The organism is Rhodobacter sp. NTK016B, from assembly GCF_017303295.1.
In the GTDB taxonomy this organism is placed as follows: Bacteria; Pseudomonadota; Alphaproteobacteria; order Rhodobacterales; family Rhodobacteraceae; genus Pararhodobacter.
On sequence record NZ_JAFKOK010000003.1, the window covers coordinates 1 to 57,024 of the forward strand.

Consider the following 57,024-nt stretch of genomic DNA (forward strand, 5'->3'; position numbering starts at 1 on the left):
GCCGCGCGCGACGCCCGCCGCGGCCGAAGCGCCCGCCGCCCAGCCCGCGCCGAGTGCGGCACCTGCCGCCGTACCCGCCGTGGCAGTGCCGGGCCGTCGTCCGATCGTGCCCGCAGGCCAGCCGCTGCCGCCGCAGCCCTCGGCCAACGAGATTTCGCCCGAAGCCCTTGCTACCGTGCGCGAGGTCGAGAAGGGCGCGCGCAAGCTCAACCTGATGGAGCTGACCGAGCGGACCTGCAAATGGCCGATCGGCGATCCCGCGACCGAGGAATTCTGGTTCTGCGGTCTGCCCTCGGTGGCGGGCAAACCCTATTGCGAGGCGCATGTCTCGGTCGCGTTCCAGCCGATGCAGGCGCGCCGCGACCGCCGCCGCTAACGCGCCGGATCACCCAACAAACAGACTGAAGGGGCGCGGTTTGCGTCCCTTTTTTCATGGCGTCAGGACCGGCTTGCTGATGCGGGGCGTGTCGTCGCCATGCGCCGGACGCGACGACGCTGGTCGCAGGACTGTCGCGCAATGTCTTGAAAGGGAAGAGAAAAACAAAAGGCCCGGAGGATCGGTTGACGATCGCGTCCGGGCCTTTGCTTTGATGGTACCGCCTCCCCGGCTTGAACGGGGGACCTCTAGATCCACAATCTAGCGCTCTAACCAACTGAGCTAAGGCGGCACTGCGCGCCGTTTAGCTTCCCCAAACGGCGATTGCAAGGGGGCAAAATGCCAGAGTTTGCACTCGGCGGCCCGGGGCCGCGTTAGCGGCGCGGATTGCCGTCGCCAGACGCCCGGCTTGAGGTATGCTGTCGGCACCGAGCCTGCCGTTCTGCCGTCACGCCCGCTGCCGAGTGCGCTTGCGCGGGGGGGCCGGGCAGGCTAGGCACGCCGCGGACACATCAAAAGGCCGGACAATGAGCATCAACAAGGAAAGCGATATCGCCGCCAATCTGCAGATCGGGCCGACCTCGGTGGGCATGGTGCGGATCTATGTCGAGGGTGACGGAATCGAACTGCCGCTGGATTTCGATCCCGAGGAAGCGATGGAAATTGCCGAGGAACTGCGCCTTGCCGCCGAAGCCGCCGCGACGATGCGCGATGGCGGGGCCAAGGGCGGAGCGAAACCGGGGAAGGGTAAAGGCAAGCGCTGAGGCGCTTGGCTGAGGTGAGAGACCGGACACGACCCAAGCGGAATTCGTTGCGGCTGCTTCCTTCCGGACCTGACCGGGTTGGCGAAATGCCTGCCCGCGCCGATCTCTCGACGCGCTATCTATGAAAGACGCGCAGGCTTTGCAAGGGTGGATCGTGCCCGTTCGCTGCGCGCAAGCCGCGTCCCTCGGGTGCCTTCGTGTTGTTTCTCGCCGGAGATGCCGCGATACTGCGAAATCCGGATCTGGACCGGCGGCGCTGAACCGGGCCTGTCCCGCGCTATGTAAGAGACCATGAGCAAACGCGGCTATCATCACGGAAATCTGCGTCAGGCCTTGGTCGATGCCGCGCTGGTGTTGATCGCCGAAAAGGGCCCGACCGGCTTTACCATGGCCGAGGCCGCGAAAAGCGCCAGCGTCTCGGCGGCCGCGCCCTATCGGCATTTCGCCGGGCGCGAAGACCTGATCGCCGAGGTCGCGGCGCAGGGCTACGACGTTTTTGCCGACGTGCTGGAATTCGCCTATAACGGCGGCGAGCCTTCGCCGCTGGCCGCGTTCGAAGCGGTGGGCCGGGCCTATCTTGCCTTCGCGCGCAAATATCCCGGCCATTACATGGCGATGTTCGAATCCGGTATCTCGCCGCGCCAGACCCCCGCGCTGGCGCAGGCCTCGGACCGGGCGAATGCGGTCTTGTCGACCGCCGCCGATGCCCTGTCGCAACGCATCCCCGCCGACAGACGCCCGCCTGCGGCGATGTTCTCGGCCCATATCAGCGCGATGAGCCACGGTATCGTCGAGCTTTACACGCGCGGCAAACCCGGCGCGCGCGCACCCTTCACGCCCGAGGAACTGCTCGAAGCGGGGATCGGGATCTACCTGCGCGGTCTGGGGCTGATCTCGGGCGATTAAGGCGGCGCGACTCGCGCAAGATGACGCCTGCCGGAGCGATTTTTCCGCTAGGGTTGCGCGCGCCTGATAGCGATAACGTCATCCCCCCGTCTCAGCCCCAGCAGAAATTATGTGTGATTTCCATAGCTTCTGACAGAGTCTCGCGCGCTTTTTCCGCGCGGCTGCCCCATTTTGGCCCGTTTCCTGAGTAAGTTAACCATTAATCCGAATTTGCAGGGCGGCTTAAACGCGCCGCGTGTTGTGTTGACCCGTATCGCAGGGAGTGAGCCATGAGAATCGCCGTCGCCGGACTGGGGGCCGTCGGGCTTGCCAACGCGATCCTCCTCGCCCGCCTGCATGACGTCGTTGCGCTCGACCCGCGTCCGGGACGGGTGGCGATGGTCAATCGCGGCCTGACCCCCGTCGATGACCCCGAATGCGCCGAATATCTGGCAAGCGGCATGTTGAACTTGCGCGCGACGCTTTGCACGAACGAGGCCTTTCGCGGCGCCGAGGTGGTGATCGTCGCGCCGCCCCCCGCCGATACTGAAACCGAGCGTTTCGACACCGCACAGATCGAGGCGCTGGTCGAACGGGTCCATGACACCAATCCTCATGCGCTGATCGTGATCCGCGCAACCGTGCCGGTCGGGTTCACCGCCGCGCTGATCGAGAAGACCGGCTGCAAGCAGATCCTTGTCGTGCCCGATTTCCACCGCGAGGGGCGGGCGCTTTACGACAATCTCTATCCGGCCCGCATCGTCGTCGGCGAGGTCAGCACGCGCGGCACGATGATCGCCAACCTGTTTCGCGGCGCCGCACTCACGCGTGATATCGCCATCTTGCAGACGGCCCCGACGGAAGCCGAGGCGATCAAGATCTTCACTGCCTCGTATCTGACGCTGCGGATGTCGTTCTTCAACGAACTCGACACGATCGCTCTCGCCGCCGATCTCAATGTCCGTGAGGTGATCGAGACGCTGGGCTCCGATCCGCTGGTTGGGCGGCATGACGACAATCCGGGTTTTGGGTTCGGCGGGCCTTTCCCCGCCCGTATCTCGCGGCAGGTCCTCGAGTCCTTCGGGACGGTGCCGCAGCACATGATGAGGGCCATCGTTGACGGCGACGACGCGCGCAAAGAGGCGCTGACGCAGGCCATCCTGTCGCGCCGTCCGCACCGTGTGGGCATTCACCGCCCGGTGGCCGGTCGCGGCGGGGATGAAAACCCCGATACCGCGATGCGTGACATTCTGGTCCGGCTGGCCTCGTGCGGGGTCGAGCTGGTGGTGTACGAGCCCGGCTCTCATGCCCGCGAGGCCTGCGGCTACAGGATTGAAACGGATTTCGGGCGGTTCGCCGATGGCTGCGACCTGATCGTGGCGAACGCGATGACGCCCGATCTGGCCGGGCTTGGACCCAAGGTTTTCACCCGCGACCTGTTCAGCCGGGGTTGAGCAGGCGCCGTGACGTCGATGCAGTGAGGAGTATGAGGATGCGTATTGCGGTAATTGGACTGGGCTTCGTCGCGATCAGCGATGCGCTGGCTTTGGCCCGCCAGCACGAGGTGGTGCTGACCGGCCCGCTGCCCGACCGGGTCGATGCGATCAATGCGGGCGATCTGCCGCTCGCCGATCCGGGCGTCGCCGACTACGTCGCGCAGAATACGCTGAACCTGCGCGCGACGCTGGATTTCGATGAGGCCCTGAAAGGGGCGGGCATGGTGCTGATCTCGACGCCGCTGCCCAAGGATCCCGAGCGTCACGGCTATCGCACTGCCGAACTCGATTCGCGCATCGAGATGGCGCATGAGCGCTGCCCCGGCGTGCCCATCGTCATCCGCTCCGCTGTGCCCATCGGCTATACTGAGGGATTGCGCAGCCGGCTCAACAGCCGTTCGATCCTGTACGCTCCGGAATTCATGCGCGAAGGGCATTCGCTGCAGGACGCGCTGTCGCCCGCGCAGATCGTCATCGGCGATCGCGGGTCGCTGGGCGAGAAGGTCGCGGCCGTTTTCCTTGGCGCGGCGCTGAACACCCGGATCCCCGTTCGTCGTATCGGCACCGCCGAGGCCGAGGCGGTCAAACATTTCTCGCAGGCCTATCTCGCCACGCGGCTGGCCTATTTCAACGATCTCGACAGCTACGCGATGACGCATGGCGTCGATGCGCGCAAGGTGATCGAGGGGCTGTGTCTGGACCCCCGGATCGGCACAAAGGCGAATAATCCCTGTTTCGGCTTCGGCGGTCAGCGTCTGGCCCGGAGCACCGCGCATCTGTCCGAAGCCTTCGCCGCCGTGCCCGCGCGCATCTTGCCCAACCTTGCCAAGGCCGGCGAGGCCCGTCTTGATTTGCTGACCCGCGCGGTTCTGGATCGCGGGGCCGAACGGCTGGGCATTTTCCGCCCGACCCGAGGGGGCGCCGAGGACGAGACCGACGCGCTCAACGCGCTTGAGACCCGGCTGCGGGGCGAGGGGGTCACGATCATCGAATATGTCGGCGAGGGGCTGGACGAGGAATTCACGCGCTTCAAGGAGGATTGCGATCTGGTCATCACCCAGCGCATGAACCCCGCTCTGGCCGATATCAGCGCCAAGGTTTTCTGCCGCGACCTGTTCGCCGCCTGATTGGCACCTAGCCAAACCGTGCCGCACGCGGTCGCCTTCGGGGGGGCCGCGATCGTCTGTCGCGCCAGGGCAATGGCTTTGCCATTCCCCGCAAAGACAGATACCGGATGCGTGATTGAATGCGACGGAAAGCCAGAAGCCATCCGTGTAAGACCTGACGCCGCTCGCGCGGCCCGATCTCCTGGAGTGTTTTCATGCGCTTGACCCGCTCGTTGCGCGCGTCCCGATCCGTCTTTTCCTATCCCCGTTTCCGTTCCGTCGTGATGGCCGCGCTGATGCTCGGCGGCGCGATACCCGGCATCGCCGCCGCGCAGATGCGCGGGCCTGCCGGGCCGGTTTCGGTCGGCGTGGTGACGCTGGAAGAGCAGGACATCCCGGTCACCGTGACGGTGCCGGGCCGGGCCGTGGCCTATGAGAGCGTCGATATCCGGCCGCGGGTCAGCGGCATGATCTCGGAGATTGCCTATCAGCCCGGTCTGCCGCTGGAGCGCGGCGACGTGCTGTTCCGCATCGAGAGCGAAACCTACGAGGCCGAACTGGCCACCGCCGAGGCGCGGGTCGCGCTGGCCGAGGCCGCGCAGCGGGCGGCGGATGCGACGGTGACGCGCTACGAGGCGCTCGAAGGCACCGGCATCAGCACCGGATCGCTGGAAACCGCGCGCGTGGCCTCGATGCAGGCCGCGGCCGATCTGAGCTCGGCCCGCGCCAGCCTGCAGATCGCGCGGCTCAATCTGGAACGGACCGAGATCACCAGCCCGATTTCGGGCCGCGCCACAGTGCCCGGCGTTTCGGTGGGCACGTTGGTGACCGAAAATCAGGCCGACGCGCTGACGACAGTGACGCGGGTCGATCCGATCTATGTGGATATCGAGGAATCGAGTCGCCGCATCGGCGAGATGCGCGCGCGGTTCAGCGCGGGCGCCCTGCAGCGCGGCGAGTCGCTTGAAATTGCGCTCAGGCTGGAAACCGGGGCGATCTATCCGGGGCGCGGCGAGCTGGTCTCGCCCGGCGTCGCGGTCTCGACCACCACCGGCACCACGAGCTTCCGCATCCGCTTCGACAATCCCGACCGGCTGATCCTGCCGGGGCAATTCCTGCGCGCGGAACTGACGCTTGGCACCACGGCTGCGATCCTCGTGCCGCAGATGGCGACGTCGCGGTCGTCCTCGGGCGCGCTGACCGCCTATGTCGTGGCCGATGGCGTGGCCCGGCAGCGGGTTCTGACCAGTCAGGGCACGCATGGCAATGGCTGGGTCGTGACCGAGGGGGTCGCGCCGGGCGAACAGCTTGTGGTCGACGGGCTGACCAACCTGTCCGACGGGGCCGAGGTCGCACCGGTCGCGGTGATGATTTCGGATCAGGGCGTTGTCACGCCCGCCGATGGCAGTTCGCAGGCTTTCACGCTGCCCGACGCGCCGGCGGGGAACTGATCCATGGGACGTTTCTTTATCGCGCGGCCGGTCTTTGCCTCGGTCCTCGCGCTGCTGGTCATGCTGGGCGGGCTGTGGGCGGCGATCTCGCTGCCGGTGTCGCAATATCCCGATATCGCGCCGACCACGGTGCGGGTCTCGGCCAGCTATGGCGGCGCCACCGCCGAGGCGGTCGAGAACTCGGTCACGCGGGTGCTGGAAGACGCGATGACCGGGCTCGACGGGATGCTCTACATGACCGCGCGCTCGTCGCAGGGCTCGGCCTCGATCGAGCTGGTCTTCGATGACAGCGTCGATCCGGTCGATGCCCAGAACGACGTGCAATCCAATGTCCAGCAGGTCGAGAACCAGCTTCCCAGCGTCGTGCGCAGTCAGGGCATTGGCGTGTCGCGTTCGTCCTCGTCGATCCTGATGGTGGTGGCGCTGGTCGACAATTCCGGCCAGCTATCAACGCTGGAACTGGGCGATCTGATCACTAACGTGGTCGAAGGCCCGATCCAGCGCGTCGACGGCGTTGGCGGGATCAGCAGCTTCAGCGCGGGTTATGCGATGCGCATCTGGCTCGATCCGCTGTCGCTGGCGCGCTACGGGCTGACCCCCACGCAGGTGGTCGCGGCGGTCGAAGCGCAGAACACCACCGTTTCGGTGGGCGCGCTGGGCGAACAGCCGACCGTGCAGGGCCAGCAATTCACTGCCACGATCACCGCCCAGAGCCAGCTTACCAGCGTCGACCAGTTCGAGCGCATCCTGCTTCTGACCGATGAAGAGGGCGGCTCGGTGCGGCTGCGCGACGTCGCGCGGGTCGAGATCGGGCAGGAAAGCTATGGCGGCGGCGCGCGGTACAGCGGCATGCCGGCGGCAGGGTTCGGCATCAATCTGGAAACCGGCGCGAATGCGGTCGATACCGCCGCCGCCGTCAGGGTCGCGCTCGATCAGCTTCAGAATGCCTTGCCGGACGGCGTGGCGTTCGAGATCGCGCATGACACGTCGCCCTTTGTCGAGCTGTCCATCGAGCAGGTCTATCGCACGCTGATCGAAGCCATCGTGCTGGTGTTCCTTGTGCTGGTGGTCTTCCTGCAAAGCTGGCGCGCGACGCTGGTGCCGCTGGTGGCAGTGCCGGTCGTTCTGCTGGGGACCTTCGGTGTGCTTTATGCCACAGGCTTCACGATCAACACGCTGACCATGTTCGCGCTGGTTCTGGCAGTGGGCTTGCTGGTCGACGATGCCATCGTCGTCGTCGAGAATGTCGAACGCCTGATGGAGGACGAGGGACTTTCAGCGCTGGACGCCACGCGCAAGAGCATGGGTCAGATCACCTCGGCGCTTGTCGGGATCAACGTGGTGCTGGCTGCGGTGTTCCTGCCGATGGCGTTTTTCGGCGGCTCGACGGGGGTAATCTATCGGCAGTTCTCGGTCACGATGGTGGCGGCGATGACACTGTCGCTGTTCGTGGCCATCGTCGTCTCGCCGCCGATGTCGGCGCGGCTGTTGCGCCCCAAACCCGAAGGCGGCGGCATCGCGCCGGCGCGCTGGTTCAACCGGGGCATGGCAGGGGCTGTCGCGGGCTATGCCGCGGGCGTGCGCGGCTCGCTGAAGGTGCCGGCACTCATGGTGCTGGTGCTGGCGGGCGTTCTGGGCGGTGCGTGGTGGGTCAATGAACGTCTTACCTCGTCCTTTATCCCGGCCGAGGATCAGGGCGTGCTGATGACCATCATCTCGCTCGACGAGGGCGCCACGGCGCAACAGACGCTGTCGGTGGTCGAGCGGGCCGAAGACTTCCTGCTGAACGAAGAGAGCGAAGCCGTCGCCTCGACCTTTGCCGCTCTGGGTTGGGGCTTTGGCGGTGGCGGTCAGAACAGCGCGATGCTGTTCATCCGGCTCAAGGATTTCGCCGAGCGCGAAGGGCGCCCCGATCTGGCTGCCAGCGCGGTGGCGATGCGCGCCAATATGGCGTTTTCCTCGAACCGCTCGGGGCGGATCATGGTCTTGCAGCCACCCGCGATCATGGGGCTGGGCAATACCGGCGGGTTCTCGATGTATCTCGTCGATCAGGCCGGCAACGGGACCGAGGCGCTGCTGGACGCGGCCGGTCAGCTTGAAGCGCTGGCAGCGCAGGATGCGCGCCTGACCAACGTGAACGCGCGCGGCATCGGCGAAGACGTCGCGCTGCGCATCGATATCGATCAGGAAAAGGCCGAAAGCTTCGGCGTTTCGCTGTCGGGCGTGAACCAGATGCTGTCGATCATTTTCTCGGGGCGCCAGGTCAACGACTTCGTGCTGGGCACCGCGTTGCGCCCGGTGATCGTCCAGGCCGATGCCGAATACCGCATGCAGCCCGAGGATCTGCTGGCCTGGTACGCGGTCAATACGCAGGGCGAGCCGGTGCCGTTCTCGGCCTTCATGGAGACAAGCTGGGAACCCGTCGCGCCCTCGCTGCGGCGCTATGGTGGCAACGCGGCGGTCGAGATCGCGGGCTCGCCGGGAACGGGCGTCAGCTCGGGCGTCGCGATGGAGGCGATGGCGGAGCTCGCAGCCGAGATCGGCGGCGGCTATGCCGTCGCCTGGACCGGGATCAGCTATCAGGAACAGCAATCGGGCGCGCAGGCGCCGTTGCTCTATGCGATTTCGGCGCTGGTGATCTTCCTTGCGCTGGCCGCACTTTATGAAAGCTGGACGATCCCGTTCTCGGTCATGCTGGCCGTGCCGGTCGGCGTGCTGGGCGCGCTTCTGGCGGCGTGGCTGTTCGGGCAGTCGAACGATGTGTATTTCAAGGTGGGGATGCTCACGACCATCGGTCTGGCCGCACGAAACGCCATTCTGATTGTCGAATTCGCCGAGGATCTCAGGCGACAAGGCCGGACCCTGACGCAGGCCGCGATCGAGGCTGCGCGGCTTCGCCTGCGGCCCATCCTGATGACCGCGCTGACCTTCATCCTTGGCGTGTTGCCGCTCGCCACCGCAAGCGGGGCAGGGGCGGCGTCGCAGAACGCCATCGGGACCGGGGTGATCGGCGGCATGATCGCGTCGACCTTCCTCGGGATATTCATGGTGCCAGCACTCTACGTGCTGATCCTGCGCCTGTTCGGGCGGGCCCCGAAACCCGAGGCCCGCTGAACGTCTGGATGACCGGAAGGCCCGCCGCGAAGGCGGGCCTTTCAGCCCTCGGCCAGAACGGTGTTCTCGATGGCGCCCAGCTCGTCGATCTCGCACCGCACGACGTCGCCCGGCTTCAGGTAGCGCGGCGGTTTCGACGCCATGCCGACCCCGCCGGGCGTGCCGGTGAAGATCACGTCGCCGGGTTTCAGCGTCATCACTTTCGACAATTCCTCGATCTGCGCCCAGACGTTGAAAACCAGATGCCGGGTATTCGAATCCTGCCGCAGATCGCCATTCACGAAGCACTTGATATCCAGCGCGTGCGGATCGCCCACTTCGTCCAGCGTCACGATGGCCGGGCCTATCGGGCCATGGGTGTCAAAGGACTTGCCCAGCACCCATTGCGGCGTCTTCATCTGCCAGTCTCGGGCGCTGACATCGTTGCCCACGCAGAAGCCGAAAACATGCGCGGGCGCCTCGGCGGCGGTGATGTGGCGACCGCCCTTGCCGATGATCGCGACCAGTTCGACCTCGTAATCGACCGCGTCGCTGGAACGGGGCGCCTCGATCGGATCGAACGGACCCGAAAGCGCATTCGCCTGTTTCGAGAACCAGATCTGTTCGGTGGGTGTGGTCATGCCCGACCCGCTCATCTCTGCGATATGGTCGGCATAATTGAGACCGATGGCCATCATCTTCTCGGTCGCGTCCAGCGGGCAGAGCAGCCGCACATGGGCGAGCGGCACGCCCTTGCCTTCGGCCTCGGCGCTTTCCAGCTGGGGGGCCAGCTCGGACCAGCGGGCGATGGCGTCGCGGGCGTCGGTCGGGGCCTCGGCGATCAGTTCGGACAGCGCCACGGCGCGATCGGCCATCAGAAGACCAAGCTGCGCCGGGGCGTCGCCTTTGCAAAAACGGATGAGCCGCATGATATGTCCTTTCCATTCCGTGCCGCGCGACGGAATCGTCGCGCGCATCGTCGGACCAGAGGGGCGCTGAAACGCCCGCGCCCGTCAAGTCCCGACATCCGCCGCCGATCTCGGCCTCAGTCCTTGCGGTCCGGATCGTTGCGAAACGACAGGATCGAGAACGGCTTTTGCGCCGCGCGCCCGTGATCGGCCTCGGGGCCCGGATCGGCATGGGGGTGCGAGGATTGCGGTTTCGGCGGTGCGGGCGGCGTGGGGCCCGATCCGCCGCCCGGCGGCGTGAAGATCGGAGTGATGCCGCTGGTCGCGCCGCGCTGCACCGGCCCGGCCCCGTTGCCCGCCAGCATCCCGCCCGCCGCCGTCGCCGCGCCGCCATGCGTGGCCTGCTCGACGATCAGCGCGACGAAGCTCTTGCGCAGCCGCCAGACGCCGCCCTCGGGGCCATGTTCGTAGCGGGCGTAATCCGCCGCCGCGTCCAGGATCAGCCGCGCCGCCAGCGCGGCATCGGGCGGCACGCCGCGCAGCGACAAACTGTGGGTATAAACCGGCCCGTCGCCCCCCGCCATGTGGACGGGTTCGTTCTTCCACAGCGTGACCATCATCCGCGCCGCGCGGTGGGGGGCGCCGGGTTGCACGGTCTCCAGCGCGCGCTGCACGCGGTCGGCGATGCGGTCGGGCGCGGTCAGGCTGTCATCCTCGCGCAGGTCGCGACCGCGTTCGAGGCTGGCCGCCATGCCCGCGAACAGGATTGCCACATCGACGAGCACCGCCATCAGCAGCGAGAAGATCGCATAGAGATTGCCGTCCTGCAGCGAGCGCAGCACCCGGCGCGGATCATAGCCGGGCGTCGTGAATTCGCTTTCCAGCTGGTTGATCGTCGAGGCCAGTGCCACCATCCGGTCGCTGCCGGTATTGGCCGCCGTCATGCAGCGCGTCATCCAGGCAAGCCGCGCGCGCAGATAGGGCGGGATCGCTTGCGGATCGGGGGCGGCGCCGTCCATCAGGGCCGCGTTTTCCTGCGCAATCTCTTCCTCGGACCGTCCACAGGGTCCCTGCATCTGCACCAAGGCCGCCTCGGCCGCGTCGATGCGGTCGAACCAGACCTCGACATCGACGATGTCGCAGGACGGCAAATCGCCCGGCGGGAGGCCCAGATCGATCAGCATCTCGCCCCCTGCCGAACAGGCGCGCGAGATCTGGCGCAAGCCTTCGCGGGTCGGGGCTACGTTGTATTCGGCGCGCGGGGTGGTGAAGGAACTGCGGTCGGTGATCGGCGGCGGCAGGCTGTCCTGAGCGGGCGCGTTCTGCGCATCGGCCTGCGCGGCCTGCAGGCGGCGCCGGGCCTCGGCCAGAGCATCGCGGGCGGCGCTCTCGGCTTGCTGGGCTTCGATCACGGCGGTGTCGTAGCGCTCGATGGCGGCCTGCAGCTCGGCCTGACGACGCTGAGCGCTGCGGCAGATCGGGCCGCATTCGGCGATGCCGGTGCCGTCGCGCCCGCCGCGCGCCTCGGTTTCCTCGGCCTGCGCGGCCTGCAGGTCGGTCTGCAATTGCGGCAGGTTTGTCTCGCGCGCGGTCTGGGCGCGGGTCACGTCGGTCTGGGCGCGGGTAATCGCCTGTTCGGCGGCGGTGACCCCGGCCTCGGCGGTATCGACGGCGGCGGCCAAAGCGGCGGCGCGGGCGATCAGGTCCTGTCGACGGGCCTCGTAGGCCGAGATCTGCGCCTGAAGCGCGCTGCGATTGGCCACGAAGAGCGACGACATCGTGTCGATGCGCTCGGACAGGTCCTGATAGGCCGCGCCTGCCCGGGCCTCGCGCTGGAAGTCGCGCAGATCCTCGGCGGCGGCGTCGTTGATCTGGCGCACGAGCGAGGCGGTCTGCGTCTCGATCACGTTGTCGCGGTCGAGCGCGCGCGTCACATCCGATTGCCCGGCCAGGAAATAGGCCATGTAGCCAAAGCCCGACGAGAACATCAGCAGGCCGAAATAGATCGCAACCGACATCACCAGCCCGGCCCAGGTCGAGGCCTTGCGAATCAGCCCGCCGATCACCGCATAGGCGAGGATGGCGATCAGCAGCACGCCGCCCAGCCCCGCCGCTGCCATGCCACCGTCAAGGCCGTTCCATCCCTCGGCAAGCGCGCTGGCAAGTTGCGCCAGCGACAGGCCAGAGATCAGCGCCAGACCCAGCAGGACAAGCGGCAGCAGCACCACCAGCCGCGCCGCCGCGCGCCGTCCGCGGCGCAGCGGGCGGTCGTCGGGCGCGTCGTCGGCCATCGCATCGCGCAGATGGGTGGCGGGGGCCAGCCGCTGGACGCTGTCCGAGATCCTCAGCGCGTACATCAGCATCGAAAGCTGGATGCCCAGCGATAAAAGACCCGCCATCAGCACGGTCAGCAGCGACCCGGTTTCGGCATTGGTCTTCAGCAGGCTGAGCAGGCCCAGCGAGGTGGTGATCGCCGAGACGGTCGACATAAGCAGCGCCGCCCAGACCGAGATCTTCTCAAGTTGGCCCGCGCCCGACAGCCGCCCGTTGCCGAAGGTCAGCGACGCCCCTACCAGCGCCATGACCGAGGCTGAGGCAACCGCAACCAGCACCGCGTCGAAATCGCCCACCAGCCGCGAAAAGGCCGAGGCGCCGGTGACGAACAGCAGGTAGAGCGCGGTCATTCCCAAGGGCACGACCAGCGCCAGACCGGCAAGGATGAGGCCTTTCTGTTTCATCGGATCCTCTGTCTGAACAGCAGGTTACGCCCCGGCTGCACGGCGTCCTCGGGACGTGCGGCAAGCGAGGCGGCGGCCAGTGTGGCGACCGCGAAGGGAAGCGCGACAGCCAGATGGTGGCTGGCGCCGAACGAGGCAAAAGTCATCGGCTGACCCATCACCGGGAACAGGCCCAGCACATTGCCCCATGCCAGCCCGATCTGCGCCGCCATCAGCGCCGCGAAACCAATGGCCGCGCCGCCCGCCAGCCACGCGGCAGGGGGAAACACCGCCCGCGTCAACAGCGCGCCAAGCCCGATGCTGAGCGCGCAGGCGATCAGCGCCATCTGCGCCCCGGCATAGATCATCGCGCCATCGTAGCCCATCGCGTGGACCAGTGAAACGGCGGCGAAATCGTCCTGAATGGCGGGCACGGCCAGAAGCAGCGCATCGGCCTGCGGCGCGGGCATGCGGGGCAGCCCGGCGGCGCAAAGCCATGCGTCCAGCCGGCAATGCGCCGCCGCCAGCGCGTCGCGGGCACGGGCCAGCTGGGTTCCGGTCTCGGGGAAGTCGATCATCCGGTCGGGGTTGCTCAGCGCCATGTCGTACCACGATTGCGCGCGCAGCCACGGCGTCAGCAGGTAGCGCATCAGGTCGAAATCCGCACCCTCACGAAAGGCAGGATGCCGGGCGACCCACAGGCTGACCGATCCCAGCGCGGCGGTGACGACACCCAGCAGCACGAGCGGCCACAGGCTCGAGCGTTGGGCGATCCAGCGCGCGGCACGGGCGCGCAGAGCGGCCATCCCGGCGCGCGGATCGAACCGGCCCTTCGGGATCGGCAGGCCGCCCAAACTGCGCGCATGAAGACGGCGGCGCAACTGAACCGCGTGCAACACGCTGCCCGCACAGAGCGCCGCGAGGATGGCGACGGCGCAGACGAGGATCGGTGACATGTCGTAATTCAGCGCCGAGGCGATCAGGATCGCCAGCGCCAGTGTCACCGCCAGAACCGGAGGACCCAGCGACAGCGCGCCCTCGGCGGCGGTGAGCATCCGGCGCCGGGCCAGATCGGCGGTCAGCGTCACCGAGACCAGCAGCACCAGCACCGATTTCGCCAGTTCCGAAGGCTGGAACAGGCCGAAGACCCCGGTTTCGGTGCCGATCAGCGTCACCCCGAGCAGGATCACGACCAGCATCGCCGCGATGCGCCCGCGCCAGCGCTGCTGCCCGTGCGCGACGGGCAACAGGGCTCGGCGCAGCCCGGGGATGCCAACACCGCCCGCGATCAGCGCCGTTACCGCGCCCGCCAGCCCGATCAGCGCCAGCGCCCAGAGGTGGCGCTCAAGCAGGCCCGACCAGCGCTCGGACCCGTCGATCAGCGCCAGCCGCGTGCCCGCAACCGCGCCGGGCAGCGCCACCGCGCAGAGCCACGCCCAGAACAGCGCGGCCATCGGCGTCAGCCCCCGCATCAGCAGCGGCGCGACCATCGCTGCGCCTGCGCCCGCCAGCCGGTGTTCCAGCGCGCCGCCTCCGGTGGCGCCCAATTGCCACGCGGCCACAGCCAAGGCGAGCGCGCTCAGCGCCAGCGCGATCCCCGCAAGCCTCCGCGCGCGGGTCAGCCCCGGTTGCACCAGCGCCGTCACGCCCTGCGCCACAAGGGCCGCCGCCAGCGCCAGTCCGGCCAGCGGAAGCAGCGGCAAGGGCAGAAGGGCAAAAGCCAGTCCGGCGGCGGCCAGTCCCAGCCCCGGACCGGCGCGCGTGGTCAGCAGCGAGGCGAGCGCGGAGAGCCCGGCAATCGCCGTCAGAAGCGCCGCCGAGAGGGCCAGCCGCTCAGGGGCCAGGCGTTGCGTGACGGCGCTGAGTTGCCGGGTTATCGGCGCGCCCTCGGGCAGCGCGACCACCGCCTCGGGGTCGAGCCAGACGCGCCGCTCGACCGGCCGTAGCGTGAGCACATCGCCCTTGATTTCCAGAGCATAATGCGTGCGTCCGACGATCAGCCGTTCGACAAGCGGGCGCCCGTAGCTATCGCTCAGCGGTATGGCGCGACCCTCGATATCGGTTTCTGCATCGCCGATGATCAGACGTGCGGCGCGGCGCCCATTCTCGACCATCCAGCGCGCCGGGCGGGTAAGCGTGGCGCTTTCGCGGATCAGCCGGACGGCGTCGGGCGGCAGGTCGGAATCGGGGATCAGCCCTGCCTCGGCGGCCCGCTCCAGCGCGGCGGGCGTGACCGCGCCGCCCAACGCATAGCGCCGCTCGACGCTGCGGATAAGACCGCCAAGCCGGTCGAAAAGCTGCGTTCCCGCCCGCGCCTCGGTTTCGCCCAGCCGCAGCGCCAGCCCCCCGGCATCGAGCTGTGCCACACGGTCGCCCCGGCGCATCGTCAGGCTGTCGCCGTCGCGCATCAGCGCCCATTGCGCGCGCCCCAGTGCCAGAAACGAGGCGCCTTGCGGGATCTCCAACCGCGCGGTGTCGTCATAGCCCTTTGCGGTCACGAAACCCAACCGGTGCTCAGGATCGAGATCATAGGCCACGATGGCGCCATCCGCCCCAAGCTCCAGGCCGACATGCCGCCGCCCGGTCGGCCCGTCGGCCTGCTGCACCAGCGCGTCGCGACCCAGCACCACGGGGGCGCCGGGGGCGAGGGTCACGCTCAGCGCCTGCAGCCGCTGGCGCGCGGGCAAGTCGCCTGCCATGGCCCAAAGCCACCAGCCGCAGCCTGCCAGAACTGCCAGCGCGGCCAAGGTCGTCAGGACGCGCAGAAGCATCGGTATAGTGAGTGGAAGCCATCGCGCGATCATGGCCAGACCTGCGCGTCGAGGCGTTGCATCAGCGCGGCGCTCATATGCGCGCAAAGCGGTGGCACCGTCAGCCCTTGGCTGCCCGAACGCGGGGTCCCTTCGAGCGTGATCGCGCAGCCGATAGCAAAAGCGGGGCTGCCATCGGGCGCGTCGAGCCAGCCTGCAAAAGTCGAGATCCGGTCGCGCCCGATGCCGCGCTCGGCGGTGCCGGTCTTGCCCCCGGTCCGCCCGGCAAGCTCGGGCGCGCGGCGCGCGAAGACCGCGCGCGCAGTGCCCCGGCCATCGGGCGCGGTGACCGCACGCAACCCGTTCTGCACGCGGTCCAGTAGCCACGTCGCCTGCAGCCCCGAGAAGAGCGGCGCGGCCACCGGCAGGGGCGCGATCAGTCCCGGTGACACGGCGCGGTTGAGCCGGATCGACCCGGCCAGCTGCGCAAGGATCAGCGGCCCGGCCTGCACCTGCTGTCCATAAGCGCCGTTGGCGATGGCGCGGCTGCGCTCGGCTTCGGACAGGTCTGGTGCGATAGCCTCGATCAGCGCCGGGTCGCGGGGCAGGATCGGCAGATCGCGCCCGCCATCCAGTGAGGCCGGGCGATCCAGTCCCAGCCGTCGCGCCAGATGCGCCGCGACCGGCGCTTGGGCGGCGGATTCGACGCGCAGCATCGCCGCGGCGAACCAGATATTCGACGACCGCTCCAGCGCCTCGGCCAGCCCCATCGTGGCGCCCTCGTCACCCGCCAGCGGCCCCGCGCGTCCGCTATCGGCAATCGGGTGGGTATGAAATCCCTCGGGGCAGTCGCGCGTCCGAGCACCGATGGGCCGCGCGGACAGGTCAAGCGGAATGCACAGTCCGAACGCGCCCGACAGCGCGCCGGGGCCAAGCAGCCGGTCGGCCTCGGGCCGGGCGACGCCGTCGATCACGCGCATCAGGTCGCCCGCATCGAGCTGCCCGAGCAGGCCCGCATCCAACGCCTCGATCATCGCCAGCGCGCTGAACATCTTCCAGGCCGAGCCGGGGATCTGGTGCCAGCGCCGCCCGGTCCAGGCGGCCGCGCCGGGCGCATACAGCCCGCCCGGATCATGCGCGGCAGCGGCAAGGGTCCAGGCCGAGCGCCCCTCGGGCGGGACCGGCACCCCGGCGGTGGCACGGATCGCGCCGGGTCGGGTCACATCGCGCAGGTCGATCACCACCAGCGAGGCCTGCGGCCCGTTCTCGGCAAACCGGCGGGGCAGATCGGCGAACGGCCCGCCCGACGGGGCCAGCATCGCCGCCAGCACCTCCTGCGTCAGCGCCTGCAGATCGGGATCGAGTGTCACCGCGCCGGTGAGTTCATCCGCCAGCATCGCCGCTGCAGCCAGCAGGCCGCCCGGCGTGTCCGCGTCGCTGCCGGTGACAGGCACAAGCCCCAGTCGCCGCGCCCGATCCGAGGCGACGAGGCGTCCGGCCTCGATCCGCGCCCAAAGGGTCAGGACCGGCGGCGCGGCCTCGGGGCTGTCACCGTCTCGTATCCGGGGTTGCGCGCGGACATAGCGGCGGGACGGGGCAGCGATCCACTCGGGGCGGCATTCGGGCGTACAGGCCAGTCGCACGCGGTCGCTTAGATAGGTACCGGTGACAGGGGCGTCGGGCGGCACCGGCAGTGGCGCGATCACAAGGCTGTCCGCCGCGTTCTGCGTTAACCGCCGCAACCGCAGCGCCGCCGGGTCCTGACCCGCCGCACAGCCATCCAGCCGACCATCGCGGGCGCGGCACCATCGCCGGACGATGCGCCACCCCTCTGGGACGGCCGCGAGCCGCCCCAGCAGGTCGAGCGTGCGGATGCCGGTCAGATCGGCCCGGGCAGCCACCGGGCGCTCGGTGGCGATGGTGGTCCACGGTCCGAAATCGCTTGCCCCGTCGGCCAGTGCGGCATGGGTCCGAGGCAACGGCGCGGGCAGGTCGCGCCTGAGGCGCGCGGCGATCCGTGCCTGCCCGGCGAGGCCCTGCGCGACGGGGTCCGAGAGCCGCCATTCCGGCGCATTCCAGCGCTCGGCGCAGGGGCCGGGACAGGCCGGGCCCTGCGCGCGGATCGCCACGATCCGGCCCAAGGCGTCGAGCCGCGACAATTCGGCTGTGATCGCCGTTCCAGACTCGCCAACACGCAGCAATTCATCGGCCTGAGGCAGCGCAGCCGCCCGCTCGCGCCTCAGGATCGGCGCATGAGCCTGTTCGTCCCAGCCGATGGCACCGCCTGCGACGGCCTGCGCGAAAAGCTGCGCGGTTGCCGTGCCTTCGGGCGCGGTCACAGCGTCGGTGCGCCACGTCTCGAGCCGCCCCAGAGCGGGCGCCAGAGCCGTCCGTGCAGCCCACAGCGTCACGCCCATCGCCGCGACGCTGACCCCAAGGGCAAGGAACACCGCGCGCATCTCAGCCGCTCCAGCCGCCGGCGCGGTGCAACCGGACCCAGAGCGGACCCAGCCGGAACGTCGCGCGGTCTTCAAGCATCACCGCCTGCGCGCGTGGGCGATCGAGCCGCAACAGGCCCGGCTCGGCGCGCAGGCTGGCCTCGGCCATGTCGGGCTGGTCGAGACACCACGCCGCCAGACCGCCCGCGACCGTCCCTCCGGCCTCGTCGCGCGTCACCATCGGCACCGCCTGATCGAGCCAGTCGAGATGGATCGCCGCGCCGTCGGGATCGACCGCTTCCGGCCCGACCCAGCCGGTGCGCAACAGCCGCAGGCGGCTTTCGCGCACCAAGTTGGAGCCCAGCGGCGGGGCCTCGTGCAGCCGCAGCGGGATCCAGCCCAAGGGCTCGCCCCCTTCGGCCAGCAGCACCTGCCAGCGAGGCGGCAGGGTTCGGTCGAGCGTGGCCGCCTCGCGCAGGCTCAACCCCATGCCGGGCACGCCGCCCCGGCGCGGCACTGCCTGCGGCTGGGCGCCGGCGCGCAGCAGCGTTACGTCGCCGTGCGCGTTTTGCACGATCCGTGCCTCTTCCAGCCGCGACTCATGCGCCATGAGCCGCCGCTCGGCATCGAAGCGCATCGCCACCCCCTCGACGCGTGAGGTCCGCCCCGGCACCGGCAGGAACACGCCCAGCACTTCAAGCAGGTCGACGGCTTGACGCGGGCGCGTAAGCAGGCGCGAGAACTGGCTGTCAGGGATCAGCCGCGCTTCGACGGGCTGGCCATCGAACCGGGCATGGAAGGTCTCGAACGCGCGGTCATGCGTGACCTGCGCCTCGGACAGGGACGCGCCCAGAACCGGCGCCACGGCGCCCGGATCGGGCAGCGGCGCCAGCGCGTGAAGCGCAAGTCGCGGCGCGTCGAGACCGGGGCGGATCACCAGCGCCTGATCGGCGGGGCTGTCGCCCAGAAGCACCCGCATGAGGCCATGGCTGCGCCCATCCTGACCCAGCGCGATCACCGCGCGGCCCTGTCCCGCGCGCCAATGCGCTGGCGCGCGCTCGGACCCATGGGCAAGCGACGGCTGCAACGCGGTTTCACGCCAGAGGATCTGCATCTGTCCGCGCGGCGCGCCCAGCCCCGGCTCCAGCCCGTCGCCGAACAGAAGCGAGGCCGCGCCCTCGGCCGCGACATGGCGAAGCTCGAACCCCAGCCGCCGGTAGCAGAGCGGCTCGAAGAACCGGGGCAGGCTGAGCGCCAGCGCCTGTGCCACACTCTGCGCGCCGACATAGACCAGCGATTCCTGCGGCACGGCTTCGTGGAAATGGCCCAGCGGGTCATTGACGATATCGATGGCGGGATAGTCGTAAAGCGTGCGTCGCACCGCTTCCAGCGCGCTGTCTTCGTCGCGCAGAATCAGCCGCGACAGCAGCGGCCGTGCGGCGGCGACACCCGGCCCGCGACCGCTGATATCGCCCACCCGCATGGCGCTGCGCCGCATCACGCGCCGATTGCGGGCCGCGCCAGACGCGCCTCGCCGCCCAGAAGCTGCACCAGAACGCCCAGATTGAAGGCCACCTGCCGCCCGGGTGGCGTGTCATCGCCCGCCGCGCGTCCGGTGGCACGGTCGAAGCCGGTGCGCGAGACGGGCAGCACGTCACAACCGATTCCCAGCGCCGCCAGGTGCCGCACGAAGCCTTCGAGCCGCCCGCTCCAGCTGGCATCCATCGCCGCGAAGGCCTCGACCCAGGCGCCGGGGCGGGCGGCGGATTCGGGCGGGGCCTCGCCCCACCACTGGCCCGCCTGCGCCATCTCCCACGCGTCGATCTGATCGAAGGGCAAAGGCGGCAGGTCCAGAAACCGCAGCGCGTCGTCGAGAATCAGCACCGCATGAGGCCGCGCACCCGGGCGCCAGCCGATACGTGGCCTGCGCCCCGAGACCAGGTCGCGCAGGCCGCCACCCCGCGCGTGGTGCCGCGTCAGGTCGTCGAGCAGCGCGCTGAGGAAACCACGCGCCGCAGATTGCGTGCCATCGGCAGGCAGGACAAGGCCCAGCACCCTCGGCGCCGGCCCCGTATCGGGGAGCGTTTCGGCAACCACAACCGGCAGATCCGGGCACGTTGCGAGTGCCTTTACCCGTGCCGCGCGATGGCGCGTCAGAACCCATCCGGTATCGCTTTGCTGCAGTGTTACGGGCGCGCTGTCCTCCACCGGCCATCCCGGCGCCTGTTCGCCCTGTGCATCGCGCGCCGCCGCAAGCAGCGCGGTTGCCGCTTGCTTTGTCGGGGCGCAGATCACGACAGGACGGGCGGCGGACGGCATCAGGCCCCCAGCTTGCGGTCGGAAGGGGTGCGGGTGCGCTTCGCCGCCTCGGCCAAGTCCGCAGCCAGCCGGGTCAGAGCGTCAGGCTCTTGCGTCAGCGCATCGCCGCGCCCGTCGGCCATCGCCACCAGCGCCAGCGCCACGGCGGTGTCGAAGGTCGCCAGTCCCAGCGCGGCCGCGCGATCCAGAAGCGCCTCGGCTGAGGGCGCGGGCAGGGCTCCGGCGACGGAATGCAGACGCGACACGACGGCCTCATCCAGCGCGGGCAACGGATGGTCCGTAACGCGTGCCAAGGCCAGCGAGACGAGGCGGTGGTGCAGCGCGTCGGGCAGGGCCGCGTCGCCCCAGATCGCGGGCAGCGCCATCTCTGCCGTTCCTGCGACCTCGCGCGGGGTCAGCGCGCTTGCCAGCCAGTCGGGCGCGTCCTGCGCCGCCTGAAGCCGGGCGATATCGGCGTCGAAGTCAGGACCTGTCGTGACCGTGATGTCGGCCTGCGTCAGCAGGGCGGCGACATCGTCATGCCAACGCGCGCGGCTCGGGACCGGGTCGGGCGGGGCGAGCGTCAGGCGGGTCTCGGCGGTGTCGTCCGGGCGGTGGCCCCAGTCGAGCGCGGTGCCGTCGATGCGCACCCACGCGCTGTCGGCGCGCGCCACGCGCCCATCGGGCAGGCAGAGTTCCACCGCCACGCCCTCGGGCAAATCGACCAGCCGCAGCCGGTCGCCCGCGCCCAGCATCAGCGGCGTCAGGCGGGCGATGCGCGTCTCGGGCATCAGGCCCGAGCGGGCGATTTCCGCGATTGTCAGTGCCTGCGCCACCAGCGCGGGCGCGGCGTTCTGCCAGACCGCCTGCGCGCGATATTCGGCCTCTTCGCCCAGCGTGGCGCGGATCGCGTGCAGCCGGGGCCCGACAGCGCGGCGCACGTTGGTCAGCGCGCGGCGCAGGCTGGCGCGGCCCTCGGCCGTCAGGAAGGCCAGCCCGGCCTCGGGATCGGCCAGCGCGCGGTCGGCCTGCAGATCGGGGAAGGAGATGTCGGGGCCCTGACGCTCGCTCCATTCGGCCTCGGCGCGTTCGAGAACCACGTGCAGCTGAACGATCGCGGGTTGGATAAGCGGCAACAGCATGTGCAGGGGGCGGCGCACCGGCGGCTGGCCCGCGCGCTGGATCTCGAGGCTCATCGACAGGGCGCCGGCGTCCAGCCTGCCGCCTTGGCGCGCGCTTGCCATCACCTCGATCCGGGGTTGCACCTGCACGCCCCAGCGCGCGCTGCCCGTGGACAGACCCAGCCGCACAAGGCTGTCGGTGCCGGTCCGTGCAAGGGGTTCGGGGCCGATCACATGGCTGCGGCGACGTCCCTCGGCATCGAGCCCGGTCAGCGTCAGCGTCGCCAGCGGGGCATAGGGCGCGCGGAACTCGGCCACCGGACCGATCGCGTCCAGCCGCTCGGCGCGTTGTGTCTTGCCATCGATGTCCAGAAACAGGTCATCGACCGCGACGCCGGGCCACAGGACTGCGTGCCGGTCGCCCGTATCGTCGGGACGGGTGCTGATGCGCGGCGTCTCGGCGACGGGCCGCGTCGGAGTGTCGGCAACCATGGCTCCCCCGTCCTAGACCGGCCAAAGCGACCGCAAGCCATCGGCGAATCCGCAGACCCGAAATCGCGCCCCGGTGGCAGCGGGCGCGACGATTGTCCGCGTTTCGGTTTGTATTAACGATATATGGACGAAACCGTCTGCGACAAGAAACGCTCGACAACGTCTTGTTCACATTTGCTTTGTTCAGGCCACGGTTGGGGACGCAACCCATCGGGGCGCGAAGGTGGCTTCGAACGGGCCGGAAGGCAGGCAAAGCCGCCCTTCGACCCGGTTTCCACGCGCGATCAGCCCGCCTCTGCCATCCCGATCTGCGCCATATCGAAGGGCGTGGTCTGGTAGATCTCGTTGATCCAGTTGCCGTAGAGCAAATGAGCATGGCTGCGCCAGCGGTTGAGCGGCGTTTTCGACGGATCGTCGTCGGGGAAGTAGTTCACCGGAATCTGGATCTGCGCGCCCGCCACCTGATTGGATTGCAGGTCGCGCTGATATTCCTCGTTCAGCGTGCCGCGATCGTATTCCAGATGGTTGAAGATATAGAGCGCGCGGTGATCGGGGTCGTCGACGAAAGCCGGCCCAACCTCGTCGGAATTCAGCAAGACCTTAAGACCCGCCGCTTCGATCTCGTCGCGCTTCATCTCGGTCCAGCGGCTGACCGGCATCACCAGATCGTCCGAGAAGCCACGCAGATAGGGCGAGGTATGGGCGAGATTGGCGTGGCGGTAGCACCCGAACAGCTTGTGGTCGAGCACATGCTTCTTCACGCCGTGGAAATAGTTGATCATCGCCATCCCGCCCCAGCAGACGCCGAAGGTGGAATGGACATGGGTCTGCGTCCATTCGAAGACCTCGCACAGCTCGTCCCAATAGGTGACCTCGTGGAACGGCAGATGCTCGATCGGCGCGCCGGTGATGATCAGGCCGTCGAATTTCTCGTGCTTGATCTCCTGGAACGAGTGATAGAACGCCTCCATATGCTCGGCGGCGGTGTTGCGGGTCTGGTGTTCCGACATGCGGATCAGCCGGAAATCAATCTGCAGGGGCGTGGCGCCGATCAGCCGGGCGAACTGGTTCTCGGTCTGGATCTTCTTGGGCATCAGGTTGAGCAGCCCGATCTTGAGCTGTCGGATGTCCTGACGCGCGGCGCGCGTGTCGGACATGACCATGACGCCCTCGTTCGACAGAACGTCATAGGCGGGCAGGGTGGCGGGCAGGGTGATGGGCATCGGAGGGTATCCGTCTATCTGTATCAGGTCAGCGGCCCGGCGGATTTCTCCGTCTGTCAGGCCGCCCGGGAGGCGCGCTTGTCCAGAGCCTCGCCGATCAGCGCGCCGAAATCCTCGGGCGTCGATACGCGGGCCACGTCGTCGGCGGTGACCTTGAGCCCCCAGTTCGCTGCCATTGCCGCGTATCGGGGCTGGCGATGGGCCAGCGCGCGGGCATAGGTCCAGCGGACGAAGGCGTCCGGGTCAACCGCCCCGGGCATTCGTCCGCTCTCGGACAGATAGGCGTTCCACGCATCCATCAGGAATTCGGGCCGGTAATACATCGGCTTCGGCGCGCGGTCGAAGCGGCGGATCAGATCGGCGGTGTGATCCTCGGACCCTTCGATCCAGACCAGAAGCAGGTGGCGCGACAGCACGCTCAGAACCGGGTCGGTGCGGCTTTCGGGATTCACCACCTCGCAGATCGAACCGCCGGAATCGCAGACGAAATTCCGGTAGCCGTAGAGATCCAGCGCGCGGTCGACGAAATGCGGCGTGTCGATCAGCGCGGCGATTTCGGCCTCGCGGTGCTGGGCCTGACGGCGGCGGTATTCGTCAAAGGGCAGCCCGCCCTTCGAGGCATCGCCCGGCTTGCCCAGATAGGTGCTCAGCGGCGCCAGATTGTCGAAGGTGATGTTCGAGGCGATGCGCACGGAATCGGTGAGCAGCAGCTCGCGCAGAAGCGGCACCTTCATCGCCTCGCGCTTGAAATTGTCGGCAATGGCCTCGCCCATATAGCGCGTGCCGATGCGGTAATCGACCGAGTAGTGGAACCAGCCCCCGTCGCGCAGGATCGACGAGATCCGCGTCTTGCCCAGACCCGACATGCCGAACAGCACCACGCGTTTATGCGCGGCGTCGCTCCATTCGGCTTTGGTCTCGTAGATCATCGGGCTGCCCGTTGGCTTAGGCCGGTCTTGCCTGTGGATATATGCAACGCTCAACGACCGGGTTCAAGGCGCCGGTTCAAGCCGCGTCGTCCCAACGCCGCCTGCGCGCGCCAGATCGGGGTCCAGCGTCATCGGGATATACTCGCCCCGCCGCCACAACACGCCCAAATCGTCATAGTGACGGCTGAGCGGGTGGCCGCTTTCGCCGGTCGAGATGATGAACACGCTCGCCTCGGGATCGGCCATGTCATAAACGCCCCGATAGCCCGCGCCGTGGACATTGAGGAACGGATCGGCGGCGCCCTGCGGACCGCCGCGGGTGAGGCCCCGCATCAGCGTGTTGTCCCCGCCCGAGGTCGACTGGCGGATATTCACGAAGAGCTTCAGGATCGGCACCTCGCCCAGCACCGGGTGGTCATGCGTCGCCTGATGGGCATCGCCCCAGCGCCAGCTTTCGATCGCCGGGCCGTATTGGTTGGTCAGCTGCAAAAGCGCGGCGTCGAGCGCCGTGCGGGCGATGTCGACGCAGCTCTCCTCGACCGCCGACTGCACCACGTCGCACCAGATGCCCGCCCCGTTTTCATTGCGGAAGACGCGGCTGATGAAGGCGGGCTCCATATGTTCGAACATGTCCGCGGTCGGGCCCAGCTCGTCACGGATCAGGCGGAACTGCAATTCGCGCATCCATGCGGCATAGATCAGCGGTTCGGGCAGATGCTCGGACATCTCGCCGTTCCAGTCGGCCAGAAGCTGCAGCGCAAGCTGGCGCTGCGCCTCGGGCGTGCCGTCGGGCGCGGGTTCGCCTTGGAACCACAGCTCGGCCCCGACCAAGGGCAGAAGCGTGCGCGCGGCCTGACTGACGGTATCGAGCTGCGCCTCGATGAAGCTTTCGCGGGTATGGACCGTGCGCTGGCGCATCAGCCGGATCCAGCGCTGGATCCGCACCGTGTCGCCCCAGTCGAAGCTGACATGCAGCGGGAAGGGACGGTCCAGCGGTTTGTTGTTCGTGTTGCCGATCAGCCCGGTTTCGGGATCGAGGAAACGCGGATTGGCGGAATAGGGAAAGGAGCCTTCCCAGCGCGCATTCGGGTCGGCGCCCGGGGCGGGCATCTGACCGCGCGTCGGATGATCTTCCGAGCGGCGCGGCATCCGGCCGATCATCTGCATGGCGATATGCTCGCCGTCGATCACCATCAGGTTCTGCGCCGGGGCGACATAGGCCTCGCCCGCGTCGATGGCCGCATCCACGGAATGCGCGCGCATCATGCCGATGGCCGCGCTCATCGTCGTGTCGTCGCCCGTCAGCGCCGTCCATGACAAGGCCGCGACATGGCCCGGCGGCGTGACCGAGGCCAGCGAATAGTGCCGTCCCGGCAGGATCGGCCCGTTATCCGACCAGCGCAGCGTGATCGTCACCGGGTCCTGATCGGCCACATAGATGATCGAACGGCGGGTTTCGAACGTCTCCCAGCCCTCGGGGCCGCGATATTGCTCGGGATTGTCGGGGTTCAGTTCCTCGAGAAACAGGTCCTGATCGTCCAGATAGGCCGTGGTCAGCCCCCAGGCGATATTCGAGGACCGCCCGGCGATGATCGCGGGAATGCCGGGGATCGTGCCGCCCGTGACGCCGCCGGTGCTGAGTTCCAGCCGCGCGAGATACCAGATCGACGGAGCGGCGAAGGGCAGGTGCGGGTCATTGGCCAGAAGCGTGCCGCCATTGGCCGAGCGCAGCCGTCCCGCCGCCCAGGCATTCGACGCGCCCGCGAAATCCCACGAGCGGAACGGCGACAGCGCCTCGCCCGGTGCCTCGCCGGGAACCGAGGGCGCCATGGCCAGCTGCGTGGTCTCCAGCGTCGGGAACAGGCTGGCGAAATCGGGCATCGCCGCGACGCCTGCGCTGTCGTCTTCGTGCAGCAGGTCGCGCGTGCGCTCTTCGCCGATCAGCGCCGACAGCCGCGCATGACGCACTTCGCTTTCGATATGGCCGGACAATTGCACCGCCATCAGCTTCAGGATCGCCACCGAATCCGCCGGTTGCCACAGCCCGACCTCGCCGGGGAACAGAAAGTATTCCGGCGCCCCGCGCCCCAGTGCGCGGTCGTTGACAAGGTTGATCCACGCATTCACGCCGCGCGCATAGGCATCGAGCGCCATCGCCGTATCGTCATCCTGCGCGGCGACAGATTCCTGTGCCAGCGTGTACAGATCCAGCCGCCGCATCAGCTCGTCTGTGCGGATCGTACGGTCGCCGAACAGCTCGCTCAGACGCCCCTGCGCCGTGCGCCGCAGCACCGTCATCTGCCACAGCCGGTCCTGCGCATGGGCAAAACCCAGCGCATAGAAAGCATCGGCGTCGTTCTCGGCGAAGATATGTGGCACCGCCCATGTGTTGCGGGCGATCTCGACCGTTTCGGACACGCCGGGCACGCGCCATGTCGCCTCGTAATCGGGGACCGAGCGCGACAGGAAATAGTAAACGCCGACGACGATCACGACCGACAGGACGACCAGCGCAGTGGCGATGCGCAAGAGCCAGCGGAACAGGGTGAGCATGAAGTGTGGCCTCGTCGTGTTGACCTCAGAACCAGTCTCGTTTCCTATGACTTCAAGCGTGCGAGCGCAATTCAAACCATCTTCAGAGGGGGACGCACATGGCCAAGGTGGCATTTCTGGGCTTGGGGGTCATGGGGTATCCCATGGCCGGGCATCTGGCCAAAGCGGGCCACGAGGTCACGGTCTATAACCGCACCGCCGCCAAGGCGGAAAAATGGGCGCAAGAGCAGGGTGGCAAGGCCGCACCGACCCCGCGCGCAGCCGCCGAGGGGCAGGATTTCGTCATGGCCTGCGTCGGCAATGACGACGATCTGGCCTCGGTCTGCCGGGGCGAAGACGGCGCGTTCGCGGGCATGAAAAAGGGCGCGATCTTTGTCGATCACACCACCGTGTCCTCGGGCATCACTGCCGCTCTGGCGGGTGAAGCCTCGGCGCTGGGGCTGGGGTTCGTCGACGCGCCGGTCTCGGGCGGACAGGCGGGGGCCGAAAACGGCGTGCTCAGCATCATGTGCGGCGGCAGCCAGTCCGATTACGACGCGGCCGAGCCGATGATGCAGGCCTATGGCCGCATTGTGAAGCGCATCGGCGAGTCGGGTCAGGGCCAGATCGCCAAGATGATGAACCAGATCTGCATCGCCGGGCTGGTGCAGGGCCTGTCCGAGGCGCTGGCTTTCGGCGAGAAGGCCGGTATGGACGGCAAGGCGGTGGTCGAGGTGATCTCGGGCGGGGCGGCCGGGTCGTGGCAGATGGTCAACCGGCATGAAACCATGCTGGACGGGCATTTCGAACACGGCTTCGCGGTCGACTGGATGCGCAAGGATCTGGCGATCTGCCTGAAAACCGGCGATGAAATCGGCGCCTCGCTGCCCGTCACCGCGCTGATCGACCAGTTCTACAAGGACGTGCAGAATATGGGCGGCGGGCGCTGGGATACCTCGTCGCTGATCGAACGGCTGCGGAGGCTGTCGTGAGCCTCGAGACGCGCATCGCACAGGGCAAGGGCGACGAAGCCGCCGATCTGGTGCTCAAGGGCGGTCAGGTTTGGGACATGGTCACCGGGGCGATGATCCACGGTGACGTAGCGATCTGCGACGGCGTGATCGTCGGGATCGGCGCCGATTACGACGGCCAGCGCGAGATCGACGTCACCGGCAAGACGCTGGTGCCGGGCTTCATCGACACGCATCTGCACATCGAAAGCTCGTGCATCACGCCCTATGAATTCGACCGCTGCGTGCTGCCGCGCGGCGTCACCACGGCGATCTGCGACCCGCACGAAATCGCCAATGTCTGCGGGCTGACGGGTATCCGCTATTTCCTCGATGCGTCAGAGCGCACGGTGATGGACATCCGCGTGAACCTGTCCTCCTGCGTGCCGTCGACGCATATGGAAACCGCGGGCGCTAATCTCAGCGCGGCGGATCTGGCGCCGCTCGCGGATCATCCGCGCGTCATCGGGCTGGCCGAGTTCATGAATTACCCGGGGGTGATCTTCCGCGATCCGGGCTGCATGGAGAAGCTGAAAACTTTTGAGGGCCGCCATATCGACGGCCATGCGCCGCTTCTGAGCGGGCGCGACCTGAACGCCTATATCTCGGCGGGCATCCGCACCGAGCATGAGAGCACCTCGGCGCCCGAGGCGATCGAAAAGCTGCAAAAGGGTATGCGGGTGCTGATCCGCGAAGGCTCGGTGTCGAAGGATCTCGAGGCGCTGGCCGAGGTGCTGACGCCGGTGACATCGGCCTATCTGTGCCTGTGCACCGACGACCGCAACCCGCTCGATATCGCCGAACACGGCCATCTCGACTACATGATCCGCCGCCTGATCGAAAAGGGCCGCGACCCGCTGGCCGTCTACCGCGCCGCCTCGCTCTCTGCGGCCGAGGCCTTCGGGCTCAAGGATCGCGGCCAGATCGCCCCCGGTAAACGCGCCGATATCGTCGTGCTCGATGACCCTGCGACGTGCCGGGCTGAGATGGTGTTCTGCGGCGGAGTGCTGGCCGCGGACGAGGCCTTCGCCGCGCGCGAGATCATCGAGCCGGTCGCGCGCGGTTCGGTCCATGTGCCGCCGCTGACGCCCGAGAGCTTCCGTTACGCCAGCAACAACCCCGAAACGCCGGTGATCGGCATCTGGCCGGGAAAGATTCTGACCGAACACGCGGTGGTGCAGATCCCGGCGACGGATGGTGACAAACGTCCCGACCCGGCACAGGATCTTGCGCGGATCACGGTGATCGAGCGCCACGGCAAGAATGGCAATATCGCCAATGGCTTCGTGCGTGGCTTCGCGCTGAAAAAGGGCGCGATCGCCTCGACTGTCTGTCACGATCATCACAATATCGCGGTGGTGGGGGTCGACTATGCCGACATGGCGCTGGCCGCGAAACGGCTGGGAGAAATCGAAGGCGGGTTCGTCGTTGTCGAGGATGGCGCGATCAAGGCCGAATTGGCGCTGCCGGTGGCGGGGCTGATGTCGCTCGAACCGTTCGAGCATGTCCGCGACCGGCTGATCGACTTGCGCCAAGCGGCAAAGGGCCTGGGGGTCGAGCTGGAGGAACCCTTCCTGCAGCTCGCCTTTGTCGCCCTTCCCGTCATCCCGCATCTGAAGATCACCGATTTCGGCCTGGTCGATGTCGACCGGTTCGAGGTCATCGGATGATGTGAGGCCGGCGCTCGGGGGCATCGAGCCCCCTCGCGCCGGCTGCACGCAGCCGGGGGGCTGTCTGCCCCCTCTTGGCCTGCGGCCAATTCACCCCCGAGGATATTTGAGGAACAAAGATGGGCCGAACGCGCCCGTCAGTAGGGAGCCAGCGCATGTCATTCACTTTGCCCCAAATACTCACGGGGGGATCCAAGGGGGGCGTGTACGCCCCTCTTGGCGCGGGGGGCTCGGGGGGCGCAGCCCCCCCGATCACGCTTCTCGATGGCGGGATGGGGCAGGAACTGCTGCGTCGGGGCGGCGATCAGCCTTCGCCTTTGTGGGCCACGCGGGTGATGATCGATCATCCCGGGCTCGTTCAGGCGATCCATGCCGATTATTTCGCCGCCGGGGCATCTGCAGCGACGACGAATACTTATGCGATCCATCATGACCGGCTGGTCAATAATGCCATGGATCATCGCTTTGCGCAGCTGCATGACGCCGCCGTGACCGAGGCCGAGGCCGCGCGCGCGGCTGCTGGCGGGGGCCTGATTCTGGGATCGACCGGGCCGCTGGGCGCGAGCTATCGCAGCGACCTGATGCCGCCGCACGAGACCGGCGTCGGCCTTTATGCCGAGATCGCGGCGATTCTGGCGCCCCGCGTCGACGTTCTGGTGGGCGAGACGCTGGCGACCTTGTCGAATGTGGCCGCTTTCCTTGACGGTTGCGACCGGGGCGCGCCGGGCAAACTGCGCTGGATCTCGGTCACGGTCGAGGATCGCGACGGGACGATGCTGCGCTCGGGCGAGGCGCTGGCCGATCTGGCACCCTATGCCGCGCGGGCGGACGGGGTGTTGATCAATTGCTCGGCCCCCGAGGCGATCGATCAGGCGATTCCGGTTCTCGCCGCGTTCGGCAAGCCGTTTGGCGGGCAAGGGAACGGGTTCACGCAGATCACGTCGGATTTTCTGAAGCCCAACCCGACCGCTGATGTGCTGGTCAACCGCCCCGAGATGACGCCCGAGCGTTACGCCGATTTCGCGCTGGGCTGGGCGGCGCAGGGGGCCACGCTGATCGGCGGCTGTTGCGAGACGGGGCCTGAGCATATCGCGGTGCTGGCGCGGCGTCTGCGGGCGGAGGGCTATGACATCGTCTGACGGAAAGGGCCGGGGTTTCCCCCGGCCCGGCTGCAGGTCCGCCGGACCTGTCCGTTCAGAGCGCAATCAGCGCGAGATCAGAACCGAGCATTGTGCGTGGCGCACGACGCGGGCGGCGGTCGAGCCGATGAAGTAATCGCTCAGGTTCGGGTGGTGCGAGGCGATCATGATCAGGTCGGCCTTGGTGTCTTCCGAGCATTGCAGGATCTGCCCCGAGGCCGCGCCGGTGCGGATTTCCGGCTCGACCTTCGCTGTCACGCCGTCGGCCAGAAGGCCCAGCTCGACCTTGGCTTCGGCCTTGCGGCGGTCGTCCAGATCGCGGGGAAGCTCGGCGGCGATATAGCTCGGAACGTCTTCGATCACGTGCAGCAGGCGGATCGTGCCGCCTTCGTCCAGAAGCTGGACAGCCTTTTCAATCAGCGCCTTGCCGGCATCGCCATGGCTCAGATCGACGGCGACGATGATGTGATTGTACATGGTGTATCCTCCTGTTCGCATCTGCCCCGACCTTAGCGGGCGGCAATGGGTGCCACGTTGATCTGCGTCAATACCGCGCGGCAAGCGTCGCGCGACGCTGTCGGAGCGTTGCCAAGGGTATCTTAGAGTCCCGCGGGCAAAACGCATCCCCTTGATCACGCGTTATCGTCGGGCGGCCGTCGCGGTGTTGCCGCGCGGATGGGCGCCATTGCCGGGGCTTGCCTGCAAAGGCATGATTTCGCGCAAGGGCAGGGCGATGTGGCGCGGCGGACTTGCCGGGTCTGCGCCTGCCTTTCTAAACTGGAGCCACCGCGTGCCAAGGCGGCAGGGCAGTTCGGAGAAGGGCATGGCAAAGCGCGCGATCATGGCGGTTCTGGCGCTGGATATGGCTGTCGGTGGTGGCACCGCCGCCCGGGCGTCCTGCGCCTTGCCGACACCCACGCCCAATGCCTATGGCTGGTACGTGGTCGAGGGCGACCCGTTCGATTTCACCGCCCGCAATCCCGCCTTGCCCGATCTGGGCGTGCCGCTTCTGACCGATGCGCCGGTGATCCCCCGCGTGCTCGATTTCGTCGTTCTGCCGCGCTATGGCGGTCGGATCGCGCTATTGCAGTATTTTTCCGGCGATCCGGGGACCTCGGAACTGGTGACGCTGATCCGCAACGCGGTGGTCGACCTGCAGACCGGCGAGACGCTGGGAATGCCGGTCTATTCCGCCGATTGCGTGTCGATGGACTGGCGCTGGTACGATGAGCGGATCGAGGTGCACGAGCATAACGGCGTCGAGATCGTCGCGCTGCCGCCGATGCACTAGGCCTGATCGCGAACGGGCGCCCCTTTCGGGACGCCCGCTTTTCTGGGGACCGAGCGCGCGCTCAGCCGCGGCCGCGACGGCCACCGCGGCGGCCCGACGAGGCGGCGTTGGCCGCGGTCGAGGCCTCGGCGAAGGTCGCGCCTTCTTTCATCGCTTCGAGCACCTTGGCGAGACGGATCCATTCGCCGCCATTGGCGTCGTGGTTCATCAGAAGGTTGGCGGCGCGGATCGCCTCCATTTCCTGGCTGCGGACCGGGTTCATGATCGCCGAGGTCATGCCCGCGCCGATCGACATCGGCAGGAAAGCACCGTTGATGCCGTGGCGGTTGGGCAGGCCGAACGAGATGTTCGAGGCGCCGCAGGTCGTGTTCACGCCCAGCTCGTCGCGCAGGCGGCGGACCAGCGCGAAGACCTGATGCCCGGCGGTCGCCATCGCGCCGATCGGCATGACCAGCGGATCGACGACGATGTCATGGGCGGGGATGCCGAAATCGGCGGCGCGCTCGACGATCTTCTTGGCCACGGCGAAACGGACATCGGGGTCTTGCGAGATGCCGGTATCGTCGTTCGAAATCGCCACGACCGGCACGTTGTATTTCTTGACCAGCGGCAGAACCAGTTCCAGCCGCTCTTCCTCGCCGGTGACCGAGTTCAGCAGCGGACGGCCATTGGCGGCCTGCAGGCCCGCCTCAAGCGCGCCGGGGACCGAGCTGTCGATGCACAGCGGCACGTCGGTGATCGCCTGCACGGTCTTAACCAGCTGTTCCATCAGCGGCGGCTCGACGAAGTTGTTGTCGGCGTAGCGCGGGTCTTCCGCCATCTTGTTCGAGAACACGGCGCCCGAGTTGATGTCGAGCACGGTCGCGCCGCAGACGACCTGTTCCAGCGCGTCCTTCTCGACGGTCGAGAAATCGCCCATCTCAAGCTCGGCGGCCAGTTTCTTGCGGCCGGTGGGGTTGATGCGCTCGCCGATCACGCAGAACGGCTCGTCAAAGCCGATCACCACCGTCTTGGTGGCGGATTCGAGGACGGTACGGGTCATGGAAAAACTCCTTCAGGGCGCGCGAGGTGCTCATCGAGCGCGGGATCGTTGAAATCGTCGATGCTGGCATGAGCGCCGGCGGCGATGAGGGCGGCATGGTCCAGCGAGGACCGTATGCCGATGACACGGGCTCCGGCATCGCGCGCCGAGCGGATACCCGAGGGGCTGTCTTCGAACGCGATGCACGCGGCAGGGGCGACGCCCAGCCTGTCCATCGCCGCGCGGTAGGGCGCGGGATCGGGCTTGCCGGCGGCGCATTCCTCGCCGCTGATCACCACGTCGAACCGCGCCCGTTCGCCGATGGCGGCCAGCATGGCCTCGGCATTGAGCGGGTTGGCATTGGTGACGACCGCCAGCGGATGCCCCGCCGCCTGCACCCGGTCGAGCAGGGCGTGCAGACCCGCCATCGCCGGGTAAGGGGAGGGCAGACGGCGGCGGAATTCAGCTTCCTTGGCGTCGGCCAGCGCATGCGGATCGCGCTCGCCGGGCAGGAACTCGGCAAACACGTCCGAGGTCACGCGACCATGCACATGCGTGGCGTAAAAGGCTTCGTCCACCGCGACGCCCCGCTCGGCCATCCATTCCACGAAGATCGCGTAATGGATCGGATCGGTGTGCAGCATCGTGCCGTCAAGATCGAAGAGCAGCGCGGTGCGGGGCATCGGGACAGGTCCTCAGGCGGCGGCGCGAACGGGGCGCTGACCGTGGCGTTGGGTCCATTCGGCATTGGTCTTGATGCCGCCCAGCGGGAAGAAATGGACCGACTCGATCCCGAATTCCGGGTTCGCCGCCTTGTGCTCGGCCAGCTGCAGCAGGAACTCGTCGGGCTCGTAGGGCAGCAGCAGCTTCGAGACGTCCATCGCCCGTTTCTGCAGCACCTTCAGCGACGGGCCGACCCCGCAGGCAATCGCGAACTTGATCAGCGTCTGCAGCTTGGCGGGACCGGCGACGCCGATATGCACGGGCAGGTTCACGCCCGCCTCGCGCAGCCCGTCGACCCACTGGATTACCGGACCGGCGTCGAAGCAGAACTGCGTGGCCATCGCCATCTTGGCATCGGTGCGCTCGGAAAATGCCTGTTTCCACAGCGCCGCTTCCATCACCATCTTGTCGGTGCCGTCCAGATCGATGTCCTTGTTGCCCTCGGGGTGACCGGCGACATGCAGCCGCTCGAACCCGTCGAACGCGCCCGATTCCAGAAGCTGCATCGAGGAATGGTACTCGCCATGCGGCTGGGCCACGCCGCCCGCCAGCATCAGCGCCTGATTGACCGCCGCTTCGCCCTGATAGCGCGCAACCCAGTCGGTCAGCGTGGCCTTGTCCTTGATGATGCGCGCGGGGAAATGCGGCATCGGCTCGTAGCCTTCTTCGCGCAGGCGCTTGGCGGTCGCGACCATGTCCTCGATCGGCGTGCCTTCGATATGGGCGATATAGACGCGCGTTCCGGCGGGCAGCAGCGTGCGGAAATCACCGACTTTTTCGGCGGTACGCGGCATCACCTCGATCGAGAACCCGTCGAGGAATTGCTCGAGCGCGGCCGAGCCGGAGGCCGAGGGGGCAGCCTTGCGGCCGAAGGGGAACAGAGCCATCAGTTTCTCCCAGAGATTAGCCACGCGCGTCCCACCCGTCATTGGCGATCAGCGCCTTGATCCTTTCGCCGTCATAGGTTTCTTCCAGCCGCTGGGCCTCGGCGCGGGCGACCTGTTCCTGTTCGCCAGCGACATCATAGGGGTCGGCTTTGCGCCATTCGGCCAGATAGGAATCGGTGTCACGCGCGCCGATCTTCATCGCACAGCGGTCGATAGCCTGCTCGAAACGCTCGGAAAGCTGCACCTTAGCGCCGCGACGGCCCTTGCCGACGATGACCTGCGCGGGGATATCGCGCCAGAAGACGATGGTGACGGGATTTGTGGGCGCGTCGGTCATGGCGAGATCCTTTCCGAGATCCAGTGCGAAAGCCCCGGCAGGGGCCGGAAGACGAAGGTTCTGCCTTGTCGCCGGTTTCCGTCATGCTCACCGCGCCGTTTTCGACCGCTGTGCGATGAGTTGCGACCCGATTGATACTGCCCGGCCTCCGCGCTGACCACCGGGCGGGGCGTGAATAATTTTCACCATCAATGTGAGGCAGAGACGACAATGCCCGCCCCGGACGAACCGGGGCGGGCATCTGTAGCTGTGACAGTCGGTCGGGGACCGATCAGAAGCGGCGCATCACCGACAGACGCACGAGGCTCGAATCGCCATTGGTGGTCACGCCATTCAGCGTTTCGTCGCCGTAGAAATAGTATTCCAGATCGCCGCGCACGGTCCAGTCGCCGCCGCCGATCGCCTGTTCGTAGCCCACACCGATAACGGCGCCATCATAGCGCGCACCGTCCGAACCGAAGCCCGAGGTGGTGACGCTGCGCGAATCGGTGGCATAGCCCAGCGTGGCGAACATCAGCGACGAACCCATCGCGTAACCGACGCGACCGCGGATCGAGGCCTGGTGGTTGGCGAAGCTGTCGCAGGTGTTGCCGACGATGCCGCAATCGTTCGAGCCGTCACGCTCCGAGAAGTCCAGCGCGACTTCGGCACCATAGACCATGTTGCCGCTCTGCCAGTTGTAGCCGCCGATGGCGCTGAAGCCAAAGCCGGTGGCATCGGGGTAGCTGGGCAGCGCGCCGTCGGTATCCATGCCCATGCGGCCATAGGTCAGACCGCCACCGATATAGGCCCCCGTCCAGTCATAAGCGGCGACCGGCGCGGCCACGACAGGCGGGACATAGGGTTGCGGCTCGACCGGGCCCGAAGCGAGCGCGGTGGTGGCGAAGATCGAAGTGGCGGCCGTTGCAGCGATTGCAGTAGCGTAAAGGGTTTTCATCGGATTACTCCCGTCGTTTCCCTGAAGCACGTTGGCTTCGTGTATGCCCAGATAACGCGTTTACCGGCGAGGGGTTCCCATCATTTTGCGTCCGGACCGGCCGCACGCGACCTTCCGCTTGGCGCCTTGCTGCTCAGGGGCTTAAAGCCACGCGCTCGTGATCGGGCGGGGCCTTGAAGTCGCAGCAATAGCGATGCCGCAGTGCAGCAGAGTGCTCGCTAACGATAAAGGCCCGCGCGCGGTTTGCGGCGGGCCTTGTGTCGGCGGCGGGCACGGGCCCGCCGGTCGTGGCCCTCAGAACCGGAACTGCGCGCCCACCCGCAATGTCCCGTAATCCACATCCGCATAGCAGTTCGCGCCGCAGCTCGAAGGCAGCTCCAGCCGGCCCAGATCGGTGTAGAGATATTCCAGATTGACCGAAAGATTGTCGCTCAGCGCGTGTTCGACGCCGATCCCGGCCGTCCAGCCCGTCAACCGGTCCGAGCCATTGGTGACCACCGCCTGACCGCCCGCCTCGCCACTGGCAAGCCCGGCGGTCGCGTAGAACAGCGTGCGGTCCATTGCCACGCCGACGCGGCCCCGGATCGCCAGTTGGTTGTCGACACGCGTCTCGCAGGTGCCGCCTGCGCAGCCGAAGCTTCCGCTGCTGACCGATCCCGCGACCAGTTCGCCGCCGGTATAGTCGATCGCGGCACCGTAAACCAAACCGCCGCTCTGGATGTCATAACCCGCGCTCAACCCGAACGGTGTGCCGTCCCAGTCGCCGGGCGTGCTGGCCCCGCCGACCGAGCGTTCGGCCCAGAAATTCTCGCCAAAGGACTCGCCGACATGCAGGCCGATATAGCCTCCCGTCCAATCATAGGCGGGCGCCACGGGCGGGCTGACGATCTCTTGCGGCGTCTCGTAGACGCTCACCGGGCCCGAGGCCAACGCAGCAGACAACGGAAAGCCTGCGAACAGGGCCGAGACAAAAATGGGGGCAAGACGATGGCTCATGATACCTCCGGCGATAGAGCAGGGCGGGGCCTGTGTGGCGTGCTTGTTTCAGATATAGAGCGCCGCAGGTGATCTGCAAACCCGCTCACCAAGGCGTGCGAAAGGTTGCGCAATCCAGACGTGTCTTGCGCCACGCGAAGTCTCTCTTGGCAGGGTGACGTGGCGGAAAAAGCCGTCAGTTCCATGGGGATAGGGCAGGGTGGACAGGGTGTTACGGCCCTCGCTTGTGGACGCAAGCCGCTTGCGCGCAGGGCCTGCGCACAATAAGGTCAGGGTAACACGAAATGGAGGGCGGCCATGACGCCCGAGCGTCCCGCAGGCGCGGCGGCGCATCCGAGAACGTCGAGATCGCCGAAGCGTGCGCGGTTTCCGGGCGGACAAGAGCCGAAGCGCCAAACAGGGTCCGGCGAGAAGGGGTTGTACGCGGCCCTCGATCTGGGGACCAATTCCTGTCGCATGCTCATTGCGCGACCCAAGGGTGCGCAATTTGAAGTGGTGGACAGTTTTTCTCGCGCCGTCGAGCTGGGCACCGGGCTGGAAAGCACCGGGCGGCTGGGGCACGGCCCCATGGCGCGCACCGTTCAGGCGCTGCGGATCTGCCGCCGCAAGCTCGACGATCATTCGGTCTCGAACATGCGGCTGGTGGCGACCGAAGCCTGCCGGCGGGCGCGCAACTCGGCCGAATTCATCCGCAAGATCCAGCGCGAGACTGGCCTGAGGCTGGAAATCATCCCCGCCGAAGAAGAAGCGCGGCTCGCCGTCATCTCGTGTGCGCCGCTGGTCGCCGCCGAGACCGAGCAGCTTCTGGTCATCGATATCGGTGGCGGCTCGACCGAGCTCGTCTGGATCGACCTCGCCGATGTGCCGCATGAAGACCGCCGCCGGGCGATCCTGTCGGTCAAGCTGGGCCTGCGGTCTGAAACGCTGAACCCGCGCGCGAAGGGGGCGGCACGGGTCGTCGACTGGATCAGCGTGCCGCTGGGCGTGGCGACGCTGCGCGAGCAGTTCACCGATGTCGAAGACGATGCCGCTCGCTTCGCGCTGATGTCGTGGCATTTCGAGGAACAGCTCCACGATTTCTCGCCCTATCAGAACCCCGCGCCGCGCGACGGCTTTCAGATCATCGGCACCTCGGGCACCGTGACCACGGTCGCCGCCTCGTATCTCGGTCTGCGGCGCTATGACCGCAACAAGGTCGACGGGCTCCGCATGACCTCGACGCAGATCGACAAGGTTATCCGCGATTACCTCGCGCTGGGCCCCGAAGGGCGGCGCAGCGATCCGCGGATCGGGCGCGAACGGCACGGTCTGATCATGTCGGGCGCGGCCATCCTGCAGGCGCTCATGCGCGTCTGGCCCACCGATGTGATGTCGGTGGCCGATCGCGGGTTGCGCGAGGGGTTGCTCTACGCGCAGATGACGCGCGACGGCGTGCTGACACGCCTGTGAGATCGGGAAAGGACGGGCCATGGTGAAACCCCCATCGAAGGGCGGCACGAAAAACACCTCGGGGCGCGGGCAGCGCGACCTGAAGGTCAAGGTGAAGACCGCCAAGGGACGGCGTCTCAGTTCGACCCGCTGGCTTGAGCGGCAGCTCAACGACCCTTATGTCGCCCGCGCCCGGCGCGAAGGCTATCGTGGCCGCGCGGCGTTCAAGCTTCTAGAGCTGGACGACAAGTTCCGCTTTCTCGTTCCCGGCGCACGCGTCGTCGATCTGGGCTGCGCGCCCGGCGGCTGGCTGCAGGTGGCTGTCGCGCGCGTCAACGCGCAGGGCGAGAAGAAAGGCAAGCGCATCGGCACCGTTCTGGGCGTCGATCTGCAAGAGGTCGAGCCGCTCGCGGGGGCCGACGCGCATGTGCTCGATTTTCTCGAAGACGGCGCGGATGACAAGGTCAAGGTCTGGCTCGACGGGCAAGCCGATGTGGTGATGTCGGATATGGCCGCCTCGGCCTCCGGTCACAAGCAGACCGACCATTTGCGCATCATGGCCTTGTGCGAACACGCCGCGCATTTCGCTTTCGACGTGCTGTCCGAGGGCGGCACCTTCGTGGCCAAGGTTCTGGCCGGCGGGGCCGAGGGCGAGCTGCAGCAGCTTCTCAAGCAGAACTTCACCAAGGTGCACAACGTCAAGCCGCCCGCCAGCCGCGCCGACAGTTCCGAGAAATACGTGGTCGCGCTGGGTTTTCGCGGCACGCCGGGTCAGGCGAATGACGATCCCCGCAACGACCCGCTTCCCGACCCGATGCAGGACGACGACGTGTGACAGGGGCGCGGGTAAAGCCGTGGTCCCGTTCCGCGCGCCCGTGACAGCGCCTTTCGGGCGCCGTTGCTCTCCATCGGCCCGCCCCTGCCGCCGCGCCCCTATCTTTGATCCACAAATATCCCGGGGGTGCGGGGGCTGGCCCCCGCCTGCCGCCACATGCGCGACCGGTTCTTAGGGCACCCCGAGCCCCGCGGCCTCAGAAAACCGAGGCTTCCTTCTCTGCCGAGGCCACCAGCGCCCGGATCCGCTCGCCATCTCCGTCGCGGGCGGCGGACAGGGCGGCGCGGGCCAGCCCCCGATCCGGCAGCGCCTGCCCGACCGAGGCCAGAAGCTGCCCGGCATAGCGCAGCCGCGCCGGGTCGCTTCCCTCGGCCACGAGGTCGCGCACGCGACGCAGATCGTCGCGCAGCGCCAGCGGATCGGCGCCGGCATTGCATTGGCGCGGTGGCCCGTCCGGCCCCCAGTCGGGGTCGGTCAGCGCCAGCCGGGGCGCAAGATCGCCCGCCATCACTGCCAGATGCTGCTTCAGGCTTACGGGTTTGAGCAGGAAGGCATCCGCCCCGGCGGCCATGACAGGCCCTTCCATCCCGGCATCGCCGCTGACCCCCACCAGCCGCAAGGGACGCTGGCGGGCCCCGGCAAGATGCGCGATCAGGTCCAGTCCCGAGCCATCGGGCAGTCCCGGATCGACCAGCACGATATCGGGCCGGTAGACGCGCAGATGCGTCGCTGCATGGCCCAGCGATTCGGCGCGGCGCAGACGGATGCCGACGCGGCGGCAGATCAGGCGCACGGCCTCGGCGGCGATGCGGCTGTCTTCGACCAGCAGCATCGTGCGCGGCGGGCAGGCGAAACCGGGCGCGGGGTGGGACAGGCTGGTACGCGCCCGGTGCGCGGCAGCGTCTGGAAGGCGGGGGTCGGGCATCGGCTACCTCCGGTCTGTCGGCCCATCATCCGCCCAGTGTGCCCCGGTTTGGTTCACGAAGCCTTAAGCCCCTGCGGCCTTGCGCCGCTTGCTTTCTGAGCGCTGCGGCGCCATGAAACGCGCAAGCACCAAGGGGGAAACCATGATCGGACGCCTGAACCACGTCGCCATCGCCGTGCCGGACCTTCACGCCGCGGCGGCGCAATACGCCAACACGCTGGGCGCCGATGTCGGCGCGCCGCAGGACGAGCCCGAGCACGGCGTGACGGTCGTCTTCATCACGCTGCCCAATACCAAGATCGAATTGCTGTATCCGCTGGGCGAGAACAGCCCGATTCAGGGGTTCCTCGACAAGAACCCGGCGGGCGGCATTCACCATATCTGCTACGAGGTCGACGATATCCTCGCCGCGCGCGACAAGCTGAAAGCCGACGGTGCGCGCGTTCTGGGAACCGGCGAGCCGAAGATCGGCGCCCATGGCAAGCCGGTGCTGTTTCTGCATCCCAAAGATTTCAACGGCTGCCTCGTGGAACTGGAGCAAGTCTGATGATCAACCCCGTCTCCGCCTTCGTTCTTTACGCCTTCATCTGGTTTCTGACCCTGCTGGTCGTCCTGCCCCTGCGGCTGAAAACGCAGGGCGAGGCCGGAACGGTGGTCGCCGGAACCCCCCAGTCCGCGCCCGCCAATCTGAATATCGGCCGCAAGTTCCTGATGGCCACGATTTTCGGCACGCTGGTCTGGCTGGTCGTTGCCGGGATCATCCTGTCGGGCTGGATCACCATTCAGGATATCGACGTGTTCCATCGCTGGATGATGGGCGTCTGAGCCGCCCGCGCCCGCTGTTTCACCGCATCGCGATGCGGTGAAACAGGTGGGTAAAGGCCGCGACCCCGAAGACCGGCACGAACAGGTTGAGGATCGGCACGCTCAGCGGAATCGCGAACAGGATCCCGGCGATCCAGAGCGTCGCGAAATTCGCGCGGCGCATCCGGTGGGCATCGTCCGCCGACATCCGGCGCAGGGCGACCATGGTGAAATATTCGCGCGACAGTAGGAAGCCGTTGATCGCCCAGAACACCAGGAAGCCCAGCCCGGCGGTGAAGATCACGATAATCAGCCCGACGAGGTTCAGCGCGACCAGAAGCCCGAAATAGCGCAACGAATCGATGATCGTTTCCCAGATCCCCGCCTGGCTTGCCGGGGGCAGGCCGGGATAATGCTCGGCCTCGACCGCATCCGCGACGGTGTCCAGAAAGATGCCGGTAAAGGCCGAGGCCACCGGCACCATCAGGAACACCGACAGCACCAGCATCACCGGGATCGAGGCCAGCGACAGCACCGTGTCGATCCCGCCGATCTCGCCGATCCAGGGCAAGCTGAACGTGTCGGGCACGAAAAACTGGATCAAGGTCACCAGCACCGCGCAAAGCGCCACCAGAAGCCCGATGGTCAGGGCCAGTCCCAGCAGCACCACGCGGCGAAAGCGCGGGTCGTCGAACTGACCGAGCGCCTTGAATATCGCGCCGAAAATCATGCGCCGACCCGCGAGACGATGGCCGACAGATCGGGGCGCGGGCGCTCGGAGGGGGGCGTTTCGCAGCTGCCCAGATGCACGAAGCCCGCGATCTGTTCATGGGGTTCAAGCCCAAGCCCCTGTTCCATGAAAACGCGGTCGAACGCCGCCCAGCCGGTGATCCACGCGGCCCCCCAGCCCGCCGCGAGCGCGGCATTCACAAGGCTCACGCAGACCGCGCCGGCCGAAAGAAGCTGTTCGAGTTCCGGCGCTTTTTCGGACGGCACAGGCGAGGCCACGACGGCGACGATCAGCGGCGCGTTCTCCCAGCTGGCCGCCGATTTCGCGACCTTGGCGGGATCGATACCCAGCACCGGACCCCGCTCGCGGATCAAAGCGGCCAGCCGCTGGCGCGCGGGCGCTTCCAGGATCATCAGCCGCCACGGCACCAGCGCGCCGTGATCGGGCACGCGGGTTGCGGCGGTCAGCAGCGTGTCGAGCGCCGGACCTTCGGGCGCGGGAGATTTCAGCGCACCGGCAGGGCGCGAACGGCGGGTGAGCAGGAAATCCATCACCGGGTTGGAATGCGTCATCAGGGGAACCTTCCGGGCTGTCTTGTCGCGCTGAATGTGCGGTTTCCGGGCCGGGATGCAACCCGTATCGGCGGGCTTTCCCGCTCTTGCCGTGCCCCGCGAAACCGCCGACACTGAGCCCAAGCAAGGGGGAAGCACATGCACATGGCCGATCTGGGCGATCTTCGCCTGCATTATCAGCTCGACGGGGATCCGGACGGCGCGCCCGTTGTGCTGATCCACGCGCTGGGCACGGATCTGCGGCTTTGGGATGCGCTGGTGCCGCGGCTTCCGCCGGGGCTGCGGATCCTGCGCTATTCGCTGCGCGGGCATGGGCTGTCCGATGCCCCGCCCGCGCCCTATTCGATGGGGGCTCTGGTGCGCGATGCCGAGCGGCTGATGGCGCATGTGGGGATGCGCGACGCGCTGGTCGTGGGGCTGTCCATCGGCGGGCTGGTGGCGCAGGGACTGGCGGTGAAGCGGCTCGATCTGGTGCGCGCGCTGGTCCTGTCAAATACCGCGGCCAAGATCGGCAACGCCGATGTCTGGGGCCAACGCATCGCGCAATTGCACGAAACGGGGATCGAGGGGCTGGCCGATGCCACGCTGGATCGCTGGTTCGGCAGGGCGTACCGGCAATCCGACGCCGCGCGGGGCTGGCGCAACATGGTGACGCGCACCCCGTTCGACGGCTATGTCGGATGCTGTCACGCGATTTCGGGGACCGATTTCTACACGCCGACCTCGGGTCTGCGGCTGCCCCTGCTGGCGATCGCGGGGTCGGAAGACGGCTCGACCCCGCCCGATCTGGTGCGCGAAACCGCCGATCTGGTCCCCGGCGCCCGGTTCGAGCTGATCCAGGGCGCCGGCCATTTACCTTGCGTGGACAGTCCCGACGCCTATGCCGCGCTGCTTGCCCGGTTCATACAGGAAACCGGCCATCTGGAGCCAAATGTTGAATAAGTATCAGTTTGAACCGACGAAAGCGGCTGTCTGCCCCTATCTGACGTTCGATAAGTCTTAAGCCAGACGGATGCGCCCGGCGCTGCCCGTCGTCTTCATCCTGATCACGCTGATGCTGGACGCCATCGGCTTCGGGCTGATCATGCCGGTTATGCCCGACCTGATCCGCGAGGTCACGGGCGAAGACCTGTCCCACGCCGCGCTCTGGGGCGGGGTTCTGGTGGCCTCGTTCGCGGTGATGCAATTCCTGTTCGGCCCGGTGGTCGGCAACCTGTCGGACCGTTTCGGGCGCAAGGCCGTGCTGCTGGTGTCGCTGGGAATGTTGGCCGCGGATTACCTTGTGCTTGCGCTAGCGGGCAGCATCTGGCTGATCTTCGTGGCGCGGCTGGTCAATGGTGTGACCTCGGCCACCTATGGCACCGGCATGGCCTATCTCGCCGATATCTCGACACCCGCGCAGAAGGCGCAGCGCTTTGGCCTGATCGGCGCGGCTTACGGTGCGGGCTTTGTCTTCGGCCCGGCGGTCGGCGGGATGCTGGGCGAGTATGGCACCCGCGCGCCGTTCTTCGCCGCCGCTGCCGTCGCGGCGCTCAACCTGCTGTTCGGCTTCGTGGTGATGCGCGAATCGCTCAGGCCCGAGCACCGCCGCGCCTTTCACTGGCGCCGTGCCAATCCCTTCGGCGCCTTCCGCTCGATCGGGCGGTTACCGGGACTGGGCCGCTACCTGACGATCTTTGCCGCGTTCGAGGTGGCGTTTCTGGTCTATCCCGTCATCTGGGCCTATTTCGCCACCGCCCGCTTCGGTTGGAGCGCGGGTCAGGTCGGCCTGTCGCTGGCCTATTACGGGCTGTGCATGGTGCTGGTGCAAGGCGTGCTGATGCGGGGAGTGATCGCCCGGTATGGTCGCGGCGGGACGATGGTGCTGGGTCTGAGCGCCGCCATGCTGGCCTTCTGTGCACAGATTTTCGTCGAAAACGGGGTGATCGCGCTTGCGCTGCTTCCGCTCGCGGCCTTGCCGGGGCTGGTGAGCCCCACGCTTCGGGCCGAAATGTCCGACCGCGTCGAGGCCGATCAGCAGGGCGAATTGCAGGGCGCGCTTGCGTCGATCCATGCGCTGGGCATGATCGTGGCGCCGCTGGTTTATACCCGGATCTTCGCGGCCTTTACCGGCGACGCGGCGTTCTTGCCTCTGCCCGGCATGGTCTTCGCGTTGCCCGCCGCGCTGAGCTTGCTCAGCCTGATCCTTCTGCGTTCGCGTCCCGAAAGGAATACCGCATGAACCTGTCCCGTCTCGCCGCCGCCCGTGCCGATGCCGGAAACCCCGTCCGCGTGGGGCTGATCGGCGCGGGAAAATTCGGCTCGATGTTTCTGGCGCAGGTGCCGCATATCGCCGGGCTCAGCGTCACGCATATCGCCGATCTCGACCCCGAGCGCGCCCGCGCCGCCTGCCGCACAGTCGGTTGGAGCGCCGAGCGCATCGCCGCGACCGCCTTCACCGATGATGGTCTGGACCTTGTGCGCCAGCCGCTCGACGTGGTGATCGAGGCCACCGGAGCGCCCGAAGCGGGCCTTAACCACGCGCGTGCGGCGCTGGATGCCGGGCGGCACGTCGTCATGGTCAATGTCGAGGCCGATGTGCTGGCCGGGCCGGTTCTGGCCGAGCAGGCACGCGCGGCGGGGTTGGTCTATTCCATGGCCTATGGCGATCAGCCTGCCTTGGTGAGCGAACTGGTCGACTGGGCGCGCGCGACCGGGTTCGAGGTCACGGCGGCGGGGAAGGGGACGAAGTACCTGCCGTTCTATCACCATGTCACGCCCGACGACGTCTGGTCGCATTACGGCCTGACGCCCGAGGAAGCGGCGGCGGCGGGCATGAACCCGCAGATGTTCAACAGTTTTCTTGATGGCACAAAATCCGCGATCGAAATGTCGGCGATTGCCAATGCCTGCTTGCTGGACGTGCCCGAGGACGGCCTGGCCTTTCCGCCCTGCGGTGTCGACGATCTGGCGCGCATCCTGCGTCCGCGCGGCGTGGGCGGCCAGCTGGCGCGCGACGGGCTGGCCGAGGTCGTCTCGTCGCTTGAACGCGACGGGCGACCGGTGTTCCGCGATCTGCGCTGGGGCGTCTATGTGGTGATGAAGGCACAAAACGATTATGCCGCCGCCTGCTTCCGGCAATATGGCCTGCCCACGGATGAGACCGGCCAATACGCCGCGATGTACAAACCCTTCCACCTGATCGGGATGGAGCTGTCGGTAAGCGTTCTCTCGGCGGCCTTGCGGGGTGAGGCCACGGGCCAGACCCGCGAATGGCGCGGCGACGCCGTGGCGGTTGCCAAGCGCGATCTGAAGGCGGGCGAGACGCTCGACGGGGAAGGGGGCTTCACCGTCTGGGGCCGGGCCTGCCCGGCGCGGGTCTCGGCCGCGCAGCAGCTTCTGCCCATCGGGCTGGCGCATCGCGTTCGTCTCACCCGCGACATCGCGCAGGGGGCGTTGCTGGGCATGGCCGATGTCACGCTCGACGAATCGATGACCGGGGTGCGGCTGCGCCGGCAGATGATCGCCGCGCAGGCCGGCTGACGATGTCGTTGCACAACTGCCCGCCGATCGGGCAGCGGCGGGGGCCACCAGCCTGCGCGCGCGCCGCCGATATGGCCACAGGTATTCAGGCTTGAGTTTTGATCAAATCGCGTCAGGGTGAACGAAACCCGGATATGCGGGCGCTCTGGACGCAGCGCATTGCGCATGTCTAGACTGAGCGAAACGGGGCCCGGAAAGGCCCTGTCAAAAAGACGGCCACGAAAAAGGCCACCAACAGGGAGACTATCATGAAACGCTCGATCTTCGCCGCGGCGGCACTTGGCATGGCCGTACCGGCAGCGGCGCAGGCCGAAGGCAGCCTGAACCTTTATATCTGGTCGGATTACATCACCGATGCCGCCATCGAACGCTTTGCCGAGGAATACGACGTCGATGTCACCGTCGATGTCTACGATTCGAACGAAACGCTGGAAGCCCGCCTGATGGCCGGGGCGACGGGCTACGACATCGTCGTGCCAACCGCCGATTTCATGGCCCGCCAGATCGCCGCCGGGGTTTATCAGCCGCTCGATTACGACCTGCTGCCCAACGCGTCGAACATGGATGCGGATCTGATGGCCGAGGCCGCGACCTTCGATCCCGAGAACGAACATGCCGTGATCTACATGTGGGGCACGACCGGCATTGGCTATAATGTCGACATGATCGCCGAGCGTCTGGGCGAGGATTACGAGGTCGACAGCTGGTCGCTGGTCTTCGATCCCGAGATCGCCGCGCAGGTCGCCGATTGCGGGATCAGTTTCCTCGACGCCCCGACCGAGATGTTCCCCGCCGCGCTGGCCTATCTGGGCCGCGACCCGCAATCGCGCGAGACCGAGGATCTTGAAGCCGCCGCCGAATTGCTGGGCTCGGTGCGCGAATACGTCCGCTATTTCCACTCGTCGCAATACATCTCGGACCTCGCCAACGGCGAGACCTGCGTTTCGGTGGGCTGGTCGGGCGACGTTTTCCAGGCCGCTGACCGCGCGGCCGAGGCCGATCGCGGCGTGAATGTGTGGTATGCGATCCCGAAAGAGGGCGCGCTGGTCTGGTTCGATATGCTCGCCGTCCCCGAGGACGCGCCCAATGTGGAGAACGCCCATGCCTTCATCAACTTCCTGATGGAGCCCGACGTCATCGCCGAGATCACCAACTACGTCTGGTACGCCAATGCCAACGAGGCCTCGGTGCCGCTGGTGGACGAGGAAATCACCTCGGATCCCGCGATCTTCCCGACCGACGAGGTGATGGACCGGCTGTTCACCGCCGTGACCTATGGCTCGCGCGTTGACCGGGTCATCTCGCGGCTGTGGACCGGCGTGCGTACGGGCCAGTAAGGCCGCGCCGTCACGCCCGCATAACCCCCGTCCGCCAAAAGGCGGGCGGGGCGCGATCCCAGAGCAGTTGACACTCGTGTTCCCCCTGTAGCGTTTCCTTGCGCGGAGCCTCGTCCGATGACCAGCAATCCGGCGCTTGCCGTGAATACCCGCCCCTGGACCGACCCGAACGCCCAGCCGTTCATCTCGATCCGGAACATCACCAAGCGCTTCGGCGATTTCACCGCCGTCAATGATGTCAGTCTGGATATCTACCGATCGGAATTGTTCTGCCTGCTGGGCGGCTCGGGCTGCGGGAAATCGACGCTGCTGCGGATGCTGTCGGGGTTCGAGACACCGACCTCGGGCAAGATCCTGATCGACGGGCAGGACATGGCTGGCGTTCCCGCCGACCGACGTCCCACCAACATGATGTTCCAGTCCTACGCGCTTTTCCCGCATATGTCGGTCGAGAAGAACGTGGCCTATGGCCTTCTGCGCGAAGGAAAATCCAAGGCCGAGGCGGCCGAGCGGGCGGCCGAGATGCTGAAGCTCGTCAAGCTCGACAGCTTCGCCCGGCGCAAGCCGCACCAATTGTCGGGCGGTCAGCGTCAACGCGTGGCGCTGGCCCGCGCGCTGGCCAAGCAGCCCAAGGTGCTGCTGCTCGACGAACCCTTGGGCGCGCTGGACAAGAAGCTGCGCGAAGAGACGCAGTTCGAGCTGATCAACATCCAGGAAACGCTGGGCGTTACCTTCATCGTCGTGACCCATGATCAGGACGAGGCAATGACGCTCGCCACCCGGATCGGCGTAATGACCGATGGTGTGATCGCCCAGATCGGCGAGCCGCGCGAGATCTACGAGACCCCGAAATCGCGCTTCGTGGCCGATTTCATCGGCTCGGTAAACCTGTTCGAGGGGCGCGTGGGCCCTGCCGCGCCCGACCTCATGCGCGTCGAGACCGAGGATCTGGGCTCGGTCTCGGTGCCGTCGGCGCCGGGGCTGACGCAGGGCCAGACCGTGTGGCTTGCGATGCGCCCCGAACGCGTCTGGCTGACGCGCGAGCCGAAACCCGGCGCCGTCAATTCCGTGCCCGGCGTGGTCATGGATATGGGCTATGTCGGGCATATGTCGTCCTACATGGTCCGGCTGGCCAATGGCCGTCAGGTGCGCGTCACGCAGGCCAATGAATCGCGCCGCGACAACCCGATCAGCTGGGACGAAAGCGTGCATGTCAGCTTTGAACCCGGCGATTTCCGGGTGCTGACGCAATGAGCGCGGCGCCCGACAGCCCCGCCCGCAGAAAGCTGGCCCTGTCGCCGGCCATGATCATCGCCCCGCTCGTCGTGATCGCGCTGATGCTTGTACGACGCTGGCTGTTTCTGCCCGAGGATCTGGTGCTGCTGATCGGCGCGGCATTGCTCTTTGCCTTTGGCGGTTTCGTTCTGGGCAAGCTGGTGGGACTGCCCGACCGCTGGATCGTCATAGCCGTGCCGATGCTGTGGCTCTTCGTCTTCTTCCTCGTGCCGTTCTTCGTGCTGGGCCGCATTTCGCTGGCTGAGACGATGATCGCCCGCCCGCCTTATTCGCCCCTATGGGAGCGCGGCGACGATGGCGGGATCGAGATCATCGCGAGCCTCGAGAATTACCGCTTCCTTCTGTCGGATGCGCTATACGTCAACGCCTATCTGTCCTCGCTGAAGATTGCCGGGATCTCGACGATTTTCGCGCTGCTGATCGGCTATCCCATCGCCTATTACATCGCCCGCTCGCCCGAGCCGCGCCGGTCGATCCTGCTGCTTCTGGTGATCCTGCCGTTCTGGACCTCGTTCCTGCTGCGGGTCTATGCGTGGATCGGTTTCCTCAGGCGCGAGGGGGTGATCAATAACGTGCTGACCTGGGCGGGTATCATCGACGAGCCGCTAGTGATGATGCAGACCGATTTCGCGGTCTATATCGGTATCGTCTATACCTATCTGCCCTTCATGATCCTGCCGCTCTACGCCAATCTGGTGAAGCTGGACGGCGCGCTGCTGGAAGCGGCGAGCGATCTGGGGGCCTCGCCCGTGACCACCTTCCTGACCGTGACCCTGCCGCTGTCGGTGCCCGGCATCATCGCCGGCTCGATGCTGGTCTTCATCCCGGCCATCGGCGAATACGTCATTCCGGCTTTGCTGGGCGGACCCGACACGCTGATGATCGGGCGCATCCTGTGGGACGAGTTCTTTTCGGCCCGCGACTGGCCGGTGGCCTCGGCGGTGGCGATTGTCATGCTGGTGCTGGTGGTGCTGCCGATCATGTGGCTGCAATCGGTGCAGAACCGGCAGGAGGTACAGGAATGAGACGCGGCTGGTTCCTGCCCCTGTTCGCCACGCTGGGCTTCGGTTTTCTTTATGCGCCGATTGTTTCGCTGATCGTGTTTTCCTTCAATGAAAGCCGTCTGGTTACGGTCTGGGGCGGGTTTTCGACCCGCTGGTACGGCGAGCTGATCAGCGACGGGCAGCTTCTGGAGGCGGCCTGGGTCAGCCTGAAGATCGCCACGATCAGCGCCTCGCTGGCGGTGGTGATCGGTACGCTCGCGGCTTTCGTGCTGACCCGCTTCGCGCGGTTTCGCGGCAAGCTGTTGCTGACCGGCATGGTCACCGCGCCGCTGGTGATGCCCGAGGTGATCATCGGCCTGTCGCTGCTGTTGCTGTTCGTGGCGATGGAGGGGATGCTGGGCTGGCCCGCCGGGCGCGGCATGACAACCGTCATCATCGCCCATTCGACCTTTTGCGCGGCCTATGTCGCGGTGATCGCGCAGTCGCGGCTCAGGGATATGGATGAAAGTCTTGAGGAAGCGGCGCGCGATCTGGGGGCCGGGCCGGTGAGGGTGTTCTTCGACATTACCCTGCCGGTGATCGCGCCGGCGCTGGTTTCGGGCTGGCTCTTGGCCTTCACGCTGTCGCTCGATGATCTGGTGATCGCAAGCTTCGTATCGGGGCCGGGCGCCTCGACCCTGCCGATGGTGATCTTTTCCAAGGTCCGGCTGGGCGTGAGCCCGGATGTAAACGCGCTGGCCACGATCATCATCGGTATCGTCGCGCTGGCGGTGACCGTCGCGGGTATCCTGCTGATGCGGCAGACCCGGCGGGCGCGGTAAAGGCACGCGGGCGGCTACCGCCCCGAGGCGCCTGTAAGTCCGGGGGGGAAGCTGCCCCGACGCTATTGCAAGTGCGGGGGGCTGCCGCCCCCCGGGCCCCCCGCTTCAAGGAGGGTTTTCCACCCTCCTTGAAAATCCTCCCGAGGATATTTCCGGATCAAAGATGCGCTCAGCCGCCGCCGATAATCGCGCCGGCGGCAAAGACCAGCGCGCCGCCCAGCACCACCTGAAACGTGGCGCGCAGGAAGGGGGTCTGCATGTAGCGGTTCTGGATCCACGCGATGGCCCAGAGTTCGACAAAGACCACGATCATGGCGATGATCGTCGCGGTCCAGAAATGCGGGATCAGATAGGGCAGCGCATGGCCGAGGCCGCCCAGCGCGGTCATCACCCCGGCGGCGATGCCGCGCTTGACGGGAGAGCCGCGCCCCGAGAGCTGGCCGTCATCCGAGGCGGCCTCGGTAAAGCCCATCGAGATGCCAGCGCCGACCGAAGCCGCGAGGCCGACAAGGAACGTCGTATGCGTGTTCTGCGTGGCGAAGGCGGTGGCGAAGATCGGAGCCAGTGTCGAGACCGAGCCGTCCATCAGCCCCGCAAGCCCCGGCTGCACCCAGGTCAGCACGAATTGACGATGCGCGTTCTCGTCCTCGGTCGAGCGGGCCTCGCCGCCCAGATGCTTCTCTTCGAGCGCGTGGGCGGCGTTTTCGTGCCCCAGCTCGGCCGCCGCCAGATCGCCCAGCAGGCGGCGCGTTTCGGCGTCTTGCGTGCGCTGGGCGGCCAGCTGGTAGAAGCTGCCCGCCTGCCGCTCCATCGCCTCGGCCTCGCCGCGGATCTGTTCCAGCGTCATCGTCTCCATCAGCCAGACGGGCTTGCGGGCATAGAACCCCGCGACATGCTCGCGCCGGATCAGCGGGATGACATCGCCGAAGCGGATGCGGTGCAGCGCGATCAGGCGCTGACGGTGGCGGTCTTCTTCTTCGGCCATGCCGTCGAAGACCGCCGCAGAGGCCGGGTAATCGGCGCGCAGCCGCTCGGCATAGGTGCGGTAGATGCGGGCGTCGTCCTCTTCGGACGAGATGGCGAGCGCGAGCACTTCCTGCTCGGAGAGATCGCGAAACTGGCGGCGGCTGCCGAGAATGGAAAACATCACGAGCCTGTCTGGTTGTTTAGAATGTTTCTAAACTGTCGTCCGGGTGGCGGCAAGTCATTGGCGCTCAGTCTGTGACGAAATAGCGCGAGAGACGGTCATGGCGCGACTGGCCGGACCAATGGGCGAAGGGCCACAAGTAATACCAGACCAGCGCGAGCGCCCCGGCGGCCACGGCGGCGATCACGCCGCCCGGTCCCAGAGCCGCGGCGGGCAGGCCGCCGGTCAGCGCGGGAAGCGCGGCGATCAGCACCAGCGGGCCCAGCCGCAGGGTTTCGCGCCACAGGGGCAGGGGGGTGGCCCCGTTCACGGGCGCGATCCGCAGCCGCACGAGGGCCTTGCCGGGGCTGCGCCAGCCGAGCCGCGTCGCCCCCGCGCTTAGCGCGAGCAGCAGTGCCAGCACCATCAACCCGCCCGGATGGCGCGGATCGACCGGGTCGAGCACGGCATTGACCGGAATCACCAGCCGGCGGCTGGTCCGGTCCGGCGTCTCGGCGCCCAGCACCACGCGCAGTTCGCGGCCATCGGGGAGGCCGTAGAGGCTGCGCTCGCACAGGCGCAGCGAATAGGGGCCGGGCGCGCCCAGAAGCTCGGTCAGCCAGTCCGGGGCGCTGTCGAGATCGCCGCATTTGGTGCTGCGCAGCGTCAGCGGCGGCGCGGGCAGGCGCAGCCCGTCATCGGTAAACGGCACCATCGTCGCCGTGACCAGCCCGAAGACCAGCGCGACATCCACCATCAGGGCCAGCAACCGGCGCACGAGGAAGGGACGGACAAGCGGGGCGGAGGATTGGGGCACGGGCAGGGTTCCGGGCAGGCTTTGGGGATCGGGATTGGAGATTGGAGATTGGAGATTGGGGCGGTGGTGACACGGATGGCGCGCGCTGGCAATGCGGCGCGACGGCGCTGTTGCAGGGCGCGGGACCAACGGCGCGGGCGGGCAAAGGACCTAACGTCCTGAAAACCCGCGCCTCCGGATCCCCCTCTTGATCCTGACGCCGTTCTCGTGCCCTCTGGGGCAAAAGGGGGACAGGATGAACAAATTCGCGATGGTGCTGAAGCTGGCGGTGGCGCGCGCACCGGAACCGCTGGCGGCTTTGTGGTTCGCCGGACGGCGCAGAATGGTGGACGGGCGGCGCATTGACGCCAAGGCTCAGGCGCTGGGCGAGTTGTTCAACGCGATCCGGGTGCCCGGCGTGATTCCGACGATCGAGCAGAGCCGCGCCTCGCTTCAGGTGCTGGCCGACAAGTTCGACACGCTGTCGCCTGCGGCGGTCACGAAGCGCGACGTGACGATCGCGGGCGGCGATGGCGACCGGCCCGCTCGGATCTACGACACACGGCCCGACGACAAAGCGCGCCCGACGCTGGTCTATATCCATGGCGGCGGCTGGGTGCAGGGCGGGCTCGATACGCATGACGGGCTGTGCGGGCAGATCGCGCTGGAAGCGGGGATCCGCGTCATCTCGCTCGATTACCGGCTGGCGCCTGAGCATCTGTGGCCCGCTGGACCCGACGACGTGTTGGCGGCGTGGCTGGCGCTGATGGCGGCGCCCGAGGAATGGGGCATCGATCCGGCACGCATGGCGGTGGGGGGCGACAGTGCAGGGGGCAACCTGACTGCGGTGCTGATGCATGACCTGCAGGTGCGGGGCGTGGTGCTGCCAAAGCTTCAGGTGCTGATCTATCCGGCGGTCGACAGCCGGGGCGAGACGCGCTCGATGGAGGTTCTCAAAGACGCCTATGTGCTGCCGCGCGACCGGATCGACTGGTACATGGACCAATACGTGCCCGCCGGGCAGGACCGCACCGATCCGCGCATCTCGCCGATCTTCTCGGACCGGCTGGCGGGCCAGCCCGAGGCGCTGATCCTGAATGCGGGCCACGATCCGCTCTGGGATGACGGCAACAATTACCACGCGGCGCTGACAGAGGCGGGAGTCGCATCGCGGCTGCATTCCTTCCCCGGGCAGGTCCATGCCTTTGTCTCGGCCCGTCGCGCGATCCCGCAGGGGGCCGAGGCGACCACGGTCATCAGCGACTGGCTGCGCGAAAAGCTCTGAGGCACGGGGCACTCAGCCAAGCGCGGGCGTGGTCAGCATCAGCCAGATGATCGCCAGCATGGCCGCGAAGGCGGGAAAGCCGAAGGCGAACCACAGCCGATAGAGCCGGCGATAGGCCGGGGGCAGGGGCGTGCCCTCGCGCGCGGCTTGTCGCGCCAGGTCGCGCAGGCGGATTTGCATCCACACCACCGGTAGCCAGAAAGCGCCGACGAACAGATAGAGCGCGACGGAGAGCAGGATCCAAGGTTCGGAAAGCGGCCAGCCGCGATCGAGCGCCAGCAGCACGCCGGTTACCGGCTGCGCCAGCGCGGCGGTCGCGGTGAAGAGCGTGTCGGCGATGACCACGATCCCGGCCGTATGCGCGATCAGCGCAGGGTCGCTACTGCGCTGCGCCATCACCATGAAAAAGGCGATCCCGGCGCCGGTGCCCATCAGCACCATGGCGCCAAGCACGTGGAGATAGAGCAGCAGGTCGCTCATCGCGGCTCTATCAGGCTTGCCACGATCAGCGCCAGCGGCAGCGCAGGCAGGACCTTGACCATCGGGCCCATCGGGTCGAGCCACAGATCGGGCGCGACTATGAGACTACCCAGCAGATAGCTGCCCGCCACCGCGATCATCCCCATCGCCGCCCTGCGCGCCCAACGCCGCCACAGGATCGCCAGCCCCAGCGCGACGTCGAACACGCCACCGATCAGCGCGATCGCCATGGCCGGACCGGGGGCCATGCCGCGCAGTGTCAACACCTCGGCCGAGCGTTGCGGTTGGGCCAGTGCGATCAGCCCCGACGCCATCCAGAACAACGCCAGCACGCCGATGGCGAGCGGAAGCAGCAGGTACATCCGCGCGAACCAGCGATCCTGCGGCGTGGCGGGCATCGCGGCAAGCGTGGCCTCGAAGTTCTTGCAGGGCGCTCCGCCCGCCGCCTGCCAGGCCGCAGGATCGCCGGTGATGCCGTCGCGCAGGCTGACCAATGCGTTGGTCCTGAGCGGCCCGCGCCAGCCCAGCCGCCCCAGCCCATCGGCGAACCGCCCGGTCAGACGCGCCAGCGGCTCGGGCAGGGTGAGCGCGGTGCGCCACGGCGGCAGGCCCAGCCACGCGCGCATCTGCTCGGTGGTGGCGGCGAAAGAGCGGGACTCGGCTTCCGTAAGGTCGTAGATCCGCTGTCGGGGGATCCCGCCCTGCGCGGCTGTCACCACCGCCTGCGCGAGATCGGCCAGCGCCACGGTCTGCACGGGAGCGTCGGGGAAGACCCGGAAATGCAACAACGGCGCGGCCGCTGCCGCGCGCAAAAGCGCGGTGCCGCCATAGGCTGCGGGGGCGAGAACCAGCGTCGGGCGCAGGATGATCCAGTCGAGCCCTGAAGCCATCAGCCGCGCATCGCCCCGCGCTTTCGAGCGAAAGAAGGCGGTCGGCGAGTCGGGCGAGACCCCGGCGGCTGAGATCTGCACAAAGCGCGTCGCACTGTCCCCGAGCCCGTCGATCAGCGCACCGAGCGCGCGGTCATGCACCCCGTCCAGATCGTCGCGCGGCCCGTCTTGCAGCGCGCCCGCCGCATTCACCACGACATCCGCGTCCGCCAGATCGGCGCGCCACGTCGCAGCATCGGTGGTGACCAGATCGCGGAAAAGCCAGTCGACCGCCAGCCCGCTCTGTGCCGCCGCCGCGCGCGAGCGTCCCACCGCCGTGACCGCGTATCCCGCCTGCGCCAGCGCCCGGCAACAGGCCGCGCCGATCAATCCGTAGCCACCGAGAACGAAGGCGCGTGGCATCGTTGCCTCCTGCTTGTGCGCTGCAACCGGCGGCAGGGTTCCACGCGCCGCGACGCTTGGCAACTCTGCGCGCGCGCGGGCAAGCCTGCGCGGGGCCCGTTCCCTGTGCCCCCGGAATCAAGGGCCGTCAGGCCTTTTCTTTCCCCCGATCCCGTGCAATAGGGCGGTGCCAAGCGATGCCATCCCCCACAGGAGCACCCCATGCAGATTCGCGAGGCCCTCACCTTCGACGACGTCCTTCTGGTTCCCGCAGCATCCTCGGTGCTGCCGTCAACCGCCGATGTCTCGACCCATGTGACCAAGTCCATCCGGCTGAACATCCCGCTCCTGTCCTCGGCCATGGATACCGTGACCGAGGCCCGCATGGCGATCGCCATGGCGCAGGCGGGCGGCATGGGGGTCATTCACCGCAATCTCGACCTTGAAAAACAGGCCGACGAGGTGCGCCGCGTCAAGCGCTTCGAGTCGGGCATCGTCTATAACCCGATCACGCTGACCGCGAACGCCACGTTGGCCGATGCGCAGGCGCTGGCCGAGCGCTATAACGTCACGGGCTTCCCGGTGGTGGACGAGAAAAACCATGTCGTGGGCATCGTGACCAACCGCGACATGCGGTTTGCCGACGACCCCAAAACCCCTGTCCATGCGATGATGACGGCGGATAACCTCGCCATCCTGCGCGAGCCCGCCGACCGTGCGGAAGCCCGCAGCCTGATGCATGCGCGCCGGATCGAGAAACTGCTCGTTGTCGATGGCGAGGGGCGCCTGACAGGCCTGCTGACGCTCAAGGACACCGAAAAGGCTGTGCTGCACCCGATGGCCTGCAAGGACAATCTGGGGCGCCTGCGGGTCGCGGCGGCCTCGACCGTGGGCGATGCTGGTTTCGAGCGCTCGGCGGCCCTGATCGATGCGGGCGTTGACCTTCTGGTCATCGACACCGCGCATGGCCATTCGGCCTCGGTCGCGGAAGCGGTCGAGCGGGTCAAGGCGCTGTCCAATTCGGTGCAGGTGGTCGCGGGCAACGTCGCCACGTCGGAAGCCACCAAGGCGCTGATCGGCGCGGGCGCGGATGCGGTCAAGGTGGGGATCGGGCCGGGCTCGATCTGCACGACGCGGATCGTTGCGGGCGTGGGCGTGCCGCAGCTGACGGCGATCATGGATTCCTCTGAGGCGGCGGGCGACGTGCCGGTGATCGCGGATGGCGGCATCAAGTTCTCGGGCGATTTCGCCAAAGCGATTGCGGCGGGGGCCTCCTGCGCGATGGTCGGCTCGGCCATCGCCGGTACCGATGAGGCGCCGGGCGAGGTGATCCTGTATCAGGGCCGGTCGTACAAATCCTATCGCGGCATGGGCTCGCTCGGCGCCATGGCGCGCGGCTCGGCCGACCGGTATTTCCAGAAGGACGCGGCCTCGGACAAGCTGGTGCCCGAAGGGATCGAAGGGCAGGTGCCCTATAAAGGCCCGGCGGGCACGGTGATTCACCAGCTCGTGGGCGGGCTTCGCGCGGCGATGGGCTATACCGGCAACGCGACGGTCGCGGATATGCGCCGGGGCTGCAATTTCGTGAAGATCACCGGCGCGGGCCTGAGCGAAAGCCATGTCCACGACGTGCAGATCACCCGTGAAAGCCCCAATTACCGGCTGGGGTCGTAAAAAGGCGCCGGTTCGGGGTCACAGGATCCCGAACCCGACCGCCAGCGCGCCCAGCACGATGACCGTACAGAATAGCGCGGCCATCAGCCACGCCTCACGTCGCGCCTCCTTGGGCGTGAGCGATGGCGGCGGTGGCGAATGCGGGTCCTGCGCGCGCAGCCGCTTGTGCAACGCGCGGCGGGCTTCGCCGCGCATCGGGTTCCTGAGACGATGTCTGGCCATGGTTCTGCTCCTTCTACAGGCTGATCACAGCAGAGCATCTCCGCCGCCGCAAGTCCGGGCCTTGCCGCCCGCGCGGGCTTGCGCCAAGCTCACGCCAAAGGAAAGGGCCCCGACATGACCGAGCGCGAGCGCCAGCATCCGCATCTGCACGACGAAGACGACGAAGGCCCGGTTGAGCTGAGCTTTCCCCAGCTTGTCCCGCGGCTCTTGTGGATCGTGGTCATCACCATGCTGATCAGCGTGGCGCAATCGATCCTGTTCGCGGTGGCGATGCTGCAAATGCTGATCATGGTGGTCAATCGCGGG

The 57,024-nt window shown here is 67.4% G+C and carries 50 protein-coding genes, 1 tRNA gene and 1 other RNA gene (1 of these 52 only partly in view); 25 read left to right on the forward strand and 27 right to left on the reverse strand.

The window, feature by feature from the left end:
• On the forward strand, positions 1–376 hold a 376-nt coding region (locus JI664_RS04395), incomplete at its 5' end, for a GcrA family cell cycle regulator (protein WP_286173847.1).
• Positions 377–591: 215 nt separating this feature from the next.
• Here JI664_RS04395 and JI664_RS04400 read toward each other — a convergent pair.
• Positions 592–668 (reverse strand) — tRNA-His (locus JI664_RS04400).
• Between the two features lie 235 nt (positions 669–903).
• On the opposite strand from JI664_RS04400, the gene JI664_RS04405 reads away from it, so the two are divergent.
• On the forward strand, positions 904–1,140 hold the full coding sequence (locus JI664_RS04405) for a DUF6324 family protein (RefSeq protein ID WP_207012520.1): 237 nt from the start codon (positions 904–906) through the stop codon (positions 1,138–1,140).
• Between the two features lie 12 nt (positions 1,141–1,152).
• On the opposite strand, the gene ffs is transcribed toward JI664_RS04405, so the two are convergent.
• Positions 1,153–1,250, reverse strand: an RNA gene (ffs, locus tag JI664_RS04410) — signal recognition particle sRNA small type.
• A 181-nt stretch (positions 1,251–1,431) separates the two neighbouring features.
• Between ffs and JI664_RS04415 the strand changes: the two genes are divergently transcribed.
• The 5 genes from JI664_RS04415 to JI664_RS04435 all read left to right on the forward strand — a co-directional run bounded on the left by JI664_RS04415 (position 1,432) and on the right by JI664_RS04435 (position 9,192).
• On the forward strand, positions 1,432–2,046 hold the full coding sequence (locus JI664_RS04415) for a TetR/AcrR family transcriptional regulator (RefSeq protein WP_207012521.1): 615 nt from the start codon (positions 1,432–1,434) through the stop codon (positions 2,044–2,046).
• Positions 2,047–2,315: 269 nt separating this feature from the next.
• Complete coding sequence (locus JI664_RS04420; RefSeq protein ID WP_207012522.1) at positions 2,316–3,479, forward strand: UDP-glucose 6-dehydrogenase; 1,164 nt, start codon at positions 2,316–2,318, stop codon at positions 3,477–3,479.
• Between the two features lie 38 nt (positions 3,480–3,517).
• The gene (locus JI664_RS04425) at positions 3,518–4,648 is read left to right on the forward strand and encodes a hypothetical protein (protein ID WP_207012523.1); all 1,131 of its coding nucleotides are present in this window, start codon (positions 3,518–3,520) and stop codon (positions 4,646–4,648) included.
• Between the two features lie 194 nt (positions 4,649–4,842).
• Entirely contained in the window at positions 4,843–6,078 is a 1,236-nt protein-coding gene (locus JI664_RS04430) for an efflux RND transporter periplasmic adaptor subunit (RefSeq protein WP_286173848.1), read from the forward strand.
• A gap of 3 nt (positions 6,079–6,081) precedes the next feature.
• The gene (locus tag JI664_RS04435) at positions 6,082–9,192 is read left to right on the forward strand and encodes an efflux RND transporter permease subunit (RefSeq protein ID WP_207012524.1); all 3,111 of its coding nucleotides are present in this window, start codon (positions 6,082–6,084) and stop codon (positions 9,190–9,192) included.
• Between the two features lie 41 nt (positions 9,193–9,233).
• Here JI664_RS04435 and JI664_RS04440 read toward each other — a convergent pair whose 3' ends face one another.
• From JI664_RS04440 to JI664_RS04485, 10 genes are all read right to left on the reverse strand, one after another.
• Positions 9,234–10,100, reverse strand: a complete 867-nt coding sequence (locus JI664_RS04440) for a fumarylacetoacetate hydrolase family protein (RefSeq protein ID WP_207012525.1) — start codon at positions 10,098–10,100, stop codon at positions 9,234–9,236.
• A gap of 116 nt (positions 10,101–10,216) precedes the next feature.
• Complete coding sequence (locus JI664_RS04445; RefSeq protein WP_207012526.1) at positions 10,217–12,817, reverse strand: hypothetical protein; 2,601 nt, start codon at positions 12,815–12,817, stop codon at positions 10,217–10,219.
• Entirely contained in the window at positions 12,814–15,567 is a 2,754-nt protein-coding gene (locus JI664_RS04450) for a hypothetical protein (protein ID WP_207012527.1), read from the reverse strand. The genes JI664_RS04445 and JI664_RS04450 overlap by 4 nt, the downstream gene beginning before the upstream one ends.
• A 29-nt stretch (positions 15,568–15,596) precedes the next feature.
• Positions 15,597–18,005: a hypothetical protein gene (locus JI664_RS04455; protein ID WP_207012528.1), complete on the reverse strand. Its 2,409-nt coding sequence runs from the start codon at positions 18,003–18,005 to the stop codon at positions 15,597–15,599.
• Position 18,006: 1 nt separating this feature from the next.
• A complete protein-coding gene (locus JI664_RS04460) occupies positions 18,007–19,482 on the reverse strand; it encodes a hypothetical protein (RefSeq protein WP_207012529.1) in 1,476 nt (491 codons plus the stop codon).
• Complete coding sequence (locus JI664_RS04465; RefSeq protein WP_207012530.1) at positions 19,482–20,303, reverse strand: hypothetical protein; 822 nt, start codon at positions 20,301–20,303, stop codon at positions 19,482–19,484. Before JI664_RS04465 ends, JI664_RS04460 begins: the two co-directional genes overlap by 1 nt.
• Positions 20,303–21,895, reverse strand: a complete 1,593-nt coding sequence (locus JI664_RS04470) for a hypothetical protein (protein ID WP_207012531.1) — start codon at positions 21,893–21,895, stop codon at positions 20,303–20,305. Before JI664_RS04470 ends, JI664_RS04465 begins: the two co-directional genes overlap by 1 nt.
• A 284-nt stretch (positions 21,896–22,179) precedes the next feature.
• On the reverse strand, positions 22,180–23,118 hold the full coding sequence (locus tag JI664_RS04475) for a homoserine O-succinyltransferase (RefSeq protein WP_207012532.1): 939 nt from the start codon (positions 23,116–23,118) through the stop codon (positions 22,180–22,182).
• A 56-nt stretch (positions 23,119–23,174) separates the two neighbouring features.
• Positions 23,175–24,047, reverse strand: coding sequence for an ATPase (locus JI664_RS04480; RefSeq protein ID WP_207012533.1), 873 nt, complete (start codon positions 24,045–24,047; stop codon positions 23,175–23,177).
• 63 nt (positions 24,048–24,110) lie between these two features.
• Positions 24,111–26,600, reverse strand: a complete 2,490-nt coding sequence (locus JI664_RS04485; protein WP_207012534.1) for a penicillin acylase family protein — start codon at positions 26,598–26,600, stop codon at positions 24,111–24,113.
• 98 nt (positions 26,601–26,698) lie between these two features.
• On the opposite strand from JI664_RS04485, the gene JI664_RS04490 reads away from it, so the two are divergent.
• From JI664_RS04490 to JI664_RS04500, 3 genes are all read left to right on the forward strand, one after another.
• Complete coding sequence (locus JI664_RS04490; protein ID WP_207012535.1) at positions 26,699–27,571, forward strand: NAD(P)-dependent oxidoreductase; 873 nt, start codon at positions 26,699–26,701, stop codon at positions 27,569–27,571.
• Positions 27,568–29,259: an adenine deaminase gene (gene ade / locus JI664_RS04495; protein ID WP_349768682.1), complete on the forward strand. Its 1,692-nt coding sequence runs from the start codon at positions 27,568–27,570 to the stop codon at positions 29,257–29,259. The genes JI664_RS04490 and ade overlap by 4 nt, the downstream gene beginning before the upstream one ends.
• Positions 29,260–29,462: 203 nt before the next feature.
• Positions 29,463–30,398, forward strand: coding sequence for a homocysteine S-methyltransferase family protein (locus JI664_RS04500; RefSeq protein WP_349768683.1), 936 nt, complete (start codon positions 29,463–29,465; stop codon positions 30,396–30,398).
• Positions 30,399–30,464: 66 nt separating this feature from the next.
• Here JI664_RS04500 and JI664_RS04505 read toward each other — a convergent pair whose 3' ends face one another.
• Entirely contained in the window at positions 30,465–30,875 is a 411-nt protein-coding gene (locus tag JI664_RS04505) for a universal stress protein (RefSeq protein ID WP_207012537.1), read from the reverse strand.
• 346 nt (positions 30,876–31,221) lie between these two features.
• On the opposite strand from JI664_RS04505, the gene JI664_RS04510 reads away from it, so the two are divergent.
• Positions 31,222–31,689: a hypothetical protein gene (locus JI664_RS04510; protein ID WP_207012538.1), complete on the forward strand. Its 468-nt coding sequence runs from the start codon at positions 31,222–31,224 to the stop codon at positions 31,687–31,689.
• 61 nt (positions 31,690–31,750) lie between these two features.
• Here JI664_RS04510 and JI664_RS04515 read toward each other — a convergent pair whose 3' ends face one another.
• From JI664_RS04515 to JI664_RS04540, 6 genes are all read right to left on the reverse strand, one after another.
• Positions 31,751–32,731 carry a methyltetrahydrofolate cobalamin methyltransferase gene (locus JI664_RS04515; RefSeq protein ID WP_207012539.1) on the reverse strand — a complete coding sequence of 327 codons (981 nt, stop codon included), beginning with the start codon at positions 32,729–32,731 and terminating at the stop codon, positions 31,751–31,753.
• Entirely contained in the window at positions 32,728–33,393 is a 666-nt protein-coding gene (locus JI664_RS04520; RefSeq protein ID WP_207012540.1) for an HAD family hydrolase, read from the reverse strand. The genes JI664_RS04515 and JI664_RS04520 overlap by 4 nt, the downstream gene beginning before the upstream one ends.
• A 12-nt stretch (positions 33,394–33,405) precedes the next feature.
• Complete coding sequence (locus JI664_RS04525; protein ID WP_207012541.1) at positions 33,406–34,320, reverse strand: methylenetetrahydrofolate reductase; 915 nt, start codon at positions 34,318–34,320, stop codon at positions 33,406–33,408.
• A gap of 16 nt (positions 34,321–34,336) precedes the next feature.
• Positions 34,337–34,657, reverse strand: a complete 321-nt coding sequence (locus tag JI664_RS04530; protein ID WP_207012542.1) for a virulence factor — start codon at positions 34,655–34,657, stop codon at positions 34,337–34,339.
• Positions 34,658–34,928: 271 nt separating this feature from the next.
• A complete protein-coding gene (locus JI664_RS04535; RefSeq protein ID WP_207012543.1) occupies positions 34,929–35,594 on the reverse strand; it encodes an outer membrane protein in 666 nt (221 codons plus the stop codon).
• Between the two features lie 294 nt (positions 35,595–35,888).
• On the reverse strand, positions 35,889–36,590 hold the full coding sequence (locus JI664_RS04540) for an outer membrane protein (protein WP_207012544.1): 702 nt from the start codon (positions 36,588–36,590) through the stop codon (positions 35,889–35,891).
• 297 nt (positions 36,591–36,887) lie between these two features.
• Here JI664_RS04540 and JI664_RS04545 point away from each other — a divergent pair, with 297 nt between their 5' ends.
• Complete coding sequence (locus tag JI664_RS04545) at positions 36,888–38,039, forward strand: Ppx/GppA phosphatase family protein (protein ID WP_207012545.1); 1,152 nt, start codon at positions 36,888–36,890, stop codon at positions 38,037–38,039.
• Positions 38,040–38,058: 19 nt separating this feature from the next.
• Positions 38,059–38,853, forward strand: a complete 795-nt coding sequence (locus tag JI664_RS04550; RefSeq protein ID WP_207012546.1) for an RlmE family RNA methyltransferase — start codon at positions 38,059–38,061, stop codon at positions 38,851–38,853.
• A gap of 196 nt (positions 38,854–39,049) precedes the next feature.
• Here the strand turns inward: JI664_RS04550 and JI664_RS04555 are convergent, their stop codons facing one another.
• Positions 39,050–39,778 (reverse strand): response regulator, encoded by a 729-nt coding sequence (locus JI664_RS04555; protein ID WP_207012547.1) that lies wholly within the window; start codon positions 39,776–39,778, stop codon positions 39,050–39,052.
• 142 nt (positions 39,779–39,920) lie between these two features.
• On the opposite strand from JI664_RS04555, the gene mce reads away from it, so the two are divergent.
• Together mce and JI664_RS04565 are read left to right on the forward strand one after the other, a co-directional pair.
• Positions 39,921–40,325, forward strand: a complete 405-nt coding sequence (gene mce / locus JI664_RS04560) for a methylmalonyl-CoA epimerase (protein WP_207012548.1) — start codon at positions 39,921–39,923, stop codon at positions 40,323–40,325.
• Positions 40,325–40,603, forward strand: coding sequence for a DUF1467 family protein (locus tag JI664_RS04565; protein ID WP_211201626.1), 279 nt, complete (start codon positions 40,325–40,327; stop codon positions 40,601–40,603). Before mce ends, JI664_RS04565 begins: the two co-directional genes overlap by 1 nt.
• Before the next feature lie 19 nt (positions 40,604–40,622).
• On the opposite strand, the gene JI664_RS04570 is transcribed toward JI664_RS04565, so the two are convergent.
• Positions 40,623–41,309: an EI24 domain-containing protein gene (locus tag JI664_RS04570; protein ID WP_414707717.1), complete on the reverse strand. Its 687-nt coding sequence runs from the start codon at positions 41,307–41,309 to the stop codon at positions 40,623–40,625.
• A complete protein-coding gene (locus JI664_RS04575) occupies positions 41,309–41,884 on the reverse strand; it encodes a nitroreductase family protein (RefSeq protein WP_207012550.1) in 576 nt (191 codons plus the stop codon). The genes JI664_RS04570 and JI664_RS04575 overlap by 1 nt, the downstream gene beginning before the upstream one ends.
• Positions 41,885–42,022: 138 nt before the next feature.
• On the opposite strand from JI664_RS04575, the gene pcaD reads away from it, so the two are divergent.
• From pcaD to JI664_RS04610, 7 genes are all read left to right on the forward strand, one after another.
• A complete protein-coding gene (gene pcaD, locus JI664_RS04580) occupies positions 42,023–42,826 on the forward strand; it encodes a 3-oxoadipate enol-lactonase (RefSeq protein ID WP_207012551.1) in 804 nt (267 codons plus the stop codon).
• 70 nt (positions 42,827–42,896) lie between these two features.
• Positions 42,897–44,105: an MFS transporter gene (locus tag JI664_RS04585; protein ID WP_207012552.1), complete on the forward strand. Its 1,209-nt coding sequence runs from the start codon at positions 42,897–42,899 to the stop codon at positions 44,103–44,105.
• On the forward strand, positions 44,102–45,406 hold the full coding sequence (locus JI664_RS04590) for an NAD(P)H-dependent oxidoreductase (protein ID WP_207012553.1): 1,305 nt from the start codon (positions 44,102–44,104) through the stop codon (positions 45,404–45,406). The genes JI664_RS04585 and JI664_RS04590 overlap by 4 nt, the downstream gene beginning before the upstream one ends.
• Positions 45,407–45,654: 248 nt before the next feature.
• Positions 45,655–46,743: a polyamine ABC transporter substrate-binding protein gene (locus JI664_RS04595; RefSeq protein ID WP_207012554.1), complete on the forward strand. Its 1,089-nt coding sequence runs from the start codon at positions 45,655–45,657 to the stop codon at positions 46,741–46,743.
• A 117-nt stretch (positions 46,744–46,860) separates the two neighbouring features.
• Positions 46,861–47,997 (forward strand): ABC transporter ATP-binding protein, encoded by a 1,137-nt coding sequence (locus JI664_RS04600; protein ID WP_207012555.1) that lies wholly within the window; start codon positions 46,861–46,863, stop codon positions 47,995–47,997.
• A gap of 221 nt (positions 47,998–48,218) precedes the next feature.
• Positions 48,219–49,064: an ABC transporter permease subunit gene (locus JI664_RS04605; RefSeq protein ID WP_286173878.1), complete on the forward strand. Its 846-nt coding sequence runs from the start codon at positions 48,219–48,221 to the stop codon at positions 49,062–49,064.
• Positions 49,061–49,864 carry an ABC transporter permease subunit gene (locus tag JI664_RS04610; protein WP_207012556.1) on the forward strand — a complete coding sequence of 268 codons (804 nt, stop codon included), beginning with the start codon at positions 49,061–49,063 and terminating at the stop codon, positions 49,862–49,864. Before JI664_RS04605 ends, JI664_RS04610 begins: the two co-directional genes overlap by 4 nt.
• 169 nt (positions 49,865–50,033) lie before the next feature.
• Here the strand turns inward: JI664_RS04610 and mbfA are convergent, their stop codons facing one another.
• Both mbfA and JI664_RS04620 read right to left on the reverse strand, forming a co-directional pair.
• The gene (gene mbfA, locus JI664_RS04615) at positions 50,034–51,011 is read right to left on the reverse strand and encodes an iron exporter MbfA (protein ID WP_207012557.1); all 978 of its coding nucleotides are present in this window, start codon (positions 51,009–51,011) and stop codon (positions 50,034–50,036) included.
• A 67-nt stretch (positions 51,012–51,078) separates the two neighbouring features.
• Positions 51,079–51,807, reverse strand: a complete 729-nt coding sequence (locus tag JI664_RS04620) for a hypothetical protein (RefSeq protein WP_207012558.1) — start codon at positions 51,805–51,807, stop codon at positions 51,079–51,081.
• 235 nt (positions 51,808–52,042) lie between these two features.
• Between JI664_RS04620 and JI664_RS04625 the strand changes: the two genes are divergently transcribed.
• Entirely contained in the window at positions 52,043–53,071 is a 1,029-nt protein-coding gene (locus JI664_RS04625) for an alpha/beta hydrolase (RefSeq protein WP_207012559.1), read from the forward strand.
• A gap of 12 nt (positions 53,072–53,083) precedes the next feature.
• Here JI664_RS04625 and JI664_RS04630 read toward each other — a convergent pair whose 3' ends face one another.
• Entirely contained in the window at positions 53,084–53,551 is a 468-nt protein-coding gene (locus tag JI664_RS04630; RefSeq protein WP_207012560.1) for a DUF2269 family protein, read from the reverse strand.
• Positions 53,548–54,843, reverse strand: coding sequence for an SDR family oxidoreductase (locus JI664_RS04635; RefSeq protein WP_207012561.1), 1,296 nt, complete (start codon positions 54,841–54,843; stop codon positions 53,548–53,550). Before JI664_RS04635 ends, JI664_RS04630 begins: the two co-directional genes overlap by 4 nt.
• Positions 54,844–55,044: 201 nt before the next feature.
• Between JI664_RS04635 and guaB the strand changes: the two genes are divergently transcribed.
• Entirely contained in the window at positions 55,045–56,496 is a 1,452-nt protein-coding gene (guaB, locus tag JI664_RS04640; protein WP_207012562.1) for an IMP dehydrogenase, read from the forward strand.
• Between the two features lie 18 nt (positions 56,497–56,514).
• Here guaB and JI664_RS04645 read toward each other — a convergent pair whose 3' ends face one another.
• Entirely contained in the window at positions 56,515–56,718 is a 204-nt protein-coding gene (locus JI664_RS04645; protein WP_207012563.1) for a hypothetical protein, read from the reverse strand.
• A gap of 114 nt (positions 56,719–56,832) precedes the next feature.
• Here JI664_RS04645 and JI664_RS04650 point away from each other — a divergent pair, with 114 nt between their 5' ends.
• On the forward strand, positions 56,833–57,024 hold the 5' portion of the coding sequence (locus JI664_RS04650; protein ID WP_207012564.1) for a DUF4389 domain-containing protein. It continues 123 nt past the right edge of the window; only the first 192 of its 315 coding nucleotides appear in the window; it begins with the start codon at positions 56,833–56,835; its stop codon lies off the right edge, out of view.

Bases quoted from the DNA above. Each gene is read 5' to 3' on its own strand.
- JI664_RS04630 (WP_207012560.1), bottom strand. From the start codon at position 53,551: ATGAGCGACCTGCTGCTCTATCTCCACGTGCTTGGCGCCATGGTGCTG.
- JI664_RS04490 (WP_207012535.1), top strand. From the start codon at position 26,699: ATGGCCAAGGTGGCATTTCTGGGCTTGGGGGTCATGGGGTATCCCATG.
- JI664_RS04475 (WP_207012532.1), bottom strand. From the start codon at position 23,118: ATGCCCATCACCCTGCCCGCCACCCTGCCCGCCTATGACGTTCTGTCG.
- JI664_RS04435 (WP_207012524.1), top strand. From the start codon at position 6,082: ATGGGACGTTTCTTTATCGCGCGGCCGGTCTTTGCCTCGGTCCTCGCG.
- JI664_RS04565 (WP_211201626.1), top strand. From the start codon at position 40,325: ATGATCAACCCCGTCTCCGCCTTCGTTCTTTACGCCTTCATCTGGTTT.
- JI664_RS04590 (WP_207012553.1), top strand. From the start codon at position 44,102: ATGAACCTGTCCCGTCTCGCCGCCGCCCGTGCCGATGCCGGAAACCCC.
- JI664_RS04455 (WP_207012528.1), bottom strand. From the start codon at position 18,005: ATGCGCGCGGTGTTCCTTGCCCTTGGGGTCAGCGTCGCGGCGATGGGC.
- JI664_RS04645 (WP_207012563.1), bottom strand. From the start codon at position 56,718: ATGGCCAGACATCGTCTCAGGAACCCGATGCGCGGCGAAGCCCGCCGC.
- JI664_RS04555 (WP_207012547.1), bottom strand. From the start codon at position 39,778: ATGCCCGACCCCCGCCTTCCAGACGCTGCCGCGCACCGGGCGCGTACC.
- JI664_RS04515 (WP_207012539.1), bottom strand. From the start codon at position 32,731: ATGACCCGTACCGTCCTCGAATCCGCCACCAAGACGGTGGTGATCGGC.
- JI664_RS04550 (WP_207012546.1), top strand. From the start codon at position 38,059: ATGGTGAAACCCCCATCGAAGGGCGGCACGAAAAACACCTCGGGGCGC.
- JI664_RS04460 (WP_207012529.1), bottom strand. From the start codon at position 19,482: ATGCGGCGCAGCGCCATGCGGGTGGGCGATATCAGCGGTCGCGGGCCG.
- JI664_RS04540 (WP_207012544.1), bottom strand. From the start codon at position 36,590: ATGAGCCATCGTCTTGCCCCCATTTTTGTCTCGGCCCTGTTCGCAGGC.
- JI664_RS04545 (WP_207012545.1), top strand. From the start codon at position 36,888: ATGACGCCCGAGCGTCCCGCAGGCGCGGCGGCGCATCCGAGAACGTCG.
- JI664_RS04625 (WP_207012559.1), top strand. From the start codon at position 52,043: ATGAACAAATTCGCGATGGTGCTGAAGCTGGCGGTGGCGCGCGCACCG.
- JI664_RS04465 (WP_207012530.1), bottom strand. From the start codon at position 20,303: ATGCCGTCCGCCGCCCGTCCTGTCGTGATCTGCGCCCCGACAAAGCAA.
- JI664_RS04450 (WP_207012527.1), bottom strand. From the start codon at position 15,567: ATGCTTCTGCGCGTCCTGACGACCTTGGCCGCGCTGGCAGTTCTGGCA.
- JI664_RS04595 (WP_207012554.1), top strand. From the start codon at position 45,655: ATGAAACGCTCGATCTTCGCCGCGGCGGCACTTGGCATGGCCGTACCG.
- JI664_RS04505 (WP_207012537.1), bottom strand. From the start codon at position 30,875: ATGTACAATCACATCATCGTCGCCGTCGATCTGAGCCATGGCGATGCC.
- guaB (WP_207012562.1), top strand. From the start codon at position 55,045: ATGCAGATTCGCGAGGCCCTCACCTTCGACGACGTCCTTCTGGTTCCC.
- JI664_RS04480 (WP_207012533.1), bottom strand. From the start codon at position 24,047: ATGATCTACGAGACCAAAGCCGAATGGAGCGACGCCGCGCATAAACGC.
- JI664_RS04430 (WP_286173848.1), top strand. From the start codon at position 4,843: ATGCGCTTGACCCGCTCGTTGCGCGCGTCCCGATCCGTCTTTTCCTAT.
- JI664_RS04405 (WP_207012520.1), top strand. From the start codon at position 904: ATGAGCATCAACAAGGAAAGCGATATCGCCGCCAATCTGCAGATCGGG.
- JI664_RS04535 (WP_207012543.1), bottom strand. From the start codon at position 35,594: ATGAAAACCCTTTACGCTACTGCAATCGCTGCAACGGCCGCCACTTCG.
- JI664_RS04425 (WP_207012523.1), top strand. From the start codon at position 3,518: ATGCGTATTGCGGTAATTGGACTGGGCTTCGTCGCGATCAGCGATGCG.
- mbfA (WP_207012557.1), bottom strand. From the start codon at position 51,011: ATGTTTTCCATTCTCGGCAGCCGCCGCCAGTTTCGCGATCTCTCCGAG.
- pcaD (WP_207012551.1), top strand. From the start codon at position 42,023: ATGCACATGGCCGATCTGGGCGATCTTCGCCTGCATTATCAGCTCGAC.
- JI664_RS04485 (WP_207012534.1), bottom strand. From the start codon at position 26,600: ATGCTCACCCTGTTCCGCTGGCTCTTGCGCATCGCCACTGCGCTGGTC.
- JI664_RS04575 (WP_207012550.1), bottom strand. From the start codon at position 41,884: ATGACGCATTCCAACCCGGTGATGGATTTCCTGCTCACCCGCCGTTCG.
- JI664_RS04510 (WP_207012538.1), top strand. From the start codon at position 31,222: ATGGCAAAGCGCGCGATCATGGCGGTTCTGGCGCTGGATATGGCTGTC.
- JI664_RS04585 (WP_207012552.1), top strand. From the start codon at position 42,897: ATGCGCCCGGCGCTGCCCGTCGTCTTCATCCTGATCACGCTGATGCTG.
- JI664_RS04610 (WP_207012556.1), top strand. From the start codon at position 49,061: ATGAGACGCGGCTGGTTCCTGCCCCTGTTCGCCACGCTGGGCTTCGGT.
- JI664_RS04470 (WP_207012531.1), bottom strand. From the start codon at position 21,895: ATGGTTGCCGACACTCCGACGCGGCCCGTCGCCGAGACGCCGCGCATC.
- JI664_RS04635 (WP_207012561.1), bottom strand. From the start codon at position 54,843: ATGCCACGCGCCTTCGTTCTCGGTGGCTACGGATTGATCGGCGCGGCC.
- JI664_RS04600 (WP_207012555.1), top strand. From the start codon at position 46,861: ATGACCAGCAATCCGGCGCTTGCCGTGAATACCCGCCCCTGGACCGAC.
- JI664_RS04605 (WP_286173878.1), top strand. From the start codon at position 48,219: ATGCTGTGGCTCTTCGTCTTCTTCCTCGTGCCGTTCTTCGTGCTGGGC.
- mce (WP_207012548.1), top strand. From the start codon at position 39,921: ATGATCGGACGCCTGAACCACGTCGCCATCGCCGTGCCGGACCTTCAC.
- JI664_RS04445 (WP_207012526.1), bottom strand. From the start codon at position 12,817: ATGAAACAGAAAGGCCTCATCCTTGCCGGTCTGGCGCTGGTCGTGCCC.
- JI664_RS04530 (WP_207012542.1), bottom strand. From the start codon at position 34,657: ATGACCGACGCGCCCACAAATCCCGTCACCATCGTCTTCTGGCGCGAT.
- JI664_RS04415 (WP_207012521.1), top strand. From the start codon at position 1,432: ATGAGCAAACGCGGCTATCATCACGGAAATCTGCGTCAGGCCTTGGTC.
- JI664_RS04420 (WP_207012522.1), top strand. From the start codon at position 2,316: ATGAGAATCGCCGTCGCCGGACTGGGGGCCGTCGGGCTTGCCAACGCG.
- JI664_RS04520 (WP_207012540.1), bottom strand. From the start codon at position 33,393: ATGCCCCGCACCGCGCTGCTCTTCGATCTTGACGGCACGATGCTGCAC.
- JI664_RS04440 (WP_207012525.1), bottom strand. From the start codon at position 10,100: ATGCGGCTCATCCGTTTTTGCAAAGGCGACGCCCCGGCGCAGCTTGGT.
- JI664_RS04525 (WP_207012541.1), bottom strand. From the start codon at position 34,320: ATGGCTCTGTTCCCCTTCGGCCGCAAGGCTGCCCCCTCGGCCTCCGGC.